The organism is Methylocaldum sp. 14B (assembly GCF_002005105.1).
Classification (GTDB): Bacteria; Pseudomonadota; Gammaproteobacteria; order Methylococcales; family Methylococcaceae; genus Methylocaldum.
In genome coordinates this window covers 1-51,109 of the sequence record NZ_MSCV01000044.1, presented here as the reverse complement: position 1 = coordinate 51,109, position 51,109 = coordinate 1, and the positions used below count along the sequence as shown (strand labels likewise).

The following is a 51,109-nucleotide window of genomic DNA, read 5'->3' as shown; positions in this document are numbered from 1 at the left end:
CATTCGATAACCTCGGACCGCTGACCAACTGGGAGACTGGACAGCCTTATGCTTTACAGGAACTGGACTTGGGTAACACTCACCTGACCGACCTCAATGGCGGCAAGAGTCTCGACTTTCTCATGCCGTTTGGTGGCACGCTGACTCGGCTTAACGTCGCGGGCAACGATATCGATAACATTCAGGTTTTTGCGAGTTGGGGATCGAACGGTCCAAACTTCAGCCAACTCAAAGAGCTGGACCTATCGAAAAACGCCCTGATGGACGTCTGGCCGCTTAGTCCGCTGCATCAACTGACCAAGCTCAATCTCTCCGGCAACCAAAGCCTTGCCATCTGGCAAGTACGTCCCGTGATCGACATGAACCGGGGGCTGACCAGCCTGGGGCTTAACGGTATCGAGATCGGCTCGTTCAGCAACCTCGGGCCGCTAACGAATTGGGAGACCGGTAAGCCTTACCCTCTGGTGGAATTGGATCTGGGCAATACCCATCTCACCGATTCCAACGGCGGCAAGAGCCTCGACTTCCTCATGCCGTTTGGCAGCACGCTGACCCGGCTCAACGTCGCGGGCAACGGCATCGACAATATTCAGGTCTTCGCGAGCCCAGGCCCGAATGGCCCAAACTTCAGCCAACTCAAAGAACTGGATCTGTCGAGCAATGCTCTAGTGGACGTCTGGCCACTCACTCAACTGCACGCTTTGGGGTACTTAAATCTCGTCAGCAACGACCAGATCGGATGCAATGATCTGGATATGCTGGTGGCGGCTCTTCCCTCCACCCTTATTCAGCGTCCGACAATATGCCAATAATCTGGATACGTTGATGATAGAGCTCTCTGCCACTCTGATTCAGCCATGGATATATCTTGAGAGCCATCATGTAAGCACCAGTGCGGTGAGGCAGAAAGCGATGCAATAGCGAGCGAGTCTTGTAGTTCGCAGCATGCTAGATACCCGGCCGGCACCCCGCGGCCGGGTTTTTTATTGTAAAAGCGGGAGCTGATTTGGCGATCGACGAATGAAAGCGCTTTTGATTTTGATGCTGGCCGTATCCTTCGGCCTCCGGGCCGAAGAAGGCTGGGTCAACTACTGCAAAGATCCGCAAAAGTCGGCGGAGTCGGAAAAGCACCTGGCCGACACGCGCAAAGATCCGCTCATCTTCAAGCTGTTTGCTCTACGAGTTGGACTTTGCAAAATAGTCGACGACGGCAAGGTCGAACTCAAAGAAGCGATTCGGATTTGGGACATCGAGCACGCGCGAAGTGTTAATGAGCGGTTGCTGGACGACATGAAGCTCGGCCGGAAACGTACGCTCTGAACCATCGGGCGTTAGTCAAACAACCAAAGCCTGACACCTTTCGCACCTTTCGCACCTTTCGCAGATTGGGTGGAGCGCTAGTTAGGGTGGATGCGTGAAAGTAGGATTCGACTCTGTTTACGTAGTCAAACAAGAAAAGCCTGATACGTTGCCCATTTCTGAATAGTTATTGACACAGCCCTTCAGCGAATTCTCGAAGCAAATAGGCACGCTTTTCGAGGAAATTAGGGTAATTGTTCTCGAATAGCTCGCCTGGAATTATTGATCGCTCAAGAATTTCGCTGATATCGTTGGGCATCTTTGATCGGTAGATGCTCGGCGCTACACCTCCAAGCTCTCTGTTATCAGCACGAGAAATAAAGGCAAAGTTTGCAAGGCAATTAGGACTTATGTTCGTTTGCTCGGTACTTTGCAGAAACGCTTTCGGCATTAGGTGATGGAACTCGGCTCTGTTGCTTTGGCGGAGCTTATCTCCCAAGTCTATGGGGGCGCCAGATATAAAGCTTAATGGAAGACGCTGCGCTAAGAGCAAAATAAATGTGCTCGTATTAACCGCACCCATCGTGAAGACGTTTTCGACAAAAAATGAATCCGAAATTGTCACTGGGAAGCCTCCAAGTGCTGAAGGTTTTCCTAAGCGTAATTTTAAGATCTCTTCTATATCGGTTTTCAGGTTTCTTAGTACACCACTACTGTATCGGCGTCCAAAACATGATCGCCAGAACCAGCGATCAATTATTTTTCTCTGGTCATCCGTATATTTTATTTCACAATTTTCTGGTACAGCAAAGAAAACTGAAAGCGGTACGAGAATTGTCGAGAACGGCAGATTAGCTAGGGAGTATGCTTTGTAATTTGTACGGATATAATCGACTGCACCTCGTACCCCATTTAATACTTCTTGAAATCTTTCTCGTACCATGGCGCCATTTAGCGCCATTAATGCCTCCGGTGAGGCATCGCCACCGAGAATTGCAGAACAACATCTGAGGAGAAGATTTGAATCTGTCCCGAGTTCCCGGAATCCAAATGGTTCCAGCTGTTCTTCCAGATCCGCGAATTGGCTTTGTAATTGAAATTCCTCGCTCCATGTCCACGCTGAGAGCAGTTGAAGAGTATCGAGCGGTACCCCTTGGCGGTTAACTCGCTCAAATATAATCGAAACAGTTGCTCGATCCTCCGTTCTGAACATCTGGACAGGAATGCGTACTTCTTTATATACCGACTGCATATCATCAATCTTCTTGGCGACTATTTCGTCAAAGCTCGCGGTAGCTTTTCTATAAGCGGTGGTATCGAAGAGGGTCTTTAATGGAAAGTGGCGCTCGAGATCGACCTCTTCGGGTCTTAAGGCGAAAAACTGTGGATCCTGTGCATTAGTATCCGCGAGAAAATCGAAATAAATATCTTGCCACTGTTCAGATTGGTCAATTGGAAGTTCGGTTTGAAAAACGCCGAAGATAGACGTGATTCGCTGTTGCCCATCGAGGACGTAATCGACAGGGTAATCTTCTGTCGGGGGAGGGAGCTTAAACGGGCCAAGATCTCGTTCTGTTTTTAGTTTTTCCTTGGTTCGCCAGAATAGCAAAGAGCCAAATGGGAAACCTTTGTATATGCTATCCATTAAATAGGCGACTCTGTCTGGCTCCCAGACGAAGCCGCGCTGGAAGGCAGGAATCCGAATCTGTCCGCGGATTACAGTATCTAGAATTTCTCTTATTGTTAATTGATCCATAAGATATTTTATTGAATAACGCTAATGGAGAATGCCGGGGCTGAGTGCGTGTATAAGCGAGTTGGCGGTAAGGTGCAGTTAAAGTTCGGAAGTGCTTTTTTCATTTAGTTAGCACGTCTGGTACGGTTTAATCTCCCTTTATTGTTTCCCTATCTTCTTTTCGAACGCTAAGCGTCTTCCCCCGTAGTCTCGGCTGGGCGAAGGTTTCCAGCGCTCGGAAACCCTGGAGGTGGTCAGCCAGCCGCGTTTAGATTTTTTCTGGTTTCCTCGATCTCGGGACTGATCTGTCCGGCTTCGGGCAGTGTGTTTCCGGTTATTAGCCAGTACGCGTACTCAGACCATAAGGCAGTGCACGCGTCGAGCTCTTCCGTACTGGCGCGTACTCTACCGCATCTTATGTTTTTCCATCTATCAACTGGTATTTCGGTCAACCGGGCCAGTTCCTGGGGGCCGGTCTTTTTATGATCCATAAGCCGAATTAACCGTTCGTGCGTATTCAATAAAACATCCTGAGAGAGCAATTATTGCTCTTTTTCAGTGGGTGTAATAATTGCTCTCACGTGGCCGCAGTGCCCACATAGTCACACAAAGCGACTGTTGAAGAGGAAGCGTATGGAAGACGAACGTTTGGGTCAAGTCACCCCCTCGGTGCCGCCCCTGCAAATCCCGATCGCCTACATCACCCGGCAACGCTACGCCGAGCTCTCCGGCGTCCCGATCGGCATCGTCGACGCTTGGGTCGACCGGGGCCACATCCCCTCCGAGCTCATCGGCAAGCACTGCCCGGTCAACGTCGCCTTGCTCTGGTCTAAAAGAGTGCCGATCCGATTGTCCAAGATGCACTTGATCTCTCGTATTTAACGGGCCAACGTCCAGCCGACGCATTTAAGCTGAAATGGGACCAGATCCGAGAGGGTGCTATCTGGTTAGAGCAACGAAAACAAAAGCCAAGCTCCGCATTGAGCTTGTCGGCGAGCTGGCCGAAGTCTTTGAGCGAATCAAATCGCCTGGAAGCCGCGGTTTAACGATTCTGACCGATCCCAAAGAGCAACTTTTAAAGCCCTTCGGCTATTTCCGAAGCCACTTCGATAAAGCGAGAAATAAGGCGGAAAAGGAAGCGAAAGAACTCGGGTTCTCTTTGAACGCTTTCAATTTCGGGAGCTTCGTGCAAAAGCCGCTTCGGATCTTGAAAGCATGTCTCAAGCCAGAAAACTACTGGGACACGCCACGCAAAAAATGACGCGTCATTATGTCCGAGCTAGGGCGTTTTCATCTCGCTCGTAAGGCAAAACCGGCTTGGCGGACGTCGTTGGCGCCTTCGGCTCGGGTGAATGGATTCAAGCATTCGTAGGTCGGCAATCCTTTGCCGACGAAGACGCTCGGCCAGGACGTGGCGTCGGGAAGGGGGGCTTCGGCGCTCCCGAAGACGCCGTTTGCGATTGGGAGGGATTCCCGACCTACAGGGTGCTACAGTCGTAGGTCGGCAATCCTTTGCCGACGAAGACGCTCGGCCTGACGTGTCGTCGGGAAAGGATTCCCGACCTACTCGCGAGTGCCCGTACAGTAGGTATGAAAATGCTCTAGGGTAGGGGAGAAGGTGATGCCCGTGATGGCGAAAAGTCTTTTCGCCAAAACAACCGATGAAGACGGAGGAGCAGCCCTGGAAGGCCCGGAAATATTGGAGGCTGAGGTCGGAATCGAACCGGCGTCCACGGCTTTGCAGGCCGCTGCATGACCACTCTGCCACTCAGCCTAAGTGGGCTTGCCAATGTAAAAAGCCGCGTCTCTTATCGCGGCTTTCTGAATTTGGAGCGGGAAACGAGACTCGAACTCGCGACCCCAACCTTGGCAAGGTTGTGCTCTACCAACTGAGCTATTCCCGCGTCGTGCTGTTGAGAGTTGGAATTTTAGGTATCACTGGAGGCTTTGTCAACTCTTCGTTATCGCCTTTGAGCACTGGCAGTGCGGCCTTCAGATAATTGACCATCGACCAGAGCGTCAGTATGGCGGATATCAGCAGAAACAACTGCCCGAGGTTTTTTAGAAAACCTAGCCAGACATCCATGCTCAGCAGGAGCGTGACTATCGCGAGCATCTGGGCGGTCGTTTTCCATTTCCCGAGCCAAGATACTTCCACGCGCTTGCGCTGTCCGACTTCCGCCATCCATTCGCGCAGGGAGGCGATCGTGATTTCGCGTCCGATGATGACCGCGGCAGCGATGGCTACGTAAGGACTAGGGTCGGCCTGGACGATCAGGACCAGCGTGACGGCCACCATCAGCTTGTCGGCGACGGGATCGAGAAATGCCCCGAAGCGGGTGGTTTGGCTCATTTTGCGGGCCAGATAACCATCCAACCAGTCGGTTACGGCGGCGACTGCAAAAATCAACGCGCAGGCGATGTGGGCGCCACTCCACGGTAGATAGAAAAAGACGACCAGGACCGGAATCAACACGATCCGAAGTAACGTCAAGTTGGTGGGGAGATTCAACTCCATGTTCAGCTTTCTCTCTCGTGGAACGTTTCGTAAATGCGCTTTGCCAATTGAGCGCTGATGCCTTCGACGCTGCTCAGGGCGTCCACGCCGGCACGGCTGATTTCCCTGAGGCCGCCGAATTGCCGCAACAGTTGCTGGCGCCGCTTCGGACCCAGTCCCGCGATATCGTCGAGAGTGGACTGTTTTCGGGCTTTGGCGCGTCGTTGACGATGCCCTGTGATGGCGAAACGGTGGGCTTCGTCGCGAATCTGCTGAATCAGTAGCAGGGCGGGCGAGTGGCTGGGCAGAATGATGGCATCGGACGAGCCCGCCGGGAAGAGGGTTTCCATTCCCGGTTTACGATCGGGACCCTTGGCTACTCCGACAGTGCGAATGCTATTCATTCCGAGTTCGCGCAAAACCTCGCGCACGGCATTGACCTGGCCTTTGCCGCCGTCGATGAACAGGATGTCCGGCGCTTCGATCTCGCCTTGCTTGATTCGCTGATAACGCCGCGAAACCGCTTGCGCCAGGGCGCCGTAGTCGTCACCGGGCGTAACGCCCTCGATGTTGAAGCGGCGGTAAGCGGATTTAACCGCACCTTGCCGGTCGAACACCACGCAGGATGCGACGGTTTGGTCGCCCTGGGTATGGCTGATGTCGAAGCATTCCAGGCGTTTCGGCGGTTCCGGGCAATGTAGGGCCTCGCCCAGACTGAGAAAGCGCGCATACAGATCCTGCCGATTCGCCAATTTCGCATTCAAGGCGTTCTCGGCATTGATGAGCGCCAGCTGCAGGCGTTTCTGACGTTCGCCGCGGAGCCGCGCCGCGATCTGCACGGCATGGCCGGACTGGCTGGCGAGCACTTCTGCGACTAGCTCGGCATCCTCGATCGGATGGCTGATGAGGATTTCCCGGGGAACCTGTTTCCCAAGGTAAAACTGAGGGATGAACGCCGCCAGGATGCTGCCCGGATCGTGCTCCTCCAGCATGCTGGGGAAGTAGGCGCGGTCGCCGATTTGCTGTCCGCCGCGAATGAACAACATCTGTACGCAGGCGACGTTGCCCTTGATTGCGCAGGCGATGATGTCGATATCGCCGTGTTCGCCGTGTACCGCCTGTTTTGCCAAGACCGTTCTCAGACTCGCGATCTGGTCGCGATAGCGCGCCGCTCGCTCGAACTGGAGATCGGCCGCGGCTTTTTCCATGCGTCCCGCCAAATCGTCGATCAGCCGCTTGCCGTTTCCCTCCAGGAACATGACGGTATCCTGCACGTCCTGGGCGTATGTTTCACGATCGATCAGATCCACGCAGGGCGCGGTACAGCGTTCGATTTGGTATTGCAGGCAGGGGCGAGAGCGGTTTTGGAAGTAAGAATCCTGGCACTGACGCACGGGAAAGATCTTCTGCAGCAACTTTAAGCTTTCCCGCACCGCGCTGGCGCTCGGATAAGGCCCGAAGTAGCGGCCGAGCTTGCTCTTGGCGCCACGATGGAAGGTAATGCGAGGAAAAGGCTGATGGGTCGAAACATAAATATAAGGATAGCTCTTGTCGTCGCGCAGATTGATGTTGTAGCGCGGCTTGTGGCGCTTGATGAGCTGGCTTTCCAGAAGGAGCGCCTCGCCCTCGGTGTGCGTCACCCTCACGTCGATCGAGCATATCCGTGCCACCATGGCTTGCTGCTTGGGCGAACAGTCTTTGCCCGAAAAATAGCTGGATACCCGCTTTTTCAGGTTTTTCGCCTTGCCGACGTAAATCACTTCACCCTTGTCATCCAGCATCCTGTAAACACCAGGTAGCTGGGTCAGAGTTTCGAGGAAAGCTTTGATGTCGAAGGACGGGGCGTCTTCGCGCAAATTCATGACAGATAGGCCGATTCGTCAAGAAGAGAACATTATAATCCCGAACGGGCAAGGGCACGCAGTTCGACAGTCTGTCGCCTTACCTCAAGAACAATGGACGTACAGGCCGAGCGCTGCAGAATCAAGCAAAGGAAACCGCAAGACGGCGCGACAATAAAAACGCCGGATCTTCCATCTTTCAAGCCGTGACAGCGATAATGGTCAATCAGCTTCATCGGCGTGATTCTGCTGTTTTGCATGGGATTGCCTTGGGCCAGAGCGGCGCAATCGGAACGTGTTTTAATAAAGACCACCGTTCATTCTGATCGTGCCCGTTGCCGGGCGGAAAAAGCATTTGTCGATACAGGTGATATTCCGCCGGGTTCATCCGTTTTTCCGTGAAAAAATGACGGCGGAATTCTAAGAAAGAAGTGATCGTCGCTTTTGTTTACTCACTCTAATACCAATATGGATATTTCCGACTCGACTTCGCTTCGCTCCCGCGAACGGGCGTGGGCTCTCTACGACGTGGCGACCTCGTCGTTCGCCACGACGGTGATGGCGGCTTTTTTTCCGGTCTTTTTCAAGCAGTTTTGGGCGAGCGGGCTGCCGGTGACGGAAAGCACCTTTTGGCTGGGGGCGGTAAGTTCTGTCGGCGCTTTGGTCGCGCTGGTTCTGGCGCCGGTGCTCGGATCGCTGTCGGACGCCGGGGGGTGGAAGAAGCCTTTGCTCGCGCTTTGCGCGTTCATCGGCATTACCATGACCGCAGGACTCTTCTGGATCGAGCAGGGAGCCTGGGAATTGGCGCTTACCCTATTCGGCCTCGGGCTCGTGGGGTTTTCCACCGGAATGGTTTTTTACGACGCGCTGTTGCCTTCGGTGACGATTCCCGCCCGCTTCGAGCATGTATCCGCCTTCGGGGTGGGGATGGGCTATCTCGGCGGTGGCGCGCTCTTCGCCGTCAACATTCTGATGACGCAAAAGCCGGAGTGGTTCGGTCTTGCGGATGCGTCCGCCGCAGTCCGAATGTCGTTCCTGTCCGTGGCCGTATGGTGGTTCGTGTTCACCCTTCCTTTGCTGTTCGTCGTTCGGGAGCCGCCTCCCCGGTGTGCCAGCGGTGCCAACGCCGTCAAGTATGGGTTGATACAGCTTCGGGAAACCTTCCGGCATGTCCGGCGGTTGAAGATCGTCATGCTGTTCTTGGGCGCTTACTGGCTTTACATCGATGGCGTGGACACCATCGTCCACATGGCGGTGGACTACGCGCTGGCGATCGGCTTCGATGCCGGCGGGCTGATGTTGGCCTTGCTCATCACGCAAGCCGTCGGCGTTCCGGCAACGCTCGCTTACGGCTGGCTCGGTCAGCGCTTCGGCGCCAAATCCGGCATTCTCGCGGGACTCGCGACGTATGCGTTGCTGGTGGTTTGGGGTTCCGTCATGAGCCGGCAGTGGGAGTTTTACGGGATCGCGGTGGGCATAGGCTTGGTCCAGGGCGGCGTTCAGGCTCTCAGCCGTGCGCTTTACGCGCGCCTCATTCCGAAAGAAAAGTCCGGCGAATTCTTCGGTTTTTTCAACCTGCTCAGCAAGTTCGCGGCGGTTCTGGGTCCCGTGCTGGTGGGGATCGTCAGCCATGCCACCGGCGAACCGAGACTTTCGATACTCTCCTTGCTGGTGCTCTTTACCCTGGGCGGCGCGCTGCTCTGGAATGTCGATGTGGCCGAAGGCGAACGGCGCGCCGCGGAGTTGTAGGTATGCCTGCTACACCGCCGGTTGCCGCGGCAGGCACCAGGAAACTAGCACCGTCATGGCCAGGACAACCACGCCCAGGGCGAGAATCGCAGCCACCGGGCCGATGCCCTGAGTCGACGCGAAGGTATAAATCCCCATGCTCACCAGCATCGCGGCGTTCTGAAAGAAATTCTGGACCGCCACGGCGCCGCCGCTGCCGACGGTATGATGACCGATCTGCTGGATCGCCGCGTTAAGCGGCACGACGAACAGGCCACCGGCGATGCCGATGGCCAGCAGCGTCGCTCTGGCCGGCCACAGGCTATCGACACCGGCCAGGAGCAGAAAAAATAGGCTCAGCGCATACGCGGCAAGCCGTGCACGCCGGATGTGCTCCAGGGGAATTAGGCGCGGGACTATACCTGAGCCAATGACGATGCCGACGGCGAGAAACAGGGTCAGCTGCGCGATTTCCCCCGCGGTTTGCGTATCGAGCACTTGCGGCGCCCAGGTTACGAGAATAATTCTCAGAGTGGCGGCAGAGGCCCAGAACAAGCTCAGGGCGATTAGAACTAACCGGGCACGTTCTGATTTCAATAGCTCTTTGATTACGTGCACCAGTTTGGTCAAGGACGAACCGGGGCGCGCGCCGCGTGCCGGCAGCTTGGGCAAGAGGAGCGTAACCCCGGCGGAAATAACATAAAACGCGATGATCGAGCTCAGCGCCAGATCGATCGAGGCATCGGCGAGCTTTGCTCCGATCACGGTGCCCAGCAGGATCGCGGCGATGGTCGCGCCTTCGATCCAACTGTTGATCCTGACCAACCGCGTGTGATCGGCCAATTCTGGCAAGATCCCGTATTTGGCGGGGCTGTAGGTTGCCGCACCCACGCCGACGACGGCATAGCCGATCAGAGGCTCGACGCCGAGCAGTATCAGAAGTCCGCCGAGTGCCTTGACGACATTCGCCAAAATAAGAACCTTCGGCTTCGAATGCCGGTCGGCGAACGCTCCGACCCAGGGCGTCAGCATCACGAACGCCACCAGGAAAACGCTTTGCAGGGCCGGGACATACCAGGGGCCGCGATCACCGCTTTGCAGCACGATGGCGATGACCGTGAAGAGCATGGCGTTGTCCGAGAACGCGGAGAGAAACTGCGCAGCGATCAGCGAACGAAGTCCCCGGTTCATGATTCGCTCCCTTCCCGGACGAACCCGGTAAGCGCCGGATAATCCACCTTGCCGGTGGCAAGCAGGGGCAGTTCCTTGAGCACCCGGATATCCTTGGGCAGACAGAGTTCGCCGACACCCTCCTGCTGGGCTCGGGCCGTCAGTTCGGCGCGATCGGCGTTCCGGTACTCGGTGGCGAGTACGATCTTTTCGCCTTTCTTGGGGTCGGACAGCGCAACCGCCGCGTGCCGCTGTCCCGGCCAAATCCGCGCGGCCAGCTCTTCGACCGCGTTAAGCGACACCATTTCCCCGCCGATCTTGGCGAACCGTTTGACGCGGCCGAGAATGCTGACAAAACCTTCCTCGTCGATGCGGACGATATCGCCGGTGTCGTACCAGCCGAGTCCATATTGCGAGGCGGGCGGCTCGAGTTCGCCCGAATGCCCGGGGCGGAGATAGCCCAGCATGACGTTGGGGCCGGTCACGTGGAGGCGCCCTCCCTCGGTTACGCCGGGAACCTCTTCTAGCCGCCATTGGATGCCGGGGAAAAAGCGCCCCACCGTGCCTTCCCGGTAGTACATGGGCGTATTGGCGGATAATACCGGCGAAGTTTCCGTGGCCCCGTAGCCTTCCAGTACGCGGAGTCCGAATTTCTCGGCCCAAAGCTTGCGGGTATCGGCTTGCAGTTTTTCCGCGCCGGCGAAGACATAGCGCACGCTATAAAAATCGTAGGGATGGGCATGCTTTGCATAACCGTGGAGAAAGGTATTGGTGCCGAACAGGATCGTGGCGTTGATGTCGTAGGCCACTTCGGGAATGATTCGGTAATGCAAAGGCGAGGGATACAGGAACAGGCGCATGCCGGACAGCAAGGGCAGCAGCGTGCCGGCGGTCAAACCGAAGGCGTGAAAGACGGGCAGAACGTTGAGGATGACGTCCTGGGCATTGAAATCGAAGCGTGCGGCGAGCTGTTCGCGGTTGGAGAGGAGGTTAGCGTGGGAAAGCACGACCCCTTTCGGTTCGCCCTCCGAACCCGAGGTGAACAGGATTACCGCCGGATCATCCGGGTTGCGCCGGCCGCGGTACCAGTAATCGGCGGTGAGCGCGGCGAGGAAAGCCCTGAGCTTGTCCCGGGCGCCCAGCTCCCGGCCCAGGTCTTCGAGATAGATCACCCTCGCTTTTTCCGACAAAGCCTCTACGGATTCCTCCAATTTCGCCGTGGCGACGAAACGACGGGCCGTGACCACGGTCTTGATTTTCGCCGTGGCGCAGCTCGACAGGAGATTGCGGGTGCCGGCGCTGAAATTCAGCATGGCGGGGAGGCGCCCGTGAACTTGAAGCCCCAGGAATGCGGCTACCGTACCGCTCAGGTTGGGCAGCAAGAGACCGACCGCTTCGCCGTCTTCGGTTTTTTCCGCCAGTTTGCGGCCCAGGGCGAGGACTTGTGCGATCAGCCGATCATAGCTGAGGGGTTTCCGCTGTACGTCCTCGAGCACGCGATGCCCGCCGCCGTGAGTCCTCCGTGCGTCGAGCAAGGCCGAGAACACCGTCCGCCGGTAATTGCTCGTCTCGAACATCATCTCGCTCATCAAATCGGACAGCATGAGCCCGACCTGATGCCGCCGCTCGGGACCAGTGATCTCCGACGGCGGACTGACTTCGCGGGGCGGCAGAATGTTCAGCGTGATAGGCGGAAACCAGCGCAGCCGCACCACCCCGTGCAGACGGGAAAATATGGTGTATTGAGTGCCGTCGATTCGGATCGGCAGAACCGTTGCGCCGGATTTTTCGGCGATCAGCCCGGCGCCGTCGTAAATCTTCATCAAGGCTCCGGTCACCGTGATGCGTCCTTCCGGAAAAATCACCGCTTTGCGGTCCTCTTTCAGATAATGGGTCAGGGCCTTGACCGACAGCGGCTGGGTGGGGTCCATCGGAAACACCTTGGCGAACCTGAGAGCCGGCCGCACCCACCAGTGCTGGGCGATGTGGGTATTGATCGCGAATGTGACCTCGTCCGGCAGAAAGACCCACAAGAGTATCGGGTCGAGGTAGGACGAGTGATTGGCGGCGATCAGGACTCGAGCCCCCGCCTTTTGGTAGTTTTCGAGACCGACGACTTTGACGCGGAACAGCCGGGCGAGAATCCAGCGAAGCATTATTTTTATCATGGTGTTCACCTCCGAGGAGAAAGTCTAGGTCAAAAATGAACAGTGTTCAATATATTCCAGTGCGGTGAACAGGTTGATGCGCAACCTCGGCAAACCGCCGCAATCAAAGGTAATATAGGGCCCGTCCGCAACTCTGATACCCGTCATGACTCTGAAAACTCTTCGCCTGTCTTGCTTCGTGCTTTTTCCATGTCTGCTGCTCGGTGGCTGTACGCCGCTCATCCATCCCTCGGGACCCGAACATGTTGAACCGCAGCTCCGTAAGGCCCATTTCGTCGCTACGGATGGCGCCGTTTTGCCGGTGCGATCCTGGCTTCCTCACGATGGCAAAGCCAAGGCGGTGGTCGTGGCGCTCCACGGTTTCAACGATTACAGCAATGCTTTCACCATGCCCGGCCGCTATCTGAGCGAGCACGGAATTGCCTTGTACGCCTACGATCAGAGAGGCTTCGGGAATGCGCCGGGACGGGGCCTCTGGGCCGGAATGGATGCCTATGTCGACGATCTGAGACAATTCACGCGACTCGTCGGCAAGAACCATCCGGGCAAACCGGTTTATATCCTCGGCGAGAGTATGGGCGGAGCCTTGGCGATTGTTGCGACGGCATCGGAACGGCCTCCGCTGGCCGATGGGATCATTCTCTCGGCACCGGCCGTGTGGGGCAGGAGCACCATGCCCTGGTATCAACGGGCCTTGCTTTCGATTTCGGTAAGTACCGTGCCCTGGCTTCAGTTGACCGGGGAAAGCCTCGGGATTCTCCCTTCCGACAATATCGAGATGTTGCGCGGTCTCGGTCGCGATCCCCTGGTCATAAAGGAGACGCGAGTCGATGCGATTTACGGGCTGGTCAATCTCATGGACGAGGCGCTTTCGCGAGTTGAGCAGCTGAATAAAGAGGTTTTAGTCCTCTATGGCGAGCACGACCAAGTGATCCCCAAAGAGCCCGTTTCCCTAATGCTGAAGAAGCTGTCGAAAACCGGGACCGCCCGTGTCGCGCTTTACGAGCAGGGTTACCATTTGCTGCTGCGCGATCTGAGCGCCGCCAAGCCTTGGGCCGATATCGCGGCGTGGGTTGCGGATAGGTCCAAACCCTTGCCGTCGGGAGCCGACAGGCGGAACATGCTGGCTTTCCTCAATCCTTGAGGCACTAGAGCATTTTCCGGTTTGACGTAGCGCCCGAAGTAGGTCGGCAATCCTTTGCCGACACCTTCGCCGGCAAAGGATTGCCGACCTACCACATGCGGGGCGGTTTTCCCAGTCTACGCCGGTCACTGTGGCGAAAAACGCTTAGGGCGCGAGTAAAACCGCGTCCGGTGGGGCTGTTACCGGCCGCGTATAAGAAGCGGCTTATAGCGCCGGGAGGTGGGGGATTCCGTTGGAACCCGTCGCGCCGCCGTAACCGGCGTAATGACTATCAGCCTTTCCGGAGTGCTTTGGCCAACGCCTCCGCCATGGCGCCTTGCGGTTTGGAGGAGGGTTCCTGCCGTGGCTTTTTGGCTCTGGGTTCGGCTGTCCTACCCGAGGTGCGCGACGAATCCCGCTCCGAACCGGGAGTGGGGGCCGCATCCTTTTTCATCGACAGACCGATGCGGCGTCTCGGTACGTCCACTTCCAGCACTTTCACTTTCACCACGTCTCCCGCCTTGACCACCTCGCGCGGGTCTTTGACGAACTTGTCGGACAAGTGCGAGATGTGCACCAGGCCGTCCTGGTGCACGCCGATGTCGACGAAAGCGCCGAAATTGGTGACATTGGTGACGACGCCTTCGAGCATCATGCCGGGTTTGAGGTCCTCGATCTTGTCCACGCCTTCCTTGAACTGTGCGGTCTTGAATTCCGGACGCGGATCGCGGCCGGGCTTTTCCAGCTCGCGCAGAATGTCGGTGACGGTCGGAAGGCCGAAGCGTTCGTCGGTGTAATTCTCGGCGTTGACGCCGCGTAGGAAGGCCGCGTTGCCGATCAATTCGCGGATATCCTTGCCGGTGGTGCCGATGATGCGTTCCACCACCGGATAAGCCTCGGGGTGCACGGCCGAGGTGTCGAGCGGATTGTTCCCGTTCATGATGCGGAGAAATCCGGCCGCCTGCTCGAAGGTTTTTTCTCCGAGTCGCGGGACTTTTTTGAGATCTTCGCGGCTGTTGAAAGCGCCGTTCTGGTTTCGGTATTCGACGATGTTCTGGCTGATGGTCTGGGACAGTCCGGAAACGTAACGGAGCAGCGAAGCCGAAGCCGTGTTCACGTCGACGCCCACGGCATTCACGCAGTCCTCGACCACCGCGTCGAGGCTTTTGGAGAGCTGCGACTGGTTAACATCGTGCTGGTATTGGCCGACGCCTATGGCCTTGGGTTCGATTTTTACCAGTTCGGCCAAGGGGTCCTGCAAGCGGCGGGCGATCGAAACGGCACCGCGCAGTGAGACGTCGAGATCCGGAAATTCCTTGGCGGCCAGTTCGGACGCCGAATAAACCGATGCCCCCGCCTCCGACACCATCACCTTGGTGATATTCAATTCGGGATGGCGCTTGATGAGATCGCCGACCAGCTGATCGGTCTCGCGGGAGGCGGTGCCGTTGCCCGTGGCGACCAGTTCGACGCCGTGCTGGGCGATCAGCCGGGCCAGCGTTGCGATCGATTGATCCCACTGATTTTGCGGCACGTGGGGGTAAATCGTCGCGGTTTCCAGCAGCTTGCCGGTTTTGTCCACCACCGCGACCTTGACGCCGGTGCGTAGCCCCGGATCCAGGCCCATGGTGGTGCGGGGGCCGGCGGGCGCCGCGAGCAGCAAATCCTTGAGGTTCTTGGCGAAAACCTGAATCGCCTCGGCTTCGGCGGCTTCGCGGAGGCGCTGCTTGAGGTCGAGGTCGATGCGGGTCAGGATTTTGACTTTCCAGGCGTAATGCACCGTGTCGGCCAGCCAGCGGTCCGCGGGCCGCCCTTTGTCGGCGATGCCGAAGGTCCTCGCGATCAGGCTTTCCGCGGCTTTATGCGCGGCGTCCTCATCCTTGCCGACTTTCAGGGCCAGGTCCAGCACGTCCTCGTTGCGTCCCCGGAACAGGGCCAGCGCGCGATGGGACGGGATCTTCGCGATAGGCTCGGCGAAATCGAAATAGTCCCGGAACTTCGCTCCGGCCTGTTCTTTCCCATCGGCGACCGTCGAGGCGAGGATGCCCTCGTTCCAAATTCGTTCACGCAGCTCGGCCAGAAGCCCGGCGTGCTCGGCGAACCGTTCCATGAGGATTTGCCTTGCCCCTTCCAGCGCCGCCGCGACGTCGGGAACGCCTTTGTCCGCATCGACGTATTGCTGTGCTTCCGTCTCCGGTACCAGGGACGGATCGCCAAGCAAGGCGTCGGCCAGGGGTTCCAGACCGGCTTCCCGCGCGATTTGGGCCTTGGTGCGCCGTTTGGGTTTGTAGGGAAGGTAAAGGTCTTCCAGCAGGGTCTTGGTGTCGGCGGCGAGAATGGCTTGTTCCAGCTCCGGAGTCAGCTTGTCCTGTTCTCGGATGCTGTCCAGGATGATCTGGCGGCGGTCCTCGAGTTCGCGGAGATAAGAGAGCCGAACTTCCAAGGTTCTGAGCTGCGTATCGTCCAAACCGCCCGTCGCTTCTTTACGGTAGCGCGCAATAAACGGCACCGTAGCTCCTTCGTCCAGCAGGTCCACGGCTGCCTGGACCTGTCTTTCTCGGACGCCGAGCTCTTCAGCGATACGGGCGATGATGTTCATCAACAAACCTCAAGAGTAAAAAGGGGTGAAATTTTAGCATTCGCGGATGTTTCCAAAAATCCGCCAGTAGAATCACAGTGACTTTTCGGCGATGACGATGGTGGAGTCGTCGGTTTTGGTATGACAGGTGAACGCCAGCCGTTTCATTAGGCCGAGCATTTTGACGTTGTTCGCCAGGATTTCGCCCCGCAAAGATTTGAGCCCCATCTCGCGAGCGGCGTCGATCAGGCAGGACATCAGCCGTGTACCCAACCCACGGTGCTGCCATTCGTCGGCAACCACCAGGGCGAATTCGGCGGTTTCGCCATCCGGATTGGTGAAATAGCGCGCCACGCCGAGTTCCGTTTCTTCGGCCCCGGAATCGACGATGGCGACGAGCGCCAGTTCGCGGTCGTAATCAAGCTGAGTCAAACGTATCAGCATGTCCTGACTCAATTCCTGCAAGGCGTTCATGAAGCGGAAGAATTTGGCCTCGGGCGAAAGCTGCTTCACGAAACGCTTCTCGATTTCCGCGTCTTCGGGACGGATCGGCCGAATGATGATGTTGGTGCCGTCGGCGAGCTGATACTGTCTAATCAAGTGGCCGGGATAGGGGTGGACAGCCATGTGCCCGTAGGGCCGGCGTCCAGGCTGCGGCTCATGCACCGCAATGCGGGCATCCAGGGCGAACACGCCTTGGTCGTCCGCCACCAGAGGATTGATGTCCATCTCCTTGATCTCGGGGAGTTCGCAGACCATCTCCGAGAGCCGCAGCAACACTTGCTCGATCGCCTCCAGCTTGACCGGCGGGAGGTTGCGGAACTGTCCGAGCAGCCGTGCGACACGGGTTTGGCCGATCATCGTCTGGGCGATGTGCTCGTTGAGCGGGGGCAGGGCGACCGCACGGTCCTTGAGGATTTCCACCGCCGTGCCGCCCGAGCCGAAACTCACGACCGGGCCGAAAATCGGATCGTCGACCACGCCGACCAGCAGTTCCCGGCCGTTGCGGTTACGGTACATCTTTTCGACCGTTACGCCCTCGATCCGCGCGTTCGGCCTTCGGGCTTGCACCGTCGACACCAGATCGTTATAGGCGTTCCGCACCGTCTGGGCGCTGTTGATGTTGAGCCGGACGCCGTCGACATCGGACTTGTGGGTGATGTCCGGCGACAGAATCTTCAGCGCGACCGGAAAACCCAGGTATTCGGCCGCCGATAACGCCTCGTTGGGCGAATGGGCGTTCAGCGCCGGCGGCACGGGAATGTCGAAGGCGCGCAGAACGGCGCGGGTCTCGAGCGAGGATAGCAGCGTCCGCCGTTCCGCCAGGGCGCCCTCGATGATGAGGCGGGCGCCGGTCAGGTCTGGCATCTGGTGCGAGGCCAACGGCCCCGGCACCTGCATCAGCATCTGTTGGTTACGGTGATATTCTGCCAGATAGCCGAACGCTTCGATGGCGCTCTCGGGGTTCGCGAAGGTCGGAATCTGATGTGCGGTAAACAGTTCTCGCCCTTTTTGGACGTAGGTTTCTCCCAGCCAGCAGGTGAGTATCGGCTTGCGGCTCTGTTCGGCGGCGCGAATGACGGCCTCCGCGGCTTCCGTGGGATCGGTCATGGCCTGCGGCGTGAGCAACACCAGGGCGCCGTCCACGCTTTCGTCGGCCAGACAGACCTCGACGGCCGCCCGATACCGTTCGGGGGTGGCGTCGCCCAGGATATCGACGGGATTATTGTGCGACCACTGTTTGGGCAGCACCGCGTTCAGCTTGTCGAAGGTCGGTCCGCCCAGTTCGGCGAGCCGGATGCCTTGCTCGACGGCCCGGTCGGTTGCCATCACCCCCGGTCCGCCCGCGTTGGTGATGATCACGAGGCGATTGCCTCGAACGCGGTGCTGGGTCGCGAGGAGCTGGGCGGCGGCGAAAAGCTGTTCGATGGTGGTGGCCCGAACCACGCCGGCCCTTTGCAGCGCGGCGTCGAAGACATCATCCGAACCGACCAGCGCGCCGGTGTGCGACATGGCCGCTCGGGAGCCTTCGGCATGGCGGCCGGCCTTGATCACGATCACCGGCTTCATGCGAGCCGCGGCCCTGAGCCCGCTCATGAAACGCCGCGCATCACGCACGCCTTCCACGTACATCAGGATGCTGCGGGTTTCGGGATCGAGAGCGAGATAGTCTAGGATGTCCCCGAAGGTGACATCGGCTCCGGCGCCTAAGGACACCATGGTCGAAAAACCGATGCGATGGGCGCTCGCCCAGTCCAGAATCGCCGTGCAAAGCGCTCCCGACTGGGAGACCAGGGCGAGCGAACCCGGTTCCGCGACATTATTGCTGAAAGTGGCATTGAGGCCGACCGAAGGGCGCATCAGCCCCAGGCAGTTGGGACCGAGAATCCGGAGCCCATAGCGCTTGCCTTCTTCCAGCAAGGCCCGCTCCAGCATTCGGCCGTTGCCCTCCTGTTCGGCAAATCCCGCCGAAATGACGATGGCGGCCTTGACCCCTTGTTGGCCGCAAGCGCGGATGATGAGGGGGACGGTGGCGGCCGGTGTGGCGATGATCGCGAGATCCACGTGTTCCTTCACCTCTTCGATCGACGAGAAACAGACCTGATCCCGGACCAGTTGATACTTGGGATTGATCGGGTAGATCGGGCCTTGAAAACCGCCGTCCAAGAGATTTTGATAGATCCGTGCGCCGACCGAGTCGGGCAACTCGCTGGCCCCGAACACGGCTATGGACTTCGGGCTGAACAAATGCTCGAGGTAATGGCGTGCCATATCGGCCTCAGATTCTGGTGAGGAGGATTTCGCCGATTTCGCCGTCGGTGAGCGTTACCGGATTTGTCTGCATGCTGGTGCCGCGGGCGTTGGCGACGATCTTAGGGATGTGCGCCGATTCCACGCCGAAATGGCCGAGGCGCTTCAGAGCCAGCCGTTCGGTCCAATCGTGCAACTGTTCGACCAAGGCGTTGCAAGCTTCCATCTGGGTTTTGAAGCCATGGCCGGTCAGGAGTTCGGCGATACCGGCGTATTTCTTCAAGGCCGGATTCTCCGGAGCTCTCTCCCGCAGCGCGCGGATATTGATGGCCGTGGCTTCGGCGAGCAGGGTGCCGCAGGCGAGACCGTGGGGTATCGGATAGAAAGCACCCAGCGGCGCGGCGAGCCCGTGTACCGAGCCCAGTCCCGCCTGCGCCAGGGTGACGCCGGACACGAGCGATGCATAAGCGATGGCGCTGCGCCCGGCTCGGGCTTGCTCGCCGTCGCCTCCTTTCAATGCTGCGACGAACCCGCCGCAAAATGCTTCCATGCCGCTTTTCGCGAGGGCGTCGGTCATCGGGTTGGCGCGAGCGGAAACGTACGATTCCAATAATTGCGTGAAGGCGTCCATGCCGTCGGCGGCGATGAGATCCGGCGGGCAAGTGTCGAGCAGATCGGGATCGACGATCGCGTATTCGGGAACCAGGCAGTCATGGCGGAACGATTTCTTGAAGCCGTGCTCGCCGCGCACGCTCAAGACGGCGTTCTTGGTCGCTTCGCTGCCGGTGCCGGCGGTGGTGGGCACGGCGATGAACGGCGTAGCAGGTCCGGTGTAAGGAATGTTACGGCCTACGCCCTCGAGGTGATCCATGACCGAATTGCCGTGGGGCAGGAGTCCCGCGATGGCCTTGGCGGCGTCCAGCACGCTGCCGCCCCCGATGGCGACCACCAGGCCGATGTTGCGGCCATGAAAGGCGGCGACAGCATCGTCCACCAACTGCGGCGTGGGCTCGTCACTGACGGTCATGTGTTCGAAGATCATGCCCTGCTCGGTCAAGTTATCCGTCAGCCAGGGCCAGCGCGACGACGAGCGGAAGGAGCGCACTCCGGTGACGAGCAGCGCTTTGTGACCGTAGGAGCGAGCCAGTTTCGGCAGTTCCGCCAATTGGCCGGAACCGAAAAGAATGCGGGGAAGGCGGGAAATCGAAAATACGGGGATAGTCATGAGTGCGTCTGGCTGCGGGTCCTGCGGCGATGGATCGCGACATAAATTCCAACCAGGACGATGCTGAATATGATCACGTCGATGACCGCGTGTTCCGAATAGCGCGCGATCAGCTCCTGGTTTTCACCGATGAAATAGCCGATCCAGCTGAGCACCGATACCCAGATCCCCGCCCCGAGCAGCGTGTAAAAGCTGAACTTGAGATGATTCATGTTGGCGAGGCCGGCCGGTAACGAGATCAGATGTCTCGCTACGGGCAGGAGGCGGCCGACGAAGGTGGAGATTTCACCATGTGCCAAGAAAAACTTCTCCACACGGTTGAAGTGCTCCTCGGTAATCCAGACGTATTTGCCGTATTTGATCAGGAGCGGCCTGCCCAGCCAGCGCGCGACGAAATAGTTGGCGTAAGCCCCGACCAGGCTTCCCGCCGTTCCGCTGAGGATCACCAGGGTCATGTCCATCTTGCCCTGCTGGGCCAGATAGCCCGCGGGCGGCATGACGATTTCGCTGGGGATGGGGAAAACCGAGCTTTCCATGGCCATCAGCAGAAAAATTCCGGTGTAGCCCATCGCGCCGATGGTCGTCACCAGCCAATTGATCAGTTCATGCATCGGGAATTCCTTAATCCTGAAAGAGAGGGCTGTTTGTCAAAGCAATCCGCCTTGCAGAGGCACGAAGCTGACAGGTTCGATGATTTCCGCCTGAAACCCGACTTCCGTGCGCGTAATCCGCTGTAGAAACTGCTCGCGTCCGTCGCCGATGGGTATCACCATGACACCACCCCGTGCCATTTGGTCGAGCAGTGGCTGCGGCAGCTCCGGCGGTGCCGCGGTGACGATGATGCCGTCGTAGGGCGCGTAATCGTCCCAGCCCCAGCCGCCGTCACTGTGCTTCATGCGCACATTGCGCAGGTGAAGATCCTGAATGCAGCGGCGGGCGCGCTGCTGAAGGGGGTAAATGCGTTCCACCGAATGAACCCGCTTTACGAGTTGCGCCAATACAGCGGTCTGGTAACCCGAGCCGGTGCCGACTTCGAGCACCTTGTCCAACGGGCCTTTTTCCAGCAGCAGTTCGGTCATGCGAGCCACGATATAAGGCTGGGAGATCGTCTGGTTGAATCCGATCGGGAGCGCCGTGTCTTCGTACGCACGGCTCGCGAAAGCCTCTTCGACAAAAATATGTCTGGGCGTTTCCAGCATGACGGCTAGCACAGACTGATTGCTGATTCCTTGTTCCTTCAATCGGCTGACCATGCGCTCCCGCGTTCTGCGGGAGGTCATGCCGATACCCTGAAGCCGACGGTTCATGGAATAACCTCACGCGGAAGCCAGTCGGCCAATCGCTGAAGACTTTCGTAACGGGTCAAATCGATTTGCAAAGGTGTGACGGATACGTAGTTGTTGCGTATGGCGTGAAAATCGGTGCCGGGTCCGGCATCTTGCTCCGGACCGGCGGAGCCGATCCAGTAGATCTCGCGCCCGCGCGGGTCGGTCGTCCGGATCACGGGTTCGGCCTTGTGGCGCTGGCCCAGACGAGTGGATTGGAAGCCACGAAGCTCTGTCAGGGGAATATCGGGCACGTTGACGTTCAGTATAGTATCGGCCGGCAAGGGGTGTTCCTGGATCTGTTTGAGCAAGGTGACGGCAACTTGGGCTGCCGTGTCGAAGTGCTGCGGATTGCTCGACGCCAAGGAGACCGCGACCGCCGGAAGCCCCAAAAAACGCCCTTCGGTGGCTGCCGCCACCGTGCCGGAGTAGATAACGTCATCTCCCAGGTTGGAACCGTGATTGATGCCGGCGAACACCATGTCCGGCTCCTCATGTAACAATCCCGTGATAGCCAAATGCACGCAATCGGTCGGTGTGCCGTCGATCTTGATGAAGCCGCTTTCGGTTTGGCTGACGCGCAAAGGTCTGTCCAAGGTTAGCGAATTGCTCGCTCCGCTGCGGTTTCGTTCGGGGGCAACAACCGTCAGTCGCGCCCGTTGCCCCAGCGCATTTGCCAAGGCGATCAGTCCTTGGGCGGAATAACCGTCGTCGTTGCTCAACAATATATGCATCAGGCATGCTCCCCCTATTCCTTGACCATTTTACACAAGAACCGGGCCAGTCGGCGCATCTGCTGCGATAGGCGGCTGATGGTCGGCGGGTACAGCCGGCTTCAACTGTCGATAACAGATAAGGGGAATTGCGGCATTGGCGGCTCTGCCTTGACGCTGGTTAACGAATCCTCGACGATTGCAAGATTGTCATGGAAGTCGTCACCCCGGCAGGGAAGGGTCATCCGGGCGCTCCCCGGATGACCGTTTGCGATTGGATTGCCGGGGTCCAGAGGCCATGGATGGCAGAGGCGGATCACATCCCTGTGCCCTGGATTCATGCCGGGCTGTCCTGCCCGGCACCCTTCGGGCGCGATGCGTGCAAACCGGGCGTCCTGCCGGTTTGTCATGCCGGGCTGTCCTGCCCGGCACCCTTCGGGCGCGATGCGTGCAAACCGGGCGTCCTGCCGGTTTGTCCGGCACAAATTCGCCCGGAGCGACCATTCGGCCGAGAGCCGAATGGGACAAACGAAGTTTGCCCAACGGGCGAAAGCCAAGGACGGCTTTGGTCTATTTGGACGTGCGCAGCACGGTCCGAAGGACGAGTCCCAGGGAAGGGGCGAGCACAAAACCGTCGGGAACGGTTTTGGACCGCCTGCGGCGGGTCCGAAGGACGAACCCCAAGGACGGGGTGAGCACTCCCTGCCGGAATGACGGTAAGAAAAATGTATAGATATGGTCCATCCGAACTTACCCCACCAAGGATTTCATCCGATGAACTCGCAACGTTTGAATATGCTGGCCGAGAAGCTCCGCGCCAACGCTCTGTATCAGAAATATGCTCGCCTGCCGACGCTAGCTCAAAAGCTTATCCTGGTGAGCTCGATCACTTTCCTGACGACCTTGTTTCTGGTCGTGATGTATTTCTTTGTCGATCCGATCATCGCCATGGGGGCCTTCGCCAGCATTCTGGCTGGATTGGCCACGGGATTCGGTGCCTTGCCCGCTCTACTGTTCAAGGATGTTTCCAGCAGGACCCTTTATCTGATGCTGGGCGGAGCCGCCGGCGTGATGCTGGCAGCCACGGCGTTCTCGCTTATCGTTCCGGGCATCCAGGCCGGCAATCAGCTGTGGCCGGGTCTCGGTGTGTACGTGGTTGCGGCGGGGGTCATGATCGGCGCGGTTTTTCTGGTATTGGCGGATAGTTGGCTGCCGTATGAGCGGTTTCTGGGCGAAAGCGGAGAAACCTTCGACTCGCTGCGAAAGATTTGGCTCTTTATCGCCGCGATCGTCATGCACAACCTGCCGGAAGGCATGGCCGTCGGCGTAAGTTTCGGTTCCGGCGACTGGCACAACGGAGCAGCCTTGGCGATCGCGGTCGGTCTGCAGAATATCCCGGAAGGCTTGGCGGTGGCGATGCCGCTGGTGGCCCTGGGCTATCGGCGGCAACAGGCGGTATTGATCGCGACCTTGACGGGGCTGATCGAGCCGGTCGGCGGCTTTCTCGGCGTTGCCGCAGTCACGATGTTCTTGCCTTTATTGCCTATCGGTATGGCGTTCGCCGCCGGAGCCATGCTGTTCGTCATCAGCGACGACATCATTCCCGAAACCCAATCCCAGGGCAAAGCGCGCTATGCGACCTTTGCGCTGATGTTTGGCTTCATCATCATGATGATTTTGGACAACCTGATCACGACCTGAGTATCCGACCCTGTGGCTTGCAATCTGATTAACGAAGTAGGGGTGTGGCTGGATCGAAGCCTGCCGGCGATCGACTGGGCACGGTGGTGGGCGTCGTCGGGTACCGCGTTCGCGCTGGTCGCAGCAGCCGAGTTCGGCGACAAAAGCCAGCTGGTATGCATGACTTTGGCTGTGCGGCACCGGCATTGGCCTATTCTGCTCGGCGCCGTGTTCGCTTTTGCCGTCTTGAATCTAGTCGCCGTAGTCTTCGGAGCGGCGGCAGCCCGGTGGCTGCCCGATTCCGTGGTGTCCCTGGCGGTCGCTCTCTTGTTTGCGGTCTTCGGCGTGAAAGCTTTGCTTTTTAGGGAGGAAGAGGAGGGCGAGTTCATCAAGGCAAAAACCGGTCACGGCATCTTTTTGACGACCTTCCTGATGATTTTCCTTGCCGAATTCGGCGATAAAACTCAACTGGCGGTCGCCGGTTTAGGTGCGGCAGCACCGCCTGTGCCGGTTTGGCTTGGCGCCACCGCGGCTCTGGGCGTGACGTCCGCGTTAGGGATTTGGGCAGGCGCCACACTGCTCCGGAAGACGCCTCAGCGGGCGCTACATATCGCTAGCGGTTTGTTGTTTCTGGGATTCGCGGTTTTTGCGGCGTCCAGAATAGTGCCCGAGGAGTTATGGAGCTGGCTACAAAGCAGCTTCGATCGATTCGTCTCCACCGTTCGAGAACTGTTTTCATAACGCGCCGACAGCCGAAGTCGTTTCAGTCCGGGCTGCCGGTCAAGCCAGAGCTGTAGGATGCGGTGAGCGAAGTGAACCGCATCGTTCGCGATCTGGTCAGGCCAGATTCAATTCCTCCACCACGATACGCCGCCATCCAGTATTCGGCGGAACTGTTCCGTAGCGGGGTTTCCCCTTTGCCGTAGGAGATCGATCCATACCGAAGTATCCGCCAAATACATGCTTAGCTCTGCTCGGCGCGCAGTGTCTTGGAATCGTAGTTCGGGTCGATTTCCACCGTAGCGATCAAGTCCCGAACGTCCTTCCGTTTTCGATTGGCCACGAACTCCCGGAGTGCCCGCTCGACCAGTTCACGCTTAGTCTTGGCATCGGAATACTTGAAAGCCTCTCTGACCTGCTCGTCGTTAAGAACGATGTTCGTACGCATATCAATACACTTCCTGGGGCGTATTTTGGCGCCATGCCGGAGGCGACGTCATAGGAAACAGCGCATCTTGGCCATAACTTAAGGCCGACAGAAAAACCTTTAAAGTTTCCGCCGTGGTGTCCGATAACGTTTACGAGAGTTGAATGCACAGCGCTGATGTCCTTGAGCTCGTCGATTTGAAAAATCCTAAAAGTTGAAGGAGACGATCATGTCCCAAGTGATTAATACCAATATTTCCTCGCTTAACGCTCAGCGCCAGTTGCTGAAGTCATCCAACGCGATGCAGACTGCAATGCAACGCTTGTCGTCCGGTGTGCGCATTAATAGCGCAAAAGACGACGCAGCCGGCCTTGCCATTGCAGACCGGATGACCGCGCAAATTAAAGGTTTGAATCAGGCCGCCCGAAATGCCAACGACGGCATTTCCATCGCGCAAGTCGCCGAAGGCGCCTTGGGAGAGGTCACGAACGCGCTGCAGCGTATGAGGGAACTGGCCGTACAATCCGCCAACGATACCAATACCGCGACCGATCGTGCTTCCCTGCAGAAGGAAGTGGCTCAGTTGCAGCAGGAGATTACCCGTATCGCCACTCAAACCCAATTCAACGGAAAAAATCTGCTGGATGGCTCGTTCACGAGTGCGAAATTTCAGGTTGGTGCGTATGCCGATCAGACGATCAGTTTCTCGATCGGGAACAGCAAGGCGACCAATATCGGATCGAACAGTCTCACCAATACGACGGGTACTGCGGTAGAGGCGGCGGCGGCAAGTGCTGATAAGACTGCTTTGACCGCTCTCAACCGTGTTGCGGCACAAAATCTAACGGTTACCGGGAATATCGGGTCCGCGACCTTGGCCGTAGCAAACAATGATTCAGCCAATGCGATCGCGACGGCTGTGAATAACGCCACGGCATCCACGGGCGTAACGGCAACGGCGCTGACTAAAGCAACTCTTTCCGGTCTAGCCGCTGCCGGTACGTTGACGTTTAATTTGTATGGTTCGAACAGCAGCGCCGTTGCGATCTCGGCAAACGTCTCCAGTACTGGCGATCTCACTTCGCTGGCGGAAGCCATTAATGGTGCGGCGGCAAGTACCGGTATCACCGCAGAACTGGATGCTTCGAGAAGTTCGATCACGCTGAGCCAAGCCGAAGGTTACGATATTGTCATCGAAGACTTTTTAAATAGCGCCGGCGCGGGCGGTACTATCAATTTCCAAGGCTTGAACGCTGACACCGGGGCAACGGAAGGTGCCGCCGCTACCTTGGGCGCAGCGGTGGGAACAGACTCTAGTAAAGTGGTCGGAACCCTCATGTTTAGCTCCGCAAGCTCGTACACCGTCACCACGGATACGACGGGTACCTTGTTCAGTGCAGCGACGAATGCAAGCACTCTAAGTGCAGTGGGAAGCATTAACGTCGGTACTCAGTCGGGGGCAAACTCGGCTATTAAGTCTGTCGATGGTGCACTCGCTTTCGTTGACGACCTCCGCGCCACCCTGGGCGCTGTCCAAAACCGCTTCAGCTCAGCGGTAGCCAATATGCAGGCCACTTCGCAAAACATCAGCGCCGCAAGAAGCCGTGTGTTCGATGCCGATTTCGCGGCTGAAACGTCCGAGCTGAGCCGGAATCAGATCCTGCAGCAGGCCGGTACGGCAATGTTGGCACAGGCGAATGCCTCAACCCAAAACGTGCTCTCGCTGCTTCGGGGTTAATTTCCGAGCTGGCTAAACCGGAAAGCGGGAACACTGAGGCGTTCCCGCTTTCTTCTTCGAGCAATAGGAGATCGATATGGAAGCCCCGATAGCTTTAGGCAATGTAACGGCTCTGAAGCCGAACATGGTGCGCCGCCAGACGGCAGACGAGGTGGGCTCTGAAACCCTCGCCGCAGCGGGAAGCACCGGGGCGGTAGAGCAGGTTTCTACGGTTAGGGCGGTTCCCCCGGCTTTGGCCGCCGAGGCGTTTGCTTCCTCGGGAAGAGAAGGAGAGAAGCGGCAGGACGAAGTCGCCCATGCCGTGCGCAATTTCAACGAATTTTTTCAAATGGTGCGGAGAACGGTCCAGTTTTCCATTGACGAAGATTCGGGCCGAACGATAGTGCAAGTCAGGGATGCCGAAACCGATGAACTTATTCGCCAAATCCCCTCGGAAGAGATTTTGCGACTCGCAAAACATTTAGACGAATTCAAAGATGGATTTAAAGGCATGTTGTTGAAAGAAAAAGTGTGAGTTTGGAGGGTTTGTCGGTTCGGCTGACGAGTCCGCGCGGCCGAATCGGTCCAAGCGTAAGGCGCGGATATATCCTTATCGGGACAGAGCGGCAACAGGCAAGGCGGAGGGTTTGATGGCAGGTATTACATCGACGGGGCTCGGATCCGGCCTCAATATATCCAGCATGGTCAGCCAATTGGTGCAGGCGGAGCGTGCTCCGTTCGCTGCCCGTTTGGATCGGCAAGAAGCCGAGATCCAATCCAAGATTTCCTCGTTTGGAAATTTCAAGAGCGCTTTATCGGCTTTTCGGGATAGCCTCTCGGCGTTGAAAAACCTGAGTAGTTTTCAAAAGATCGGCGCAACTTCCAGCGACAGCAGTATTGTCAGTGCTTCGGCGGAAAGCAATGCCGATCTGGGTAATTACAAGATCGAGGTCAAGCAACTCGCGCAGAGCCACGCACTGGCAACCGGTTACTTCGCATCGGCCAACGCAGTGGTTGGAACCGGGACTTTGACGCTGAAATTCGGCACTACGGACTATACGCCGCCGGTGGATGCCACCCCGGGTAGTTATAACGGATTTACCCAAAATCGCGACAAAGGCACGCTGACCCTTGAGATCGACTCGAGCAACAATACCCTCAGCGGCATCCGAGATGCTATCAACAACGCCAAGGCCGGAGTGACTGCGGTTATAGTCAACGATAGCGGCGGTTCTCGCCTTGTACTGAATTCGAGTGAAACCGGCGCCGAGAACAGCTTGCAGATCAGCGTAGCCGATGATGATGGAAATTCGGTCGACGCCTCAGGCCTGTCCGTCCTGTCTTTTAATGTCGCCGCTGCTAACCTCCAGCAGACCCAGATGGCGTTGGACTCGAAAATCGCTATCAATGGACTTGAGGTTACCAATGCGAGCAACACGATCAAAGATGCTCTTAAAGGGGTGACGTTAAATCTTCAATCCGCTCAATCCGAGAAGATCGTCAATGTGTCGGTCAGCCAGAGCAATGACGACATCAAAAAGCTTATAGAAGGTTTCGTAAAAAGTTTTAACGAATTGGCAAAGACGGACCGAAGCTTAACCGGCTATGACGCAGCCCAGAAAGCAGGCGGAATTTTACAGGGCGATCCCACGGTACGCGGCGGTATGGGGCAGCTTCGCTCGGAACTGGGACGATTTATCCAAGGTCTCGAAGGTTCGGCGAAAACCTTGGCCCATATAGGAATCCGAACGCAAAGAGACGGCACCCTCAATTTGGACAGTTCCAAGCTAAACGAGGCGCTAAATGCGGATCGGAGCAGCGTAGCCGCTTTGTTTGCGGCTATCGGGCGTCCCACGGATTCCGGGGTGATATATTCCAGCAATACCGTCGATACCAAGCCGGGAACTTATGCGGTCAACATTACCCAAGCAGCTACCCAGGGCTTTCTGAACGGCGGTGCCGTCAATTCATTGGTGGTGGACGGCGACAACGACACCTTCAAGATCAAAGTCGATGGGGTCTTGTCGGCAGATATCACCTTGACGCAAGCGACCTATAGCAATCATGCGGCTCTGGCGGCAGAGATTCAATCCCGCATCAATGGCGACAGTGCCCTCAAAGCAAAAGGTATTTCAGTCGGCGTGAGTTATGACGATGTCAATAATCGATTTGTCATTCAATCCAAAAATTATGGCTCGGAGTCTCAAGTTGAAATCACGCAGGTCGATATTAATAGTGAAGCGACCTTGGGATTAAAGCTCGCCTCTAGTTCGACGGAGGGCACCGGGGGCATGGATGTCGCCGGAAGCATCGGAGGTTTGGAGGCAACGGGCAAAGGGCAAGAATTGACCGCAACGGCGGGCGATGCCCAGGGGCTTAAGCTTCTGATCTCGGATACCAAGACCGGCGACCGGGGCGAGGTTGGTTTTTCCCGTGGGCTGATAGAACGACTGGACAAGGTGCTTGCCGGATTGTTGGACAGTAAAGGAGCCATAAAGGCGCGTACTGACGGTCTGGAAAAGAATCTCGAGAAAATTCAAGAAAGCCGAGAGCGTTTAGAGAGTCGAATGAGTGATTTCGAAAAGCGTCTTCTGGATCGATTCAATAAGATGGATGCTCTTTTGGGGCAGTTTCAGAGTATCAGCAGTTATTTGAGTCAGCAGTTGGCCGCTTTGCCATTGGCTAACCAAAACAAGAAATAAGAAATAAGAAATAAGAAGAGGTTATACGCCATGAGACCCGCTCAGTTTGCATTGAATCAGTATCGGCAAACTACCGTGCAGGCGAGTGCCGAGTACGCCGATCCGCATACTCTGATAATGATGCTTTTTAATGGGCTGAACGAAAAAATTTCCGTTGCCAAGGGCGCGATACAAAGGGGGGAGCTCGCCGAGAAGGGCCAAGCCATCGGCCGTGCAATTGAAATCGTCGGCTACCTCCAAGCCTGTCTGGACTTGGATAACGGCGGCGAAATCGCGGTAAATCTGGATCGACTTTATACCTATGTTACCGAGCAGCTGTTTTACGCCAGCGCGCAAAACGATCAGAGTGCCCTGGACGAAGTCGGCGGTTTGATAAAGGAGATCAAGAGTGCCTGGGAAGCGATACGAGAGCCGGTTCCGTCTCAGACTGTTGAAAACAGGTTAGCTTCAGCAAGCTTTTAATCGTCCGAGACCGGGTATGCCGCGATGTCAGATCTGACGCCCGAAACCGAGAAGCTTCTTGCAATGTGCCGTTCGATCCTAACGGCGGCCGAAGGTATGGAGTGGGAGAGGGTTGCTCGGCTGGAGAGGGAACGGATGCCCCTGATTGAGAAACTGTTTTCGCCGGCCTATCTTAAGAAAAGCGATAACGAGTCTTTGGTTCGTTTAGTCGAGGAAGTGCAGACCATCGACGGGAAGGTTATGTCTTTGATTGAGGCGGAAAGAAACCAAGCTGCTCAAGAACTACGCATGCTCAGAAACTCCCGGCAACGCGAGCAAGCTTATCGATCGGCTGAAAATGAGTGAGTTCAAAGAGTCCGGACACGCACTCGCATTCCGGGACCAGGGTCGGTGTCCGCACCATCAAGCCCGGTTCAATATCCATTCCAATACCATCTTGCTGCCGAAATAGGCCAGCATTAGCGACACAAAGCCTCCTAGCGTCCAGCGGATAGCTATGGTTCCCCGCCAGCCGTAGCGAGCTCGTCCGATCAGTAGTACGCCGAACAAGACCCAGGCAAGGATGGACAGCACGGTCTTATGGGCCAAATGCTGAGCGAACATGTCTTCCAGAAAAATAAAGCCTGTGAGCAGTGACACGCTAAGAAACACGAACCCGGCCGCAATCAGCTGAAACAACAGGGATTCCATGGTTTGCAGAGGCGGGAGCGAGCGTAGCAAGAGATCGGAATGGTGGCTGCGCAGCCGCCAGTCCTGAAACGCCAGCAGCGCTGCCTGAAAGGCGGCAATATTGAGAAAACTGTAAGCGAGCATGGAGACCACGATGTGAATGGTCAAAGGCCAGGAAAGGTCTTTCACCGTGTGAACGCTCTCCGGGATGCTGAGTTTTAGCAGAAGGACCAGCGCGGCCATCGGAAAAATCACCATCCCGAGTTTATCCACCGGTTTCGCGAGAGCCGTCAGGAGCAAGATGGCTACGATCACCCAAGCCACTAACGACATCGCGCTCAGAAAGCTGAGGTTGAGTCCTTCGTTAGTCTGAAAGCCGCTGGTGAGCGCAAGCCCGTGCAAAACGGCGGCGAACCAACCGAGTGTCAAGGGTTTCAACCGCCGAAGCGTGGGTGTCTCCATGGCCGCATAGTCGTTCTCGCGCAGCGAGCGAATCAGGGTAAGAGCGGCAGCGACATAAGTGGCGATCGCCATGGCGCCAAACAGCGTAGAATTCATTTAAATCATGTCCTCCTGAGCTCTCTAGTCTGGCATAATGGCCGATCAAGATGAAGTAATCTGGGTATTTCCATAGCCCGTAGGATTAAGAGCCATGTTTGACAACCTTACCGAACGTTTAACCCAATCGCTCAAAAAAATTCGCGGTCAGGGCCGATTGACCGAGAGCAATGTTCAGGACACCTTGCGAGAGGTGCGTATGGCCCTCTTGGAAGCCGATGTGGCTCTACCGGTCGTCAAGGATTTCATCGAGCACGTCAAGACACGCGCCTTGGGGCAGGAAGTTCAGTCCAGCCTTACGCCCGGGCAGGCGCTAGTGAAGATCGTCAATGAAGAATTGATCGCCATCATGGGCAGTGCCCACGAGCGGCTCAGTCTGGCGACGCAGCCGCCGGCGGTGATTCTGATGGCAGGTCTCCAAGGCGCCGGTAAAACCACCACGGTTGCCAAGCTGGCCCGCTGGCTCAAGGATAACGAGCGCAAGTCCGTAGTGGTCGCGAGCGCCGATATCTATCGTCCGGCCGCTATCGATCAACTGCAAACTCTTGCCGCTGAGGTGGGCGCCGATTTTTTTCCGAGCGATCCGACGCAGAATCCGGTGGATATCGCTCGCAACGCCGTCGAATATGGCCGGAAGAAATACAAGGATGTCGTCATTATCGACACGGCCGGCCGTCTTCATATCGATGACGAGATGATGGAGGAAATCAGACAGATTCACTCCGCCATCAACCCGATCGAAACGCTGTTCGTGGTCGATTCGATGACCGGTCAGGACGCCGCCAATACCGCGAAAGCATTCGGCGACGCACTTACCCTGACCGGTGTCGTTCTGACCAAAACCGACGGCGATGCCAGAGGTGGCGCGGCGTTGTCGGTTCGCCACATTACGGGCAAGCCCATCAAATTCTTGGGTGTGGGTGAAAAGACAGCTGCCTTGGAACGTTTTCACCCCGATCGAATCGCGTCCCGAATCTTGGGCATGGGCGATGTCCTGAGTCTGATTGAGGAGGCCGAGCGCAAGATCGATAAGACGAAAGCCGAAAAACTGGTCAAGAAGATTCAGAAGGGCAAGTCTTTCGACTTGAACGACTATCGCGATCAACTGCTGCAGTTGAAGAATCTGGGCGGCGTCGCCGCAATGTTCGACAAGCTTCCCGGCATGGCAAACGTGCCGCAGCACGTGAAGGAAAAAGTGAACGACAAGGAAATGATTCAGCAGATCGCCATCATCAACTCGATGACCAAGCAGGAACGGGCATTTCCGGATGTGATCAACAACTCGCGAAAACAGCGCATCGCAAAAGGCGCGGGCACGGATATGCAGAACATCAACCGTCTGCTCAAGCAGTATGATCAGATGCAGAAGATGATGAAGAAATTCAAGAAGGGCAATCTGATGAACATGCTGCGAGGGATGAAGGGCAATCTAGGACGGGGGATGCCGTTTTAGGGCGATTCTTGATTTGGCATCACGCCCGCCTCACGCGGGCGTAATTTCGATTTGTGGCAGCGGGTTATCCGGTTCGACGGCTCAACTCTCTGAGCTTCATCAAAGCATAAACCGATTCAAGATGGGGAATCGGCACGCCTGCGTTCCATCCCGCCCTCACGGCATTACCTAGAATGGCCTCCGTTTCCATCGGCCGACCGGCCTCGAAATCCAGCAGCATACTGGTCTTGTATGGCGGCATCTTGTAGGTGCTCTCGATGTTTTTATCGACGGTATCTTCGGGCAACGGATGTCCCGTGGCTTTGGCGATCAGGCAAACCTCTTCCATGATGGCCCGAACGAAAGACTCTTGAGTCGAGAGTATGTCATTCGTGCTGAGCCCCGCGGAGAGGACCGACAGCGGGTTGAAGGGCGCGTTCCAAACGCATTTTTGCCAGCGGGCGGCAACGATATCCTCGGAGGCGACGCATGTAATGCCGGATCGCTCGAATACTCTACAAAGCGCCAGAGCTTTTTCCGAAAGCCCCTGCGGATAATTGCCCAAGGCTAGCCGGCCGTAAGCCTGGTGCCAGATTTTGCCGGGTGCGGTGCGGGTGACGCATATGAATGCGAGGCCGCTGATCAGTTCGTTATCGGGAAAGGCTTTCGCGATTTCGTCTTCGATGTCGATGCCGTTGGAAACGAGAACGATGGACGTGTCGGGTCCCACGGCGTCTTTCAGAAGGCTGATGCGATCGGCGTTTTCGACCACTTTGATGCACAAGAGAACGTAGTCGGGCTTTTCGGTCAATTCGGCCGCGTTGCGTACGACGGTGTGGGGCCGGAAGTGATAAGCGCCCAGTTTGGTGTCGCTCGTAATGTCTATGCCATGAGCTTTGACGTGTTCGTAGTCGGAACGGGCGATCATCGAAACTTTAGCGCCCTGCTTGGCGAGCAGTGAACCGTAAAAGCTGCCGACCGCTCCTGAACCTATGACGAGTACCTTCATGTCGATTCTTCCAGATAGTTCTTGAGAAAAGGAATCGTGAGCTTGCGCTTAGCGGCTAGGGTCGCGTGGTCCAATTCGTCCAGCAAGCGCTTCAAGGAGGAAAGATCTCGGTGATAATGAGAAAGCAAGAAGCGTCCGACTTGTGGCGACAGATCTAAGCCCAGCGAGCGGGCATAGGCGCCGAGGACGATTAGTTTATCCTCGTCGTTCAATGGTTGCAGGCGCAAGGTTAATCCCCAGCCTAAGCGGGTTTTGAGGTCGGGCAAACGGATCGCAAGTTCGGCGGGCGGCACGCCGGCAGCGGCAATGAGGCGATTGCCGTGGTCTCGCAAACAATTGAACAAATTGAATAAAGCTCGTTCCCAGGCATCGTCTCCGGCGACGGAATCGACATCGTCCAGGCAAACCAGATCCTGATGCTCCAGGCCATCGAGCACGCCGGGACCGTACTCGCGGAGGCCGGATAGCGGCAGATAAGAGACCGACAAGCCGCTTTGACACGCTTCCCGACAGCAGGCATTGAGCAAGTGGCTCTTGCCGGTGCCCGGTTCACCCCACAAAAAAATCAGCGTTTCGCCCCGACCGCTGGCGGCATGTTTTAGATGAGCGACGATTTCGGCGTTGGCTCCCGAGTGGTATTGCAGAAAACCCAGTTCGGGATTGAAAGCGAAGCGCAGGGGGAGTTGCTTCGCCATGAGTTCAAAAATGTTTAACCGTCGCGGCGTATTGCAGCATATCCGAAAGCAATCCGTCGAAAGCGTCAGTCAAGACCACTAGGAGTTACTTCACTTGGGCGCCTTTCAGCGCCAGCGCCACACGCGCCAAACGGGCTCCGAACGCCCGACACAGTTTCCGCTCTTCGTCGCTGACCGCGTTGTCACTCCCGGTGTGCCGGCTGGGTCCGTAGGGCGTTCCGCCGCTGGTGGTTTCGAGAAGCGCGCTTTCACTGCTGGGGATCCCGACCAGAACCATGCCATGGTGGAGCAGGGGCAATAACATGGTGATCAGCGTCGCTTCTTGGCCGGCGTGCATGGACGAAGTGGCCGTGAAGACGCCAGCCGGTTTACCGGATAATGCGCCCGAAAACCACAAGGAACTGGTACTGTCGATGAAATATTTGAGAGGCGCCGCCATATTGCCGAAGTGCGTAGGGCTTCCCAAGGCCAGTGCATCGCAATTTTTCAGATCGTCGATCGTTGCGTAAGGCGGACCAGCTTCAGGAATAGTCTCCTCGGTGGCTTGGCAGACCGGCGATACTTCAGGGACGGTACGAATCTTGGCGACGGCGCCGGGAACTTCCTCGACGCCTCTCGCGATCAGATTGGCCATTTCGGCCGTGGAACCCCAACGGCTATAGTAGACGATTAGAACTTCAACCATGAAAAGGACGAAACACTTGAGAAAAGAGGTGCGAGCCAAAGTGACTCGCCAAAGTACTTGAGACCTTGCCGGTCTTAAAGAATCTTTAAAACGTTCTCCGGCGGACGTCCGACGGCCGCCTTCTCGTTTGCCAGCACGATTGGCCGCTCGATGAGGATCGGGTTTTCCACCATGGCGCCTATCAATGCTTTGCGATCCAGATCAGGATTATCCAGCCCGGCGTCCTTATATGCCGCTTCGCCTTTGCGCATCAAGTCGCGGGGCTCCATGCCCAGTTTGGCCAGAATGGTCTCCAGCTCGGATGCGCTAGGAGGTGTTTTCAAATATTCGATTATCGTGGGCTCGATGCCTTTGCTCTTGAGAAGCTCAAGAGTAGCGCGGGATTTACTGCAGCGGGGGTTATGGTAAATCGTAACAGTCATGGCTATAGCTCTCGAAGTCGATCGTGGCGCGTCGAAAGGTTACGGTTTATCAAATGGCCGGCGGATTGCTCGTGCTCGGTTTTGCCGGTCCTAGTTGGAAAGCTTGATCGCTTAACCGAGACCGCCGCGCGTTTTTTGTTCCCGTTCTTGCTCTTTGCCGATGATTTTAACCAGTTCGGTAAGTTCGCCGGCGAGTATCTCGAGGAGATCGTCGCTGGTCAGAATGCCGGCCAGCAAGCCTTGCTGATTGACGACGGGGATGCGGCGAACACCCTTTACTCGCATTCTCTGCAAGGTTTCCCAAAGTCCGTCTTCTTCGCGGGCCGTTATCAGTTCGTAGCTCATGATATCCCCGACGACGACTGCATTCGGGTCCAGTTCCGCGGCAAGAATTTCCACGACGAGATCGCGATCGGTCACGATGCCGACGGGTTTCGCTCCTTCCGATGAGTCCTCTACGACTACGGCGCTGCCGACGTGAAACTCGCGCATCAGTTTGGCCGCTTCGATGATCGAGTTTTCTTTTCTTAGGATGACCGTATCGCGGTTACAGAATTGTCCAACAGACATGATGATCCTTTGCGCTGTAGATTGATGGAGGATTTGTATTTTAACCGTTTGAGTGGCCGGTTGCAGGAAAAACCGCCGGTATCGCTAACCGGGCAGGAAGATGTAAAGCAGCACGCCGCCCAAAATCAGCCGATAGATCACGAAGGGTAACATGCCGATACGATCGAGGAGTCTCAGGAACCAGTCAATGGTAATGTAGGCAACGATACCGGAGAGCAGCGCTCCGAGGGACATGTTCCACCAGGATACCGTCTGGTCGGATTCGAATAATGCGTATGCCTTGAGCAATCCCGCCAATGCCGTTACCGGGATCGACAGCAGAAACGAAAATCGGGCGGCAGCTTTGCGATCCAGGCCGCGGAACAAACCGCCGGTTATCGTGATACCCGATCGGGATGTGCCGGGAATCAGCGCCACGGCTTGAAAGAGACCGACTATCAAAGCGTCTTGCCAGTTCATGTCGGCATCGGTACGTCGTTCGGCGCTCACTTTTTGCGCCAGCCAAAGTACCAAGGCGAACACTATCGTGCTAGCGGCGATGACCAGCGGATTGCGGAGCTGGGTCTCGACGTAACCGTTGGCCGCCAGCCCCGCGACGCCCGCCGGAATCGTCCCCAGAATTACGTACCAAGCAAGTTTCGCATCCGTGCTCATGCCCTTTCCGGAGATCGAACGAAACCAGGCTCCGGCCATATCGCGCAGAGCGCCCGCGTAATAGACCACGACCGCGGTCAGCGTTCCGATGTGGACGGCGACGTCAAAGGCCAAGCCTTGATCATGCCAGCCGAAAACCACCGGCATCAGGATAAGGTGAGCGGCGCTCGAAATCGGCAGAAATTCGGTCAGCCCTTGCAAGAGAGCCAGGTAATACACGTGATGGCAGTCCATGAGGATCCTTTAATCGTCTGAAAAACCGGTGTCGATCAGTTCCCGCAGAACGGCGGTCGCGTAAGCCCCGGCGGGCAGCGCGAATCGCAAATGCATGCTGCTCGGGCCGGACCGTTCCCACTGAAATCCGTCCGGGCAAAGTCGCAGCGGCCGGCGGGCCATCTCGACGCCGAAATCTTCGAGACCGCGGCAGAGAACCGGCTCTTCCTCGGCTGCGGCCGTCTCTATGGCCAGTGCCTCATCGGTAACGGCCGGTGTACCTTTGCCCCAGAGCGCGCCGCTTGGATGAATTTCCTTGGCCTCAAGCCGTTGCGTGATTTCCGGAGTAATAGCGTCGGGCTTAAAAAAACTGCGCGAGTCGGGAAACATGAAGGCATCGCCGGTAACCGCGCGATCCCAGACGTCTCGGCTTATCCGCTTGGCGAGGATGCGGTTGAACAAATGAGAACGCGCGGCAGACAAATAAAGCCCGCGACGGTGAGCGTCCACCCGCCCGAGCGTACCCGCGAAAAGAGCCGATGCCTTCGCAAGGTTCTGTCCCTCGCGGCCGAACCGTTGCGTTCCAAAATAATTGGGAACCCCACGTTCGCCGATCTGTTTCAGGCGTCGTTCCAATAGCGGGATGTCGCATTTCAATTCGCGAACGGCGATTTCGAAACGATTGCCGGCTGCCGCGCCTTTTTTTAGCTTGCGGCTGTTGCGCCGGACTTCGAGTATGCGGAGGGTGGGGGATTCAAGTTGCCTCCAGTCCGGTTCGGCTTTGCCCGGCAGCCATACGCTGAACCATTGAATGGTCTTGCCGTGGCGGTCCTTAAGGCCCGCGTAGCCTATGTTCCGTGTCGGGATTCCGGCAAAGCGGGCCAGTTGGCGGGCGACGTAGTCGGTATTTTCGCCGCGTTTTTCGATGCGCAGAAAAAAGTGTTCGCCCTGGTCGGAAGGCTCGAAACCCAGCAGTTCCTCGACGACGAAATCTTCCGGCGACGTCTTGATAATGCCGGTTCCGATTGGCCCGCCAAAGGCGTAGGGTAGGGCGGCGGTCGAATCGCCCATGGCTTAATTTTTCTGAAGGAGCGTTACCGCATAGGCGGAGATGCCTTCGCCCCGGCCTTCGAAGCCCATGCCTTCGGTCGTGGTGGCTTTGACGTTGACCGCGTCGTGCGCAATGTCGAGGTCATCCGCGATGGTTGTGCGCATTTTTTCGATATAGGGCGCGAGCCGCGGCTTTTGTGCGACGATGGTCAGATCGACGTTGACCACGGTGTAGCCGCGTTCGGTGATCTTGGCGTGAACCTCGCGGAGCAAAACCCGGCTGTCTATGCCCTTGAAGCTGGGGTCGGAATCCGGGAAATGCCGACCGATATCGCCCAGTGCCGCCGCACCCAATAAGGCATCGCACAAGGCGTGTAACGCAACGTCTCCATCCGAGTGCGCCGCGAGGCTCTTTTCATAATCGATGGCTACGCCCCCCAGGACCAGTTGGCCGCCATCTTTGAACCGATGTGCATCGTAACCTTGACCTATTCGTAGCATTGTCGCTCCAGGTAAAAAGCCGCCAGAGGAAGATCCTCCGGCCGCGTAATCTTGATATTGTCCGGGCGTCCTTCCACGATCTTCGGGCGCAATCCTCGAAGTTCGAGAGCGCTGGCTTCGTCCGTCACGATCAGTTTCCGTTCGGCAGCATCGGTCAGCGCATGCTTGAGCATACGAAAGCGAAACATCTGTGGCGTCAGCGCGCGCCAGATCCGGCTGCGGTCGATGGTTTCGACGATTTCGCCCGCCTCTGCGCCTTTCAGGGTATCCGTGACCGGCAGTGCCAGTATGCCGCCGACTTCATCGTTCCTAAGCCGATCGATCAGTTTTTGAACATCGCTGATCGTGATACACAGCCGAGCTGCATCGTGCACCAACACCCAGTCGTCCGGTTCGGCCACGTTCTCGAGACTCATTAAGGCGGAAAGCACGGAGTCGGCACGCTCCTTACCCCCGGGGGCGACCCGGATCTTGGGATGGGTAGCACAAGGTAGATCGGACCAATAACCATCCTCGCTCCCGAGAGCCACGACGACGCCGGCCAAGACATCGATCGCCAGCAACCGCTCCAGGGTATGCTGCAATACCGGCTTGCCCAGGACCTGAAGGTATTGCTTCGGTACGTCGACCCCCATGCGTTTACCCACGCCGGCTGCAGGGACAATGGCCCAGAATCGATTATTTCGGCAGGTGTCGGTCATGGACAACAGATGCTAACGAGGCCTTTCGGTCTTTTGTGGCGTAGTTTTCCGCTCCGAAGGCTTTGGTTGCGGCGATCGGTCGTGTGTCTTGTTCTTAGGCATTTCGATCACTTGGACGAAAGTCTCTCCCTGCTTGATCATCCCCAGTTCTTGGCGAGCCCGCTCTTCGATGGCGTCCGTTCCTTCCTTCAAATCTCTGACATCGGCTTCCAGCGCCGCGTTACGTTCGCGCCGCTTTTCGCCCTCCTCGGTGAGCTTTTCGATACGGTCCTGCAACTCCTGCAATTCGGCGATTCCGCCATCGCCCAGCCACAGTCGGTACTGGAGCAGGGCGATCAACACCAGCAAGAAGACAATCAGCTTTTTCACACTGTCGTCGGACGGCGTCCCGCCTTTCAGAGCGCTTGACGGAAGGCGCTGCGGCCGGTGTACCGGGCTTTATCGCCCAATTGCTCTTCGATCTTGAGAAGCCGATTGTATTTGGCGACTCTATCGGATCGGCTGAGAGAGCCGGTTTTGATTTGTCCCGCGCAGGTGGCCACGGCGAGATCCGCGATAGTGGTGTCCTCTGTTTCGCCGGAACGGTGCGAGACGACAGCCGTATACCCGGCCTGGTGGGCCATGGCTATGGCTTCCAGGGTTTCCGTCAAGGTACCGATTTGATTGACCTTGATCAGGATGGAGTTGGCGATCTTGGCCTCGATGCCCTGTTTCAGGATAGCGGGATTCGTGACGAAAAGATCGTCGCCTACCAGCTGAATGCGGCTCCCCAGCCGATCGGTCAATAGTCTCCACCCGTCCCAGTCGTCTTCGGCCATGCCGTCTTCGATGGTGATGATGGGATATTTGTCGACCCAGGCAGCAAGATAGTTCGCGAACTCGTCCGAAGTGAACCGTTTATTCTCGGATTCCAGCGTATAGACGCCGTCCCGGTAAAACTCGGAGCTGGCGACGTCCAGGCCGAGATAGATGTCTTTTCCTGCTTTATATCCTGCCCGTTCTATCGCTTCCAGGATGACGCCGATGGCGGATTCGTTGGACGGCAGATTCGGCGCGAAGCCGCCTTCATCGCCCACGCCGGTGCTCAGGCCCTGTTCGGCCAGTACCTTTTTCAGAGCGTGGAAGACTTCGGCGCCGTAGCGGAGAGCTTCCCGGAAGCTGGGCGCGCCGACGGGAAGAATCATGAACTCCTGCATGTCCACGCTGTTGTCGGCATGCGCGCCGCCGTTGATGATGTTCATCATGGGGACCGGCAACAGGAACTCGCCGCTGCGGTTGAGGTACGCGTAGAGCGGCTTGCCGGCATCGGTCGCCGCGGCATGGGCGGTCGCCAGGGAGACGCCGAGAATGGCATTGGCGCCCAAGCGGCCTTTGTTGTCGGTGCCGTCCAGTTCGATCATCTTGCGGTCGATGGCCGCCTGGTCATCGGCGTCCATGCCCAAGACGGCGGACCGGATCGCTGTTTTGACGTTCTCGACCGCTTTCAATACGCCTTTGCCCAGATAGCGGGTTTTATCGCCGTCCCGAAGCTCGATGGCCTCTCGGGTTCCGGTGGAAGCGCCGGACGGCACCATGGCGGAGCCGGTTGCTCCGGAGTCGAGTATGACCTCTGCGGCGACTGTGGGATTGCCTCTGGAGTCGAGCACCTCGTGTGCCCGCACTTCGGTGATTTTGCTCATCGGTTCCGTTCCTCTGGTATCGGAGTGTCGTTGTAATAATTCCGTCTAGACCATTCCGCGTTGTTTGACGATGCGGTCTATTTCGACAAGCACCTCTAAGAGCTCCTTTATGCGAGCCAAGGGCCATGAATTGGGGCCGTCGCTCTTCGCTTTGTCCGGTTCGGGGTGGGTTTCCATGAACAGGCCGGAGATGCCCACCGCCAGGGCGGCCTTGGCCAAGGTCGGTATGAATTCCCGTTGCCCTCCGGAAGCCGTGCCTTGACCGCCGGGCAGCTGCACCGAGTGGGTGGCGTCGAACACCACGGGACAGCCGGTCTCGCGCATGATGACGAGAGAGCGCATGTCGGAGACCAGGTTGTTGTAACCGAACGAGACGCCGCGCTCGCAGACGAGGACCTGTTCGTTGCCGACGGCTCTTGCCTTGTTGGCTACGTTTTTCATGTCCCACGGGGCCATGAATTGGCCTTTCTTGATATTGACCGGCTTGCCTTGCGCACAGACGTCCTGAATGAAGTTGGTTTGCCGGCAGAGAAACGCCGGTGTCTGCAACACATCGACGACGGCGGCGACTTCGCCTAAAGGGGTATCCTCGTGAACGTCGGTCAGCACCGGTACGTCGATGGTATCCCGCACCTTTTCAAGAATGCGTAGTCCTTCCTCGAGGCCGGGGCCGCGGAAACTTTCGTGCGACGAGCGGTTCGCCTTGTCGAAGGACGATTTATAGATAAAGGGAATGCCGAGGCTGGATGTGATTTCCTTGAGTGTTCCCGCGGTCTCCAAAGCGAGTTGCTCGCCTTCGATGACGCAGGTGCCGGCGATCAGGAAAAACGGCCGGTCCAAGCCGACTTCGAATCCACACAGTTGCATCAGTTCGCCTTTTTGTTTTGATGATATTCGGCGGCGGCGCTCACGAAGCCCGTGAAAAGAGGGTGGCCGCCACGCGGGGTGGACGTGAATTCCGGATGGAACTGGCAGGCGAGGAACCACGGATGATCGGGGATCTCGATCATTTCCACCAAGCGGCCGTCCAGGGATTTGCCGCACACCCTGAGTCCTGCGTCCTCAAGGGATTTGAGATAGCGGTTGTTGAACTCATAGCGGTGGCGGTGGCGCTCGTTGATGACATCCTTGCCATAGACTCTATGGCCCAGGCTGCCGCTCACCAGTCGGCATTTCTGGCCGCCCAGACGCATGGTGCCGCCCAGATCGGACTTTTCGTCCCGATGCTCGATCGTGCCGGAGTCATCCTGCCACTCCGTAATCAGGGCGATGACCGGATGCGGTGTCTTCGGCAAGAACTCCGTGCTGTGAGCGCCTTCCAGTCCCGCCACATCGCGCGCGAATTCGATGACCGCCACCTGCATCCCTAAGCAAATGCCGAGATAGGGGACTTTCTTCTCGCGAGCGTACTTGACCGTGGCGATCTTGCCTTCGACACCCCGTTCGCCGAAGCCGCCGGGCACCAGAATGGCGTCTACGCCTTCCAGCGAGCCGGTGCCTTTGTCCTCGATTTCTTCCGATTCGATGAATCGGATTTTGACCTTGGTCCTGGTCTGAATGCCGGCATGAATGAGCGCTTCGGTCAGCGATTTGTAGGCGTCGGAATGATTGACGTACTTGCCTACCATGGCGATCGTCACTTCATGGCCGGGATGCTCCAGGGCATCGATCACTCTCTGCCATTCGGAGAGGTCGGCCGCGCCGGCATCGAGTTTGAGTTTTTTCACGACGATATCGTCCAGCCCCTGTTCGTGCAGCAGCAGCGGAATTCGATAGATGGTGTCGGCATCGACGGCGGAGATGACGGCATCTTCCCCGACGTTGGTGAAGAGTGCGATCTTCGTTCGCTCGGCCTTGGGGATGATCCGGTCCGAGCGGCAAATCAGAACGTCGGGCTGAATGCCGATGGTTCGGAGTTCCTTCACCGAGTGCTGGGTGGGCTTCGTCTTGAGCTCGCCGGCGCTCGCGATGTACGGAACGAGGGTGAGATGAATGAACAGGCATTTGTCATCGCCCAACTCGACTCGCATCTGGCGCGTGGCTTCCAAAAAGGGCAGCGATTCAATGTCGCCGACCGTCCCTCCGATTTCGATCAGGGCCACGTCGTAGCCTTCCGCGCTGAGCCGGATGACGCGCTTGATCTCGTCCGTGATATGGGGGATAACTTGCACGGTCGCTCCGAGGTATTCCCCTCGTCGCTCCTTGCGGATGACATTTTCGTAAATCTGCCCGGTGGTCCAACTGTTGACCTTGCCCATCGTGGTGCTCAGGAAGCGCTCGTAATGGCCAAGGTCCAGATCGGTTTCGGCGCCATCCTCGGTAACGAAAACCTCGCCGTGCTGAAACGGGCTCATGGTGCCCGGATCGACATTGATATACGGATCGAGTTTGGTCAGTGTAACTTTAAGACCGCGGGCCTGCAGGATTGCGGCAAGCGACGATGCGGCAATGCCTTTGCCCAGGGATGAGACGACTCCGCCGGTAATAAAAATATATTTGGTCATTCAACGATGGGTAAATTTAGGCTGCGTAACGATCGCCGAGGCAGCGGCCGTCGCGTCGGACGTCAAAAGGATTTGTCAGCATATTCTACTCAACCTGTGGATCGGAGTCACCGCCCAGGTTGTTTACAATCGAATATTGAATCGCACTAACATGGTGAAAATACAACGACTAATGCGGAGACGTTATTTGATGAATGGGGCGAGATTACTCACGATTGTTTTTGGGGTGGCGATAATGTCCATGCTCTCCGGGTGCACATGGGTAGAGCTCAAGCCGCAGGGTGAAAAGATTCGTATGCTCACGCCGCCCGAAGTTGGGCGCTGTAAATTTTTGGGGCGTATCACGTCGAATACGGCGGCGACCATCGGTATCTTTGCCCGCAGCAAAGATACCGTACAAGAGGAAGTTGAACGTCTCGCCCGCAATAACGCGGCGGACATGGGGGGAGACACCATCGTGCCGACCGGCCCCCTGATCGATGGTGAGCAGTCTTTCAATGTTTACCGCTGCATCAATCCTTAATTAGCCGAAGGCAGTGCGCCGGAAAAATTCTCCGGCGCGTGCCACCGGATCACGATATTAAAGTCGTTCGGTTGCCCGGCATAAGAATCGGACACCCACCATCCCGCCACTGCGGCTAGCTCGTCGCCGATGTAGATCAGCGGTGTTCTCTCGCGGATCCAAGGTGTAATGCCGGCTTCCTGAAACAGTTTTTTCAGATCGTGGGAGCCTTCGCGGCCGGGCAGGCGTAGCGATTCGCCGCCTTGCCGGTAGCGAACGGTGATTTTGCCGGCTCGCCATGCCGTTAACGAGATGCCGGCTCGTTTTTCAGTGGTGACGCTGAGGTCGCCGTTCCCGTCCGGCAGATGGAGTGTCGTAGCACCATCCCATGGAATGACTCTATTCGGATGGAAAGGCGAAGCGGCCGGCATCAGGAAGATCTCTCCCCGATAGCGCCGAATCTCGCCTTCGCTCCACCGGATTACGGGATTTCGGTCCGGTCTGGCGTTCAGCGTTTCGTTCAAAACCCTATCAATAACGCGAGTCGAAGGCATGCGGAAACCGCGGCTCCGCAGCCACTCGCGCAGAATCAGGCGGCGGTCCGCTTCCGAACACGGCCTCAGCCGATCCAGAAGAAGCGTGTTTCGCAGCGGATGAATAACGGACTTCAGCAAGTCCGCGGCAAGCGAGTTCAGCAGCGTTTGCGCTTCGGCACAATGTTGGGCCGTGCGGACCAGCGCGTCCTTGGTCGCCGGCCAGCGGTTTTCGAGCAAGGGGATGATCTCGTGGCGTATGAAATTGCGGTCGTAACTCAAGTCGCGGTTGCTGGGGTCTTCGATCCAGGTCAGCTCGTGTGCTTGAGCGTACTCGCGGAGCTGTCCGCGGGAAAAAGAGAGTAACGGCCGCAGCAGAAATCCTGGGCCGAAGGCGGTGCGTTCCGGCATGGCGGCAAGGCCGGCGATACCCGCTCCGCGAAGCAGTTGGAGCAATAGCGTCTCCGCCTGGTCGTCCCTATGCTGTGCGGTCAACAAGACCTCGCCGTCGGACAGAAGCGCGCGCAGGGCATCGTAGCGCGCGTTTCGCGCGGCTTCCTCTGGACTCTCGCCGGGTTTCGCGGCGGCGTTGACCCGTAACAGACGGAACGGAATTCCAAGCATCCGGCAGCTCGCTTCGCAAGATTCGGCCCATTCTTCGGCGGCTGTTTGCAGGCCGTGATGGACATGTACGGCAGTAAAGCGGAGGTTCGGATCTTTGGCTTTCAGTTCCGCACAGAGATGAAGCAAAACGAGCGAGTCGAGTCCGCCGCTGTACGCGATCCAGTAGCGGGATGCCGGCGGCTGGCGAGATAGAATTCGATCGAGTGTTTCGGCAGAAAGGCTCATCTAAGCCGTGAAGTAAGGGGCGGTGATTATCCGCCCCGCATCAATGAAGCTAGGCTACGGCTTCCTCGAAAATACCGTAGCTCATCAACCGCTCGTAGCGCTGTTGCAATAAGGTCTCGATGGGCGTGCGACGCAGCTCTTCGAGATGCCGTTTCAGTGCCGCTTTCAAATTATCGCCGGTTTGCTTGCGGTCTCGATGGGCGCCGCCCAAAGGTTCGGGAACAATCTCATCGATGAGTTCCAGTTCCTGCAGCCGATCCGACGTAATGCCCATGGCTTCGGCCGCGAGCTCGGCCTTGTCCGCGCTTTTCCAAAGAATGGAGGCGCAGCCTTCCGGCGAAATGACGGAATAGGTGCTGTACTGAAGCATCAACAGGCGGTCGCCCACACCGATAGCCAGCGCGCCTCCCGAACCGCCTTCGCCCACCACGGTACAAATGATCGGGGTGCGCAGTTTGGACATTTCGAAAAGGTTGCGGGCGATGGCCTCACTCTGACCCCGTTCCTCTGCGCCGATGCCGGGATAGGCGCCGGGCGTGTCGATAAAACAGAGGATAGGTAAGCGGAACCGCTCGGCGAGATGCATCAACCGCAGCGCCTTGCGGTAGCCTTCGGGCCGCGGCATGCCGAAATTGCGGTAGATCTTTTCCTTGGTATCGCGGCCTTTTTGATGGCCGATGATCAGAACCGGCTGTCCGTCGAGTTTGGCGAGTCCACCCACGATTGCCGGATCATCGGCGAATCCGCGATCCCCATGAAGCTCGTGGAACTCGTCGAACATCAGGTCGAGGTAGTCCAGTGTATACGGCCGCTGGGGATGGCGGGAAATCTGCGATATCTGCCACGCCGTCAACGAGGAGAATACCGATTCGGTCAGCTTGCGGCTTTTTTCTTCAAGCCTCGCAATTTCCTCGCTGATGTTGATTTCATTGTCGAATCCGACGCGCTTGAGTTCTTCGATTTTGGCTTCGAGTTCGGCAATGGGTTGTTCGAAATCTAGGAATTTCAGGTCCATTTGTCGTTTTTTTAGGGTGCACGGAGAAGGCCTAGTTTAACACCTCGGCAAGGAAATTCCGCAGACTCTCCCAAGAGCGGCGATCGGCGGTCTCGTCGTAAACCGTACCGAACGATCGATCGTTTGCCATGGGATTGGTGAAGGCGTGCAGGGTGTTACCGTAAATATGGATTTGCCAGTCTGCCTCGGCTTCGGTCAGTTCTTTGGCCAGATTCGCCGCCTGATCGGGTGGTGCCATGGGGTCGTCGTGGCCGTGCAGCACGAGAACCTTGGTCTTGATTTTATTGCCTTGAGTATTGCCCGGCGGCAAAAATAAGCCGTGGAAGCTGACAACGCCGCGCAGATCGGCGCCGGTGCGGGCAAGGTCCAGCACGCATAGGCCGCCGAAGCAAAAACCCATAGCCGCGATCCGTTTGGGATCGACCTGGGGGAGCTTGCGGACGGTTTCCAGAGCTGTGGTGATGCGGTCCTGCAACAGGCGGCGATCATTCATGAGCGGATTCATCAGCCGTGCGTTCTCCTCGGGGCCGCTTCCGATGATGCCTTTGCCATACATATCGAGTGCAAACGCGGCGTAGCCCAGTTCGGCCAATTTACGAGCCTTGTTGCACACGAATTCGTCCCTGCCTCCCCAAGCATGAGAGATCAATACGGCCGGCAAAGGCTGAGGGCGCTTATTGTCATACGCGAAAAAGCCTTCGAGCTGAACGTCGTTATGGCTGTAGTCGATGGCTTGAGTTGTAACGGCCATTAAGAAGGTCTCCAAAAGTATCGAATGAATTAGGCAAATAGCTTAAAGGATCGTCGGTCTTAACGAGGTGCATCCCCGGTCGAGAAAGAATGCCGCCATTGCTGATCCTCCCGCTCGAAGATGCGGTCGGCTTCCTCGGGGCCCCAGGAGCCGGCGGGATAAGTGTGGATGAATTCCCGCTCTACCGACCATGTTCTTATGATGGGATCGACGACTCGCCAGGCCCATTCCACCTCATCCGAGCGCAGGAACTGAGAGTGATCGCCGCCGATGACGTCGAGCAGAAGGGACTCGTACGCGTCCAATTGATAACCGGCCTGATAACAGGTGCTGGCATCGAGTTGAGTGGTTCGGGCGCGCATGCCGATGCCGGGTTCTCGAACCTGAACCTCGGCGCGAATGCATTGCTCGGGCTGTATGCCCATCAGCAGCCAATTGGGGGGCAGCGCCTCGATCTGGGTTTCGCGAAACAATTGCTGCGGCGGGTGCTTAAAGCGTATCGCGATGAGAGAACTGTTCCTCGCCAAGCGTTTTCCCGTCCGCAAATAAAACGGTACATTGCGCCAGCGCCAGTTGTCGATATAAAGCTTCAGGGCGGCATACGTTTCGGTCGTGCTTTGCTTGTCGACCTGCTTTTCGTCGAGATATCCGGGCACCTCCTGGTTGTCGATGCGCCCGCAAGCATATTGCGCACGGAAGGCGTGAGCATGGACCGCAGCCTTTGGGATGGGGCGAATGGATTTCAGCGCCTTGACCTTTTCGTCCCGGATCGATTCGGCGTCCATGGTCGCCGGAGGTTCCATGGCTACCAAAGCCAACATCTGCATCAGATGGCTCTGGATCATGTCGCGCAGCGCGCCGGCGGTTTCATAGTAGTCCGCCCGGTCTTCGATTCCCGCCGATTCGCTGTGGGTGATCTGCACATGGTCGATGAGGTTGCGGTTCCACAACGGTTCCCACATGAGATTCGCAAAGCGGAACACGAAAATGTTTTGCACCGTTTCCTTACCTAAGTAGTGGTCAATCCGAAAGATTTGATGTTCCGTAAAGTTGCGGTGCAGGCAGCGATCGAGGACTTGTGCGTCTTCCAAGTCATAGCCGAACGGCTTTTCCACCACGAGACGGCGCCAGCCGGCGACTTCCTGGTTGAGTCCGCTAAGCGCCAAATAGTCGGCCGCCGCTTTGTATTCGGACGGCGGAAGCGAAAGGTAATACACGTGATTGGGCGGAAACTCGGGGCCAGTGTCCAGGACCTGTCTTAGCTGTACCGATGATTCCGTATCGCCGATGTCCGCCGAAAAGAAATGCAGGCGGTTGCTGAAGCGCTCAAGAGCGTCCCGGTCGAGTGTGCTGCCCAAACGCTCTTCTAGCCATTTGGATACCTCGTCTCTCCAATGGGAATTATCCCAATCCCGCCGGCCGACACCTAAGACGACCATCGCCGCGGGCAGTCGGCCTGCCTTGTCCAATTGGTACAGGGCAGGCATCAGTTTGGTGCGGGAAAGGTGGCCGGTAGATCCAAAAATAGTGAAGACGCACGCGTCGAGCATCGTTTCCTCCCGGCGAATCGATCATGCCATGGATGATACTGTTTAGCCCCGTTTCCGCCAATGCGTGAACCGGTTGAAATGGCTTCATTGCCTTTGAAATCAGGATTTGATAAGTAGTTTCCCAGTATTTCAAATTTCAACTTGGACTGAGTATTTCGATGAACGAAGATCGGCTGGATCGGGTGCTAGTCTTAATAGACGAAGCTAATGCACAGGACCCTAATAGTGAGGTTTGGCGAGGCGAATCCTATCCCAAGGAATTGCTTTACGGGATGCGCATGACGGAATGGCTTGACCGCCTCTATCCCGATGCGCCGGATTTGCTGCACATCGCCGCGCGCGGGCAGCACATTCGACGTTGGGAGGTTCCCCGGCAGACCTACCCGGACACGCGCGAGGGGTATCTGCAATGGCGCAGCTATCTATATGGTTTTCATGCCGATTGTGTTGCACAGCTTATGACACAAGCTGGATACGATCCGATAGACATCGAGCGGGTCCGCAAAGTTCTTCAGAAACGCGGTTTGAAAAACGATCCGGACGTTCAATCGATCGAGGACGTCGCGTGCCTCGTGTTTCTCGATTACTACTTTGTCGCCTTCGCGGCGATTCACGATGAAGAAAAGCTGATCGGTATCGTCCGCAAGACCTGGAAAAAGATGTCCGAGCACGCGCGGAGCCGCGCATTGGAGCTGGAATTTCCGGAGTCTGTCCGGGCGCTGCTCGCAACGGCTTTGGAAGCGGTATAGGCAGCAAGCGCCAAATGGCGGAGATTACCCGAAGGCGTCAGCGGCGATGATTTTCTGCCAGCTCCGGGCATGCTCGGCTTCTTTCCGCCGATCGCCGTTCATGGGTGTTTCACCCGTCGACACGGCCTCGAGCTGCTTCTCGGTTGGCGAATACTTGTACACGCCGGTGATCGAGATCGCATAATCCGGCTTTAAAAAGCTATAGCAGTGGTTGATCAGGCTTGGATGACCCGGTTCGCGGTCTTGCAGCAGATCAATTACCGCCGCGGCGCAGATCTTGGCCTGCGAGTTGGCGGCAAATGCCGATTTGGGCATGGGCGTTGCCGTACAGGCATCGCCGATAATGTGCACGTAAGGTGCCAGCGGCGATTCGAAGGTGAGCGGATCGATGGGGCACCAGCCCGATTGATCGGTCAGCCCCGCCTGATGCGCGAGTTTGCCGGCCTTTTGCGGCGGGATCACGTTCAAAACATCCGCACGGTGCTCGTCGAACTCGGTGAAGACGACGCGCGATTGCGCATCTACCCGTTCTATCTTTCCTTCCTTTTCCGCCGAGATCCATTCCACCATCCCTGGATAAAGCTCTTCCCAGCCTTGGAGGAAGAGCGATTGTTTGGAGAATTGGGTTTTCGCATCCAGAATCAGCACTTTGGAGCGCGGTTTGTAACGCTTCAAAAAATGCGCTATCAGTGACGCACGCTCGTAAGGTCCCGGCGGACAACGATACGGATTGGCGGGTGCCGTGATCAGAACCACGCCACCGTCAGGCATGGCCTGCAATTGGCGACGCAGAAGTGTGGTCTGTGGCCCTGCTTTCCAGGCATGAGGAGCCAACAGACTGGCAGTCTCGTCGTAACCGTCGATGGCGTCCCAGCGGAAATCGATGCCCGGTGCGACGATTAGCCGATCGTAAGGTATGGCCGATCCATCCGCCAATGACACGGTGCGCCGAGCAGTGTCGATAGTTTGGGCTTCGGCTGTTACCGTTTGAATTCCCTGAACGTTCCTGAGGATGTCATATTTCCGACGAAGCTCATCGGGCTGCTTTAGGCCGGCGATAACTTCATTCGATCCGGGGCAGGACAAGTAATTAGCCTGTTGCTCAACCAAAGTGACTTCAAGTTCCGGATTGAGCAGCTTGAGGTACTTCGCAGCGGACGCTCCCGCGAACCCGCCGCCGACTACCGCTACGCGGGCTTTTTCGCGTCGTGATCCGGTGCTGGGATGGTTTACCGAACAGCCGACTGTTCCAAGCGCCGAAATCGCCCCGGCCCACTTGATGAAACTTCGTCGGGAAATTGGTGCCATGCGTTCTCCTAGCGATGATTTTTGAAGAACCGGGCTAACTCTAGGAAATCTTGATATTGATATCCCCTTGCAATGCGGTCCATCACCGTGGCTGAGCGGTAACCCGTTTTAAATTCCTGCATTGTGCGGATGAATTCGGATTCGGGGATGCCGCTAATCGCCGGAATCGAGCCTATACCTTGGCCCGATGCGCCATGGCAACCGGTGCAAGCGAGGGCGATTCGGGCGAAACCCGGGCGCTCAAGATTGTCGCTGAATGCAGCTTGCGGAATCGAAAGTGCGAGCGCACCGGCGTATGCCGACACTTGCAGAATTCGGGTCAGTCGCATATCTGGCCTATTTCGCGGAGAGGGCATCAAGTTAGCGTACATCGCCGAGGCACATTTGAGAATCATGTTGCCTATTGAGCATTTTGAGCATTGGGCTCTGATGCGATGTCCGCTAGAACTGCTGACTATCGTCCGGTCCGTTTGTTTGCAATGAGCGGTTGCCTCTGTTTGGGCACGTTCGAATCAGTCGAGCGCCTTGAAAGCGTCGAGTGACAAGTCTTTGGAATGGTTTTTTAAGTCACCAATTAAAACAATGGGTTGCGCTTATAAACGACGCTTTTTAGCGATGTAAATATGTATTCTTTCATAGATAGACTGTT

47 protein-coding genes and 2 tRNA genes are annotated in these 51,109 nt (G+C 57.2%); 15 read left to right on the top strand and 34 right to left on the bottom strand.

Annotated elements, in window-relative coordinates:
- The coding region (locus B2A78_RS23555; protein WP_205780887.1) for a hypothetical protein at window positions 1-812 on the top strand (812 nt) is incomplete at its 5' end.
- 208 nt (window positions 813-1,020) lie between these two features.
- A complete protein-coding gene (locus B2A78_RS23550; RefSeq protein WP_077732493.1) occupies window positions 1,021-1,320 on the top strand; it encodes a hypothetical protein in 300 nt (99 codons plus the stop codon).
- Between the two features lie 166 nt (window positions 1,321-1,486).
- Here the strand turns inward: B2A78_RS23550 and B2A78_RS23545 are convergent, their stop codons facing one another.
- A complete protein-coding gene (locus B2A78_RS23545) occupies window positions 1,487-3,055 on the bottom strand; it encodes a DUF262 domain-containing protein (protein WP_077732492.1) in 1,569 nt (522 codons plus the stop codon).
- A 612-nt stretch (window positions 3,056-3,667) separates the two neighbouring features.
- On the opposite strand from B2A78_RS23545, the gene B2A78_RS23535 reads away from it, so the two are divergent.
- Entirely contained in the window at window positions 3,668-3,916 is a 249-nt protein-coding gene (locus B2A78_RS23535; protein ID WP_077732490.1) for a hypothetical protein, read from the top strand.
- A gap of 818 nt (window positions 3,917-4,734) precedes the next feature.
- Here the strand turns inward: B2A78_RS23535 and B2A78_RS23520 are convergent.
- The 4 genes from B2A78_RS23520 to uvrC form a co-directional block, all read right to left on the bottom strand.
- Window positions 4,735-4,808, bottom strand: a tRNA-Cys gene (locus B2A78_RS23520).
- Window positions 4,809-4,862: 54 nt separating this feature from the next.
- Window positions 4,863-4,938, bottom strand: a tRNA-Gly gene (locus B2A78_RS23515).
- Window positions 4,929-5,552 carry a CDP-diacylglycerol--glycerol-3-phosphate 3-phosphatidyltransferase gene (gene pgsA / locus B2A78_RS23510; protein ID WP_077732488.1) on the bottom strand — a complete coding sequence of 208 codons (624 nt, stop codon included), beginning with the start codon at window positions 5,550-5,552 and terminating at the stop codon, window positions 4,929-4,931. Before pgsA ends, B2A78_RS23515 begins: the two co-directional genes overlap by 10 nt.
- 2 nt (window positions 5,553-5,554) lie before the next feature.
- Window positions 5,555-7,393, bottom strand: coding sequence for an excinuclease ABC subunit UvrC (gene uvrC / locus B2A78_RS23505; protein ID WP_077732487.1), 1,839 nt, complete (start codon window positions 7,391-7,393; stop codon window positions 5,555-5,557).
- 447 nt (window positions 7,394-7,840) lie between these two features.
- Between uvrC and B2A78_RS23500 the strand changes: the two genes are divergently transcribed.
- Window positions 7,841-9,121 carry an MFS transporter gene (locus tag B2A78_RS23500; RefSeq protein WP_077732486.1) on the top strand — a complete coding sequence of 427 codons (1,281 nt, stop codon included), beginning with the start codon at window positions 7,841-7,843 and terminating at the stop codon, window positions 9,119-9,121.
- A 9-nt stretch (window positions 9,122-9,130) separates the two neighbouring features.
- Here the strand turns inward: B2A78_RS23500 and lplT are convergent, their stop codons facing one another.
- Complete coding sequence (lplT, locus tag B2A78_RS23495; RefSeq protein ID WP_077732485.1) at window positions 9,131-10,291, bottom strand: lysophospholipid transporter LplT; 1,161 nt, start codon at window positions 10,289-10,291, stop codon at window positions 9,131-9,133.
- Window positions 10,288-12,438, bottom strand: coding sequence for an AMP-binding protein (locus tag B2A78_RS23490; RefSeq protein ID WP_077732484.1), 2,151 nt, complete (start codon window positions 12,436-12,438; stop codon window positions 10,288-10,290). Before B2A78_RS23490 ends, lplT begins: the two co-directional genes overlap by 4 nt.
- 145 nt (window positions 12,439-12,583) lie before the next feature.
- On the opposite strand from B2A78_RS23490, the gene B2A78_RS23485 reads away from it, so the two are divergent.
- A complete protein-coding gene (locus B2A78_RS23485) occupies window positions 12,584-13,582 on the top strand; it encodes an alpha/beta hydrolase (protein ID WP_077732483.1) in 999 nt (332 codons plus the stop codon).
- Between the two features lie 271 nt (window positions 13,583-13,853).
- Here the strand turns inward: B2A78_RS23485 and B2A78_RS23480 are convergent, their stop codons facing one another.
- From B2A78_RS23480 to surE, 6 genes are all read right to left on the bottom strand, one after another.
- A complete protein-coding gene (locus tag B2A78_RS23480) occupies window positions 13,854-16,160 on the bottom strand; it encodes a Tex family protein (protein ID WP_077732482.1) in 2,307 nt (768 codons plus the stop codon).
- Window positions 16,161-16,232: 72 nt separating this feature from the next.
- On the bottom strand, window positions 16,233-18,911 hold the full coding sequence (locus B2A78_RS23475) for a bifunctional acetate--CoA ligase family protein/GNAT family N-acetyltransferase (RefSeq protein WP_077732481.1): 2,679 nt from the start codon (window positions 18,909-18,911) through the stop codon (window positions 16,233-16,235).
- Window positions 18,912-18,918: 7 nt separating this feature from the next.
- Window positions 18,919-20,115 (bottom strand): iron-containing alcohol dehydrogenase, encoded by a 1,197-nt coding sequence (locus B2A78_RS23470; RefSeq protein WP_077732480.1) that lies wholly within the window; start codon window positions 20,113-20,115, stop codon window positions 18,919-18,921.
- Window positions 20,112-20,726 carry a DedA family protein gene (locus tag B2A78_RS23465; protein WP_077732479.1) on the bottom strand — a complete coding sequence of 205 codons (615 nt, stop codon included), beginning with the start codon at window positions 20,724-20,726 and terminating at the stop codon, window positions 20,112-20,114. The genes B2A78_RS23470 and B2A78_RS23465 overlap by 4 nt, the downstream gene beginning before the upstream one ends.
- A 36-nt stretch (window positions 20,727-20,762) precedes the next feature.
- Window positions 20,763-21,422, bottom strand: coding sequence for a protein-L-isoaspartate(D-aspartate) O-methyltransferase (locus B2A78_RS23460; RefSeq protein WP_077732478.1), 660 nt, complete (start codon window positions 21,420-21,422; stop codon window positions 20,763-20,765).
- The gene (surE, locus tag B2A78_RS23455) at window positions 21,419-22,174 is read right to left on the bottom strand and encodes a 5'/3'-nucleotidase SurE (protein WP_077732477.1); all 756 of its coding nucleotides are present in this window, start codon (window positions 22,172-22,174) and stop codon (window positions 21,419-21,421) included. Before surE ends, B2A78_RS23460 begins: the two co-directional genes overlap by 4 nt.
- Window positions 22,175-22,927: 753 nt before the next feature.
- On the opposite strand from surE, the gene B2A78_RS23445 reads away from it, so the two are divergent.
- Window positions 22,928-23,854 carry a ZIP family metal transporter gene (locus B2A78_RS23445; RefSeq protein WP_077732475.1) on the top strand — a complete coding sequence of 309 codons (927 nt, stop codon included), beginning with the start codon at window positions 22,928-22,930 and terminating at the stop codon, window positions 23,852-23,854.
- 12 nt (window positions 23,855-23,866) lie between these two features.
- On the top strand, window positions 23,867-24,574 hold the full coding sequence (locus B2A78_RS23440) for a TMEM165/GDT1 family protein (protein ID WP_240502650.1): 708 nt from the start codon (window positions 23,867-23,869) through the stop codon (window positions 24,572-24,574).
- 223 nt (window positions 24,575-24,797) lie between these two features.
- Here B2A78_RS23440 and B2A78_RS23435 read toward each other — a convergent pair whose 3' ends face one another.
- A complete protein-coding gene (locus B2A78_RS23435) occupies window positions 24,798-25,001 on the bottom strand; it encodes a type II toxin-antitoxin system VapB family antitoxin (RefSeq protein WP_077732474.1) in 204 nt (67 codons plus the stop codon).
- A gap of 208 nt (window positions 25,002-25,209) precedes the next feature.
- Between B2A78_RS23435 and B2A78_RS23430 the strand changes: the two genes are divergently transcribed.
- From B2A78_RS23430 to B2A78_RS23410, 5 genes are all read left to right on the top strand, one after another.
- Window positions 25,210-26,718: a flagellin gene (locus B2A78_RS23430; protein ID WP_077732473.1), complete on the top strand. Its 1,509-nt coding sequence runs from the start codon at window positions 25,210-25,212 to the stop codon at window positions 26,716-26,718.
- A gap of 124 nt (window positions 26,719-26,842) precedes the next feature.
- Window positions 26,843-27,232, top strand: coding sequence for a flagellar protein FlaG (locus tag B2A78_RS23425; RefSeq protein ID WP_168175539.1), 390 nt, complete (start codon window positions 26,843-26,845; stop codon window positions 27,230-27,232).
- Window positions 27,233-27,347: 115 nt separating this feature from the next.
- Window positions 27,348-29,399: a flagellar filament capping protein FliD gene (gene fliD / locus B2A78_RS23420; protein ID WP_077732471.1), complete on the top strand. Its 2,052-nt coding sequence runs from the start codon at window positions 27,348-27,350 to the stop codon at window positions 29,397-29,399.
- A gap of 30 nt (window positions 29,400-29,429) precedes the next feature.
- Window positions 29,430-29,861 (top strand): flagellar export chaperone FliS, encoded by a 432-nt coding sequence (fliS, locus tag B2A78_RS23415; RefSeq protein ID WP_077732470.1) that lies wholly within the window; start codon window positions 29,430-29,432, stop codon window positions 29,859-29,861.
- Window positions 29,862-29,885: 24 nt separating this feature from the next.
- Complete coding sequence (locus B2A78_RS23410; RefSeq protein ID WP_077732469.1) at window positions 29,886-30,206, top strand: flagellar protein FliT; 321 nt, start codon at window positions 29,886-29,888, stop codon at window positions 30,204-30,206.
- A gap of 57 nt (window positions 30,207-30,263) precedes the next feature.
- Here the strand turns inward: B2A78_RS23410 and ccsA are convergent, their stop codons facing one another.
- On the bottom strand, window positions 30,264-31,088 hold the full coding sequence (gene ccsA, locus B2A78_RS23405) for a cytochrome c biogenesis protein CcsA (protein ID WP_077732468.1): 825 nt from the start codon (window positions 31,086-31,088) through the stop codon (window positions 30,264-30,266).
- Window positions 31,089-31,182: 94 nt separating this feature from the next.
- On the opposite strand from ccsA, the gene ffh reads away from it, so the two are divergent.
- Window positions 31,183-32,541: a signal recognition particle protein gene (gene ffh, locus B2A78_RS23400; RefSeq protein ID WP_077732467.1), complete on the top strand. Its 1,359-nt coding sequence runs from the start codon at window positions 31,183-31,185 to the stop codon at window positions 32,539-32,541.
- Between the two features lie 64 nt (window positions 32,542-32,605).
- Here ffh and B2A78_RS23395 read toward each other — a convergent pair whose 3' ends face one another.
- The 13 genes from B2A78_RS23395 to B2A78_RS23335 form a co-directional block, all read right to left on the bottom strand.
- A complete protein-coding gene (locus tag B2A78_RS23395; protein ID WP_077732466.1) occupies window positions 32,606-33,529 on the bottom strand; it encodes a 2-dehydropantoate 2-reductase in 924 nt (307 codons plus the stop codon).
- Complete coding sequence (gene hda, locus B2A78_RS23390) at window positions 33,526-34,224, bottom strand: DnaA regulatory inactivator Hda (protein WP_077732465.1); 699 nt, start codon at window positions 34,222-34,224, stop codon at window positions 33,526-33,528. Before hda ends, B2A78_RS23395 begins: the two co-directional genes overlap by 4 nt.
- Window positions 34,225-34,309: 85 nt before the next feature.
- The gene (gene wrbA / locus B2A78_RS23385) at window positions 34,310-34,909 is read right to left on the bottom strand and encodes an NAD(P)H:quinone oxidoreductase (protein WP_077732494.1); all 600 of its coding nucleotides are present in this window, start codon (window positions 34,907-34,909) and stop codon (window positions 34,310-34,312) included.
- Between the two features lie 74 nt (window positions 34,910-34,983).
- A complete protein-coding gene (arsC, locus tag B2A78_RS23380) occupies window positions 34,984-35,331 on the bottom strand; it encodes an arsenate reductase (glutaredoxin) (protein WP_077732464.1) in 348 nt (115 codons plus the stop codon).
- Between the two features lie 111 nt (window positions 35,332-35,442).
- Window positions 35,443-35,901, bottom strand: coding sequence for a CBS domain-containing protein (locus tag B2A78_RS23375; protein ID WP_077732463.1), 459 nt, complete (start codon window positions 35,899-35,901; stop codon window positions 35,443-35,445).
- 84 nt (window positions 35,902-35,985) lie between these two features.
- Entirely contained in the window at window positions 35,986-36,789 is an 804-nt protein-coding gene (locus B2A78_RS23370; RefSeq protein WP_077732462.1) for an undecaprenyl-diphosphate phosphatase, read from the bottom strand.
- A 9-nt stretch (window positions 36,790-36,798) separates the two neighbouring features.
- Window positions 36,799-37,839, bottom strand: coding sequence for a tRNA pseudouridine(13) synthase TruD (gene truD / locus B2A78_RS23365; RefSeq protein ID WP_077732461.1), 1,041 nt, complete (start codon window positions 37,837-37,839; stop codon window positions 36,799-36,801).
- 3 nt (window positions 37,840-37,842) lie between these two features.
- Window positions 37,843-38,319 (bottom strand): 2-C-methyl-D-erythritol 2,4-cyclodiphosphate synthase, encoded by a 477-nt coding sequence (gene ispF / locus B2A78_RS23360; protein ID WP_077732460.1) that lies wholly within the window; start codon window positions 38,317-38,319, stop codon window positions 37,843-37,845.
- On the bottom strand, window positions 38,307-39,020 hold the full coding sequence (gene ispD / locus B2A78_RS23355; RefSeq protein ID WP_077732459.1) for a 2-C-methyl-D-erythritol 4-phosphate cytidylyltransferase: 714 nt from the start codon (window positions 39,018-39,020) through the stop codon (window positions 38,307-38,309). The genes ispF and ispD overlap by 13 nt, the downstream gene beginning before the upstream one ends.
- Before the next feature lie 12 nt (window positions 39,021-39,032).
- Window positions 39,033-39,389 carry a cell division protein FtsB gene (ftsB, locus tag B2A78_RS23350; protein ID WP_077732458.1) on the bottom strand — a complete coding sequence of 119 codons (357 nt, stop codon included), beginning with the start codon at window positions 39,387-39,389 and terminating at the stop codon, window positions 39,033-39,035.
- Between the two features lie 26 nt (window positions 39,390-39,415).
- Window positions 39,416-40,699 (bottom strand): phosphopyruvate hydratase, encoded by a 1,284-nt coding sequence (gene eno, locus B2A78_RS23345; protein WP_077732457.1) that lies wholly within the window; start codon window positions 40,697-40,699, stop codon window positions 39,416-39,418.
- Window positions 40,700-40,744: 45 nt separating this feature from the next.
- A complete protein-coding gene (gene kdsA / locus B2A78_RS23340; RefSeq protein ID WP_077732456.1) occupies window positions 40,745-41,566 on the bottom strand; it encodes a 3-deoxy-8-phosphooctulonate synthase in 822 nt (273 codons plus the stop codon).
- The gene (locus B2A78_RS23335; RefSeq protein WP_077732455.1) at window positions 41,566-43,203 is read right to left on the bottom strand and encodes a CTP synthase; all 1,638 of its coding nucleotides are present in this window, start codon (window positions 43,201-43,203) and stop codon (window positions 41,566-41,568) included. The genes kdsA and B2A78_RS23335 overlap by 1 nt, the downstream gene beginning before the upstream one ends.
- A gap of 235 nt (window positions 43,204-43,438) precedes the next feature.
- Between B2A78_RS23335 and B2A78_RS26225 the strand changes: the two genes are divergently transcribed.
- A complete protein-coding gene (locus B2A78_RS26225; protein ID WP_168175538.1) occupies window positions 43,439-43,726 on the top strand; it encodes a DUF4156 domain-containing protein in 288 nt (95 codons plus the stop codon).
- On the opposite strand, the gene tilS is transcribed toward B2A78_RS26225, so the two are convergent.
- Genes tilS through zwf form a run of 4 tightly spaced genes read right to left on the bottom strand, consistent with a single transcriptional unit; the run spans window position 43,723 to window position 48,403 of the window.
- Window positions 43,723-45,087 carry a tRNA lysidine(34) synthetase TilS gene (tilS, locus tag B2A78_RS23325; RefSeq protein WP_077732453.1) on the bottom strand — a complete coding sequence of 455 codons (1,365 nt, stop codon included), beginning with the start codon at window positions 45,085-45,087 and terminating at the stop codon, window positions 43,723-43,725. The genes B2A78_RS26225 and tilS overlap by 4 nt on opposite strands.
- 49 nt (window positions 45,088-45,136) lie before the next feature.
- On the bottom strand, window positions 45,137-46,102 hold the full coding sequence (accA, locus tag B2A78_RS23320; RefSeq protein WP_077732452.1) for an acetyl-CoA carboxylase carboxyl transferase subunit alpha: 966 nt from the start codon (window positions 46,100-46,102) through the stop codon (window positions 45,137-45,139).
- Window positions 46,103-46,133: 31 nt separating this feature from the next.
- Window positions 46,134-46,853: a dienelactone hydrolase family protein gene (locus B2A78_RS23315; RefSeq protein WP_077732451.1), complete on the bottom strand. Its 720-nt coding sequence runs from the start codon at window positions 46,851-46,853 to the stop codon at window positions 46,134-46,136.
- Window positions 46,854-46,912: 59 nt separating this feature from the next.
- Window positions 46,913-48,403, bottom strand: a complete 1,491-nt coding sequence (gene zwf / locus B2A78_RS23310; protein ID WP_077732450.1) for a glucose-6-phosphate dehydrogenase — start codon at window positions 48,401-48,403, stop codon at window positions 46,913-46,915.
- A gap of 158 nt (window positions 48,404-48,561) precedes the next feature.
- Between zwf and B2A78_RS23305 the strand changes: the two genes are divergently transcribed.
- On the top strand, window positions 48,562-49,152 hold the full coding sequence (locus B2A78_RS23305) for a DUF4202 domain-containing protein (protein ID WP_077732449.1): 591 nt from the start codon (window positions 48,562-48,564) through the stop codon (window positions 49,150-49,152).
- Window positions 49,153-49,176: 24 nt separating this feature from the next.
- On the opposite strand, the gene B2A78_RS23300 is transcribed toward B2A78_RS23305, so the two are convergent.
- Together B2A78_RS23300 and B2A78_RS23295 are read right to left on the bottom strand one after the other, a co-directional pair.
- A complete protein-coding gene (locus tag B2A78_RS23300) occupies window positions 49,177-50,460 on the bottom strand; it encodes an NAD(P)/FAD-dependent oxidoreductase (RefSeq protein ID WP_077732448.1) in 1,284 nt (427 codons plus the stop codon).
- An 8-nt stretch (window positions 50,461-50,468) separates the two neighbouring features.
- The gene (locus B2A78_RS23295; protein WP_077732447.1) at window positions 50,469-50,789 is read right to left on the bottom strand and encodes a c-type cytochrome; all 321 of its coding nucleotides are present in this window, start codon (window positions 50,787-50,789) and stop codon (window positions 50,469-50,471) included.
- Window positions 50,790-51,109 lie beyond the last annotated feature (320 nt).

Excerpts from the sequence above, each read along its gene's own strand:
- B2A78_RS23500 (WP_077732486.1), top strand. The coding sequence starts at position 7,841 with ATGGATATTTCCGACTCGACTTCGCTTCGCTCCCGCGAACGGGCGTGG.
- B2A78_RS23460 (WP_077732478.1), bottom strand. The coding sequence starts at position 21,422 with ATGAACCGTCGGCTTCAGGGTATCGGCATGACCTCCCGCAGAACGCGG.
- zwf (WP_077732450.1), bottom strand. The coding sequence starts at position 48,403 with ATGCTCGACGCGTGCGTCTTCACTATTTTTGGATCTACCGGCCACCTT.
- B2A78_RS23315 (WP_077732451.1), bottom strand. The coding sequence starts at position 46,853 with ATGGCCGTTACAACTCAAGCCATCGACTACAGCCATAACGACGTTCAG.
- hda (WP_077732465.1), bottom strand. The coding sequence starts at position 34,224 with ATGGCGAAGCAACTCCCCCTGCGCTTCGCTTTCAATCCCGAACTGGGT.
- B2A78_RS23395 (WP_077732466.1), bottom strand. The coding sequence starts at position 33,529 with ATGAAGGTACTCGTCATAGGTTCAGGAGCGGTCGGCAGCTTTTACGGT.
- B2A78_RS23305 (WP_077732449.1), top strand. The coding sequence starts at position 48,562 with ATGAACGAAGATCGGCTGGATCGGGTGCTAGTCTTAATAGACGAAGCT.
- B2A78_RS23435 (WP_077732474.1), bottom strand. The coding sequence starts at position 25,001 with ATGCGTACGAACATCGTTCTTAACGACGAGCAGGTCAGAGAGGCTTTC.
- surE (WP_077732477.1), bottom strand. The coding sequence starts at position 22,174 with ATGCATATATTGTTGAGCAACGACGACGGTTATTCCGCCCAAGGACTG.
- ispF (WP_077732460.1), bottom strand. The coding sequence starts at position 38,319 with ATGCTACGAATAGGTCAAGGTTACGATGCACATCGGTTCAAAGATGGC.
- fliS (WP_077732470.1), top strand. The coding sequence starts at position 29,430 with ATGAGACCCGCTCAGTTTGCATTGAATCAGTATCGGCAAACTACCGTG.
- B2A78_RS23550 (WP_077732493.1), top strand. The coding sequence starts at position 1,021 with ATGAAAGCGCTTTTGATTTTGATGCTGGCCGTATCCTTCGGCCTCCGG.
- B2A78_RS23470 (WP_077732480.1), bottom strand. The coding sequence starts at position 20,115 with ATGACTATCCCCGTATTTTCGATTTCCCGCCTTCCCCGCATTCTTTTC.
- ispD (WP_077732459.1), bottom strand. The coding sequence starts at position 39,020 with ATGACCGACACCTGCCGAAATAATCGATTCTGGGCCATTGTCCCTGCA.
- B2A78_RS23375 (WP_077732463.1), bottom strand. The coding sequence starts at position 35,901 with ATGTCTGTTGGACAATTCTGTAACCGCGATACGGTCATCCTAAGAAAA.
- B2A78_RS23430 (WP_077732473.1), top strand. The coding sequence starts at position 25,210 with ATGTCCCAAGTGATTAATACCAATATTTCCTCGCTTAACGCTCAGCGC.
- uvrC (WP_077732487.1), bottom strand. The coding sequence starts at position 7,393 with ATGAATTTGCGCGAAGACGCCCCGTCCTTCGACATCAAAGCTTTCCTC.
- fliD (WP_077732471.1), top strand. The coding sequence starts at position 27,348 with ATGGCAGGTATTACATCGACGGGGCTCGGATCCGGCCTCAATATATCC.
- ffh (WP_077732467.1), top strand. The coding sequence starts at position 31,183 with ATGTTTGACAACCTTACCGAACGTTTAACCCAATCGCTCAAAAAAATT.
- truD (WP_077732461.1), bottom strand. The coding sequence starts at position 37,839 with ATGGGCGATTCGACCGCCGCCCTACCCTACGCCTTTGGCGGGCCAATC.
- B2A78_RS23370 (WP_077732462.1), bottom strand. The coding sequence starts at position 36,789 with ATGGACTGCCATCACGTGTATTACCTGGCTCTCTTGCAAGGGCTGACC.
- B2A78_RS23490 (WP_077732484.1), bottom strand. The coding sequence starts at position 12,438 with ATGATAAAAATAATGCTTCGCTGGATTCTCGCCCGGCTGTTCCGCGTC.
- arsC (WP_077732464.1), bottom strand. The coding sequence starts at position 35,331 with ATGACTGTTACGATTTACCATAACCCCCGCTGCAGTAAATCCCGCGCT.
- B2A78_RS23545 (WP_077732492.1), bottom strand. The coding sequence starts at position 3,055 with ATGGATCAATTAACAATAAGAGAAATTCTAGATACTGTAATCCGCGGA.
- eno (WP_077732457.1), bottom strand. The coding sequence starts at position 40,699 with ATGAGCAAAATCACCGAAGTGCGGGCACACGAGGTGCTCGACTCCAGA.
- B2A78_RS23300 (WP_077732448.1), bottom strand. The coding sequence starts at position 50,460 with ATGGCACCAATTTCCCGACGAAGTTTCATCAAGTGGGCCGGGGCGATT.
- B2A78_RS23410 (WP_077732469.1), top strand. The coding sequence starts at position 29,886 with ATGTCAGATCTGACGCCCGAAACCGAGAAGCTTCTTGCAATGTGCCGT.
- ccsA (WP_077732468.1), bottom strand. The coding sequence starts at position 31,088 with ATGAATTCTACGCTGTTTGGCGCCATGGCGATCGCCACTTATGTCGCT.
- B2A78_RS23445 (WP_077732475.1), top strand. The coding sequence starts at position 22,928 with ATGAACTCGCAACGTTTGAATATGCTGGCCGAGAAGCTCCGCGCCAAC.
- B2A78_RS23480 (WP_077732482.1), bottom strand. The coding sequence starts at position 16,160 with ATGAACATCATCGCCCGTATCGCTGAAGAGCTCGGCGTCCGAGAAAGA.
- tilS (WP_077732453.1), bottom strand. The coding sequence starts at position 45,087 with ATGAGCCTTTCTGCCGAAACACTCGATCGAATTCTATCTCGCCAGCCG.
- accA (WP_077732452.1), bottom strand. The coding sequence starts at position 46,102 with ATGGACCTGAAATTCCTAGATTTCGAACAACCCATTGCCGAACTCGAA.
- B2A78_RS23425 (WP_168175539.1), top strand. The coding sequence starts at position 26,843 with ATGGTGCGCCGCCAGACGGCAGACGAGGTGGGCTCTGAAACCCTCGCC.
- pgsA (WP_077732488.1), bottom strand. The coding sequence starts at position 5,552 with ATGGAGTTGAATCTCCCCACCAACTTGACGTTACTTCGGATCGTGTTG.
- B2A78_RS26225 (WP_168175538.1), top strand. The coding sequence starts at position 43,439 with ATGTCCATGCTCTCCGGGTGCACATGGGTAGAGCTCAAGCCGCAGGGT.
- B2A78_RS23295 (WP_077732447.1), bottom strand. The coding sequence starts at position 50,789 with ATGCGACTGACCCGAATTCTGCAAGTGTCGGCATACGCCGGTGCGCTC.
- B2A78_RS23335 (WP_077732455.1), bottom strand. The coding sequence starts at position 43,203 with ATGACCAAATATATTTTTATTACCGGCGGAGTCGTCTCATCCCTGGGC.
- B2A78_RS23465 (WP_077732479.1), bottom strand. The coding sequence starts at position 20,726 with ATGCATGAACTGATCAATTGGCTGGTGACGACCATCGGCGCGATGGGC.
- B2A78_RS23475 (WP_077732481.1), bottom strand. The coding sequence starts at position 18,911 with ATGGCACGCCATTACCTCGAGCATTTGTTCAGCCCGAAGTCCATAGCC.
- wrbA (WP_077732494.1), bottom strand. The coding sequence starts at position 34,909 with ATGGTTGAAGTTCTAATCGTCTACTATAGCCGTTGGGGTTCCACGGCC.
- B2A78_RS23485 (WP_077732483.1), top strand. The coding sequence starts at position 12,584 with ATGACTCTGAAAACTCTTCGCCTGTCTTGCTTCGTGCTTTTTCCATGT.
- B2A78_RS23535 (WP_077732490.1), top strand. The coding sequence starts at position 3,668 with ATGGAAGACGAACGTTTGGGTCAAGTCACCCCCTCGGTGCCGCCCCTG.
- kdsA (WP_077732456.1), bottom strand. The coding sequence starts at position 41,566 with ATGCAACTGTGTGGATTCGAAGTCGGCTTGGACCGGCCGTTTTTCCTG.
- lplT (WP_077732485.1), bottom strand. The coding sequence starts at position 10,291 with ATGAACCGGGGACTTCGTTCGCTGATCGCTGCGCAGTTTCTCTCCGCG.